The following is a 56,421-nucleotide window of genomic DNA, read 5'->3' as shown; positions in this document are numbered from 1 at the left end:
CCACGCCGATCGCGACGAAGCCGTCATAGCGGCCGGTTTCCGCCGCCAGCGCCACCGCGCCGGGGATTTCCAGCGCGCCCGGCACCGTCACCACCTCATATTTATGGCCGGCATCGTCCAGCGCCGCCTTTGCGCCTTCGATCAGCAGGTCGTTGAGATGGTCGTAGAAGCGTGCTTCGACGATCAGGAATTTGGCCATGCTGCTATCCTCTTACAGTTCGATCGCGCGCTGCCCAACCACGGACAGGTCGTAGCCGTCAAGCGCGATCAGGCTGTGCTGGGTGTTGCTGAGCAGCACCATGTCGTGCACGCCCAGGTCGGCGAGGATCTGCGCGCCCACGCCATAGTCGCGCAATTCGTCCATGCCGGCGACCTTCTGCCCGGCATGATGCTGGAGAATGCGGCTGACGAAATCGCCCGGCGACGAGCTGGTCAGGATGACGATCACGCCCGCGCCTTCCTGCGCGATGATCTCCATCGACTTGGCCAGCAGCCCGGCGCGCTTGCCGATTGCGCCATAGACATCATCCAGCAGCGAGAGCTGGTGCATGCGCACCAGGGTCGGCTCGTCGGAGGAGACATGCCCCTTCTGCAGCACCAGCTGCTCGGTATGGGTCGCCTTGTTGTAGAAGCTGATCGCTTTCCAGTCGCCGCCCCACTGGCTGTGGAAAACGGTTTCGGCGCGGCGCTCGACCATATGGTCGTGCCGGCGGCGATAGGCGATCAGGTCGCGGATCGTGCCGATCTTCATCTTGTGCTTTTGCGCGAAGGGGATGAGGTCGTCGAGGCGCGCCATGGTGCCGTCATCCTTCATCACCTCGCAGATCACGCCCGACGGGTTCAGGCCGGCGAGGCGGGCGACGTCGACCGCCGCCTCGGTATGGCCGGTGCGCACCAGCACGCCGCCATCCTTGGCCACCAGCGGGAAGACATGGCCCGGCGTCACGATGTCGGCCTTGCCCTTCGACCCGTCGATCGCGACGGAGATGGTGCGGGCGCGGTCGGCGGCGCTGATGCCGGTGGTGACGCCCTCGCGCGCCTCGATCGAGACGGTGAAGGCGGTTTCGTGGCGGGTGCCGTTGTTGCGGCTCATCAGGTCCAGGCCCAGCGTGTCGACCCGGTCCTTGGTCAGGGCCAGGCAGATGAGGCCGCGGCCATGGGTGGCCATGAAATTGATCGCGTCGGGCGTCGCCATCTGGGCGGGGATGACGAGGTCGCCCTCATTCTCGCGATCTTCGTCATCGACCAGGATGAACATGCGGCCGTTGCGGGCTTCGTTGATGATTTCCTCGGGGCTGGCGAGCGCGGTGCCGCCCTCGCGCTTGAGGATATAGCTTTCCAGCTTGCCCAGCGTCTCGGCGGTCGGGTTCCAGTCGGCCTCGCCAAGCTTGCGCAGGCTGTTGGCGTGCAGGCCGGCGGCGCGCGCCAGGCCGGAACGGGACATGCCGCCATCGGTGACGAGGCTGCGGACGGTATCGAGAAGCGCGGACGACATGAAAACGACTCCATTCCCTGACTGGGACAGGTGTTGCATATCACACTACAATGTGATTATTTCAAGATAGAATCACATTGTGCGCTGCAACAGCAGACGGATTATTTGCTGCGAAGGCTCTGCATCCGGTCGAGATAACGGGCTAGCACGTCAATCTCCAGATTGAAGGCGCGGCCTTCGGGCAGCCCGTCGAGCGTCGTCGCGGCGGCGGTGTGCGGGATGATGTTGAGACCGAAATACACGCTGCCGTCGGCCTGATCCTCGACACTGTTCACCGTCAGCGAAATGCCGTCGAGCGTGATCGATCCCTTGGCCGCCAGTGCCGCCGCCAGTTCGGCCGGCGCCCGAATGACGAGGCGGGTCGAATCGCCCTCACTCACTGCCGACACCAGATGGCCGATGCCGTCGACATGGCCGGTGACGATATGGCCGCCCAGTTCGTCGCCGATCTTGAGCGCGCGTTCCAGATTCAGGCGATTGCCCTTGTCCCAAAGTCCCGACGCGGTGCGCGCGACCGTTTCGGCTGACAGATCCACTGCAAACCAGTCCGCGCCCTTTTCCACCACCGTCAGGCAGGCGCCCGAACAGGCGATCGACGCGCCGATGGCGACGCCGTCCATCTCGTAAGCGCAGCCGATCACGAGCCGCAGGTCGCCGCGCTGCTCGTGGCTGCGGATCGTGCCGATGTCGGTGATGATGCCGGTGAACATGGATCGGTCCTGTGAACGGAGAAATGGGAGGGGACTTAGGCGCTCCGGACCCGCTCGTAAACCTCCAGCCGGTCGACGCCCAGCGCGCGGCTGTCGGTCATGCGCCAGCGGCCATGGGCGTGGGGCAGGTCTTCAAGCCCGATATCGCCAATCCCGGCCAGACCTGCGCCGATCACGATGGGCGCGCGGTAGAGCAGCAGCCGGTCGACCAGATCGGCGCGCAGGAAGGCGGCGGCGGTTTCCGCGCCGCCCTCGACCAGCAGATGGTCGACCCGTTGTAGCGTGGCAATATCGTCGGGCGCGCCGATCCGGTCCCAGCCCCTGGGCGCATCCTTTCGGGTCAGCAGCAGCCGGCGGGGCGAACGATCCTCCAGCCCGCGCAGCCGCACGTCGAGACGCGGCGCATCGGCGCGCAATGTGCCGCCGCCCACCAGGATGGCGTCATGCCGCGCCCGCTCCATATGCGCATGGGCGCGCGCATCCGACCCGGTGATCCAGCGGCTCGATCCGTCCCTGAGGGCGATTCGGCCATCGAGTGACAGGCCCAGCTTCAAGGTCACATGCGGCCGCCCCAGCGTCTGGCGCAGCACGAATCCGGCCATGGCCTGCGCCGCTTCCTGCGCCATCAGCCCCATGTCGACCTCTATGCCCCGGTCGCGCAGCCAGGCCGCGCCCTGCCCGTCGGTGCGGGGATCGGGATCGCGCAGCGCGATCACCACGCGGGAAACCCCGGCCCGCGCCATCAGGTCGGCGCAGCGCGGCCCGCGCGGGGACAGGTGGAAACAAGGTTCCAGCGTCACATAGGCGGTCGCCCCGCGCGCCCGGTCCATCGCCTGCTCCAGCGCCTGCGCTTCGGCATGGGGGCGGCCGCCCTTCTGCGTCCAGCCGCGCCCGACGATGCGCCCTTGCTGAACGATCAGGCAGCCGACATTGGGATTGGGGGTGGACAGGCCGCGCCCCCGCCCGGACAGGGCGATGGCGGCGGCCATGTAGCGCCGGTCATCGGCGGGCGACGTCATGTCGCTCAGGGGTGTGCGGCTGTCGCCGGCTGGGCGGCCGCTTTCGGCGCGGGCTTGCCCGTCGCCTCGGCCTTGGCCAGCCGCTCGTCGAGCAGCGCGTCGATCGCCTTCACCGCTTCCTTGCGCTTGGCGGTGTTGCGGGCCTCTTCTTCGCGCCATTCGATGCCGAAGGCGTCGGCATAGCCCTGCATCTTCTGCTGCTGCTTCACCAGCGCGGCCTCGCGCTTGGCGAAGTCGATCTTCTGCTGGAGGATGATCGCCGCATCGGACCGATTCGCGTCCCAGCTTTCGACATAGATGATCTTGTTGCGTGTCGGCATCGTGTTGGTGTTGGCATCGATGACGAAGGTCCAGACGATCACCCAGGTGAACGCGACGGACAGGCCAAGCAGCGGCCATTTATGCTGCCGCTGCTGCTTGAAATAGCCCCAGAAGTCGCCAAGCGCGCTCTTGGGGGAAACGGGACGGGGAAATATCGCCATCCCGCCCTTATAGGGCAGTGCTGCGCCGGATGCAAAATGGTCCATGCGTCCTCCATCTTCCTGTCCCCTCCCGCAGGCGGGGAGGGGCGATATGCGACACCGAAGGCGCGGAGAGCATGGGTATTTTATCGATCGGTCAGCGTGAACCGGACGGCCAGCACCTTCGATGATGTTACCGCCACCCCGTCGCGAGTCGCCGGGCGGAAGCGCCATTTGCGCAGCGCATGGCGCTGGGTCGCGAGCCAGAAACTCTCGTCGGTCGCCGACATGCGCTCGATATCGGTGACGCGGCCCTCCGGGCTGATCGTCACGCGGACCGTCACCGTGCCTTCCAGCCCCTGCCGGATCATCGCGCCGGGATAGTCGGGCTGGAATCCCGCCATCGCGCGTGGCTCGATCGACGGTTCGGTCAGCACAGGCGCGCGCGGCGGCTCGACCGGCGGCACGATGATGGTCGGGTCGGGATCGATCGCCGTGCCCGATCCCGGCGTGCCGGTGATCGTCGGATCGCCGTGGGGCGGAGTGACGACCGGGTCGATGGCGGTCGGTCTTTGCTGTTCCTGCGGCTGGGTCTGGATCTTCGGATCAGTCTGCTGCTCGACCACCGGCTCGGGCGGCAGGGGAATCGGGATGTTCGTGGTCGTCAACGGCGGCGAGGGAGCAAACCGGTCGATCACTTCCTTCGGGATCAGCAGGAAGGCGCCGATGAGCAGCGCATGCACCGCCACCGTTCCGCCAAGCCCCAGCGGCGACCGCCGCCCCGCGCCATAGCGCGATTCCCCACCCGCTGCCGTCTGAACGGCTCTCAACTGAACTGGCATGAATCGCATCGTCCCGCTCCTCCGTCTGTTGCATCCCCTCGTCTTTCCCTCCGATATTGCGCCGGATGGGAATCAACGATGAAATGATACAACATCATTCAATGATATGTTGCAACATTCATTTTTAGCGCCTGAAACATTCGGGTCGCATCGGGACATATGGAGGCAAAGCGGGGATGCGACCTGACTGGCTCAGGGATTTTCCTTTCTGGAGCCTCCATGCGTTTCCGACATCTCCTTTGCCTTGCCCCACTGGCGTTTACCGCGCCGCTCCTTGCCCAGCCGCCGGGCGGTCCCGCCGGTCCATGGGCGGCCGACGCCGATCGGGACGGGCAGATCACGCGCGATGAAATGGCCGCCTATATGGAGCGCCGCTTCGGGCTGATGGACCAGGATGGCGACGGGCTTGTCCCGGTGCAGGCGATGCAGCGGATGCTGGGCCATGAGCGGGAACAGGCGTCGCCCGAAGGCGGCCAGCGCGAAGGCCGTGGTCCCGGCAAGGGGCGCGGTGGTCCCGGCGGCGTAGGTGGCCCGCCGCCCGGAGGCCGCCCGCCCGGAGGCGATCGTGCGGACGCTGGCGGCCCGCCACCCCCGCCACCCGGTCGCGCCATGCCCTACCCGGAAGACGGCAATGATGACGGCCAGATCGACCGCGCCGAATTTCTCGCGCCCGCGCTCGCCATGTTCGACGATCAGGATCGCAATGGCGACGGCGTGCTGACCGCCGACGAATTACCGCCGCCGCCGGGCGGGGATGGGCCGCCGCCCGAGGATTGACGGCGCAGGAACAGGAACCGTCCGCCTTCTCTCCTCTGCGCGGCCGGTTCCGCCGGGGCGTGTCGATTGGCCCGACGCGCCCCGGCACTTTTTCGAAAAATGCGGCAAAGCCCATTTTCGGGAGGGCTGGTGCGCTTCTCTAAAAGACCATATCGATGGCGTGGATCGCCAAGCCGACCAGACCGCCGACGATCGTCCCGTTGACGCGAATATATTGCAGGTCGCGCCCGACCGCATTTTCCAGCCGCGACGTCACCGTCCCCGCGTCCCAGCCGCGCACCGTGTCACTCACCAGCCGGACGATCGAATCGCCGTAACTGGCCGTCGCCCCCACCGCCGCGCGCCGCACGAAGCGGTTGATGACGAGCCGCAGCCGCGCCTCCTGCTGCAAGGTGCCGCCCAAAGTCCGCAGCGCCTCGCCCAGCCGGCCCGCCATCGCCTTGCCCGGATCGCGCACCGCGCGCAGCAGCCCGGCGCGCGCCTGTTCCCACAGGCCGTCGATCCAGCGCTGCATCGCCGGATTGTCGAGTATCTCGTCACGGACCTTCGCGACCTTGGCCTGCATCTCCAGGTCGAATTGCAGGTCGAAGGCCAGCTTCGCCATGCCTTCCTCCGCCTTCAGCCGCAGCGGATGGCCGGGGTCTTCGGCCATGTCGGACAGCAGCTTGCGCAGGCCATTCAGGATCGCATTGGCCAGATTCTCGTCCAGCCCGGTCCAGCGCAGCACCTTGCCCGCGCGTTCCTGCACCATCTGGCGGATCAGATGCTCATTGGCTTCGAGCGTGCGGTCGGCCCAATGGACGATGCCATCCATCACCGGCGCATGGCGGCCGTCGCGCATCGCCGCCTCGATCGCCTGGCCGATCAGCGGCCCCATGTTGATCGCGCGCAGCCGCTGGCCGATCGCGCCCTTCACCATGCCGCCCAGCCGTTCCTGATCCAATGCTTCCAGCACATCGGCGATCAGCCGCGATGCGCCCTCGCGCAGCCGTCCGTCGCCGCCTGACGGGCTGGCGAGGAAGCGGCCTGCCGCGCCCGCCACATCCATGTGCCGCATCCGCCGCGCGACCACGGCCGGGGTCAGGAAATTGTCGCGCAGGAACAGGGCCAGCGTATCGCCGATCCGGTCCTTGTTACGCGGAATGATCGCCGTATGGGGAATGGGCAGGCCCAGCGGATGCCGGAACAGCGCCGTCACCGCGAACCAGTCGGCCAGCCCGCCGACCATCGCCGCCTCGGCGAAGGCCTGGACGAAGCCGATGGCGGGGTGAAGGTGGACGGTCGCGCGCGCGGCGATGAACAGGGCGGCCATCACGACCAGCATGCCCGTCGCCACCAGCCGCATGCGCCGGGCCGGATGGGGGGCCAAGATGTCCTTGGGGGCGTCCTTGGGCCGGGGCAGGCGAAGCAGCGTCATGTCGGTTGAACGGTTACGCTGCCGTTTCGTTCAGGCAAGCCTTTCTTTTTTGCCGGAGCATCTTCCTGAGACGCTCCGGCGGATCGGTCATTCGGCGGGATGGACCTGTCCCGGCACCGGCTTGCCATTGTCGCCCGGCTTGTAGGTGAGCAGCCCCCTGCCCAGCCGCGGCCCGACCCAGCTTTCGAGGCCGATCGCCAGGCTGAACACGGCCGGCACGATCACCAGCGTCAGCAAGGTCGACAGGATCAGGCCGCCGATCACGGTGATGCCCATCGGCGCGCGCCAGGCGCCGTCGCCCGACAGGGCCAGCGCTGTCGGGACCATGCCTGCCACCATAGCGACCGTGGTCATGACGATCGGCTGCGCACGCTTGTGCCCGGCGTCGATGATCGCCTCCTTCTTGGGCACGCCCTTTTCCATCTCCTCCAGTGCGAAGTCGATGACGAGGATTGAGTTTTTGGCGACGATGCCGAGCAGCATGAGCAGCCCGATGAACACCGGCATGGAAATGGGCTGGCCGGCGATATGCAGCGCCAGCGCGCCACCCAGCGGCGCCAGCAGCAACGAGCCCAGGTTCACGAAGGGCGGCATGATCCGCTTGTAGAGCAGCGTCAGCACCGCCAGCACCAGCATGATGCCGGAAAAGACGGCGATGGCGAAATTGGTCAGCATTTCCGCCTGGAACTTGCTGTCGCCGACATTGAGTTTCTGGACGCCCTGTACCCGGCCTTCGTTGATCGCCTTCATCAGCGGCAGAGCGTTGATCTTGGTCATCGCCTGGCTTGTCACCATGCCGGGCGACAGGTCCGCGCCGACGACGACACGGCGAATCTGGTTGTAGCGGCGGATCTGCGTCGGCCCGGCGCCGAAGCTGATGTCGGCCACGACCTTGAGCGGCACAGATCCGCCCGACACGGTGGGCACCGGCATATTCTCGATCGTGGCGAGATCCTTGCGGCTTTCCTCCGCCAACGAGACGCGGATCGGGATCTGTCGGTCGGCCAGGGAGAATTTGGCGCTGTTCTGGTCGATGTCGCCGATTGTCGCGATGCGGATCGACTGGCTGAGCGCCATGGTCGTCACGCCCAGGCTGGCGGCCAGGTCCAGGCGCGGCTTGATGATGATTTCGGGGCGCTGCATGTCGCCCTGCACGCGCGGCGCGCGTAGTTCGGGGATGCCGGCCATTTCATGCACCAGCTGGTTGGCGGTCTTTTCCAGCAGATCCGGATCGTCCGACCCGAACATCATGATGATGTCGCGGCCAAAGCCGCCGCCCGACTGCGACTGGAAATTGACCCGCGCGTCGGCGATGGTCTGGAATTTGGGCGCGACCTTGCGCTCCCAGTCGACCGAACTGATCGGCCGGTCCTTCTTCAGCGTCAGGAAGATGTCGGCGGTGGTCGGCTCGATATCGGCGAAGGCCGCCTCGACCACATCCTTGTCTGCGGCGAGCAGGTCCGCGACCTTGCGCGTGATCGCGGTCGTCTGTTGCAGCGTGCTGCCCGGCACCGTCTCGATCTTCACCTGGCTGAAATCGGTGTTGGTCGTCGGCTGGAAGGTCATCGGCAGCGTCGCGAAGGCCCAGATGGTGCAGCCGAACGCCGCAAAACCGATGCCCAGCGTCCAGACGCGATGGTCAGTGAAGAAGCCGGCGGTCCGGTTGCGGAAGCCGCCGCGCGCGCGGCGCTGCTTCGCCTTGCGATCCTCCAGCGACCAGCGCAGCACGCCCATATAGCGGTCCATCAGCCAGCCTTCGCCATGACTTGCCTCGCCATGCGCCTTCAGGAAATAGGCGGCGATCATCGGCGTGATGAGGCGCGCGACGGCCAGGCTCATCAGCACCGACACGACGACGGTCATGCCGAACTGGATGAAGAACTGGCCCGATATGCCGGGCATCAGCGCGACCGGCAGGAACACCGCGACGATCGCCATGGTGGTCGCCAGCACCGCGAGGCCGATCTCGTCCGCGGCATCGATCGACGCCTGATAGGCCGACTTGCCCATGCGCATATGGCGCACGATATTCTCGATCTCCACGATCGCGTCATCGACCAGCACGCCCGCCACCAGGCTGAGCGCCAGCAGCGAGATGCCGTTCAGCGTGAAGCCCATCATGTCCATGAACCAGAAGGCGGGGATGGCCGACAGCGGAATGGCCAGCGCCGAAATCATCGTCGCGCGCCAGTCGCGCAGGAACAGGAAGACGATGACGACCGCCAGCACGGCGCCTTCGATCATCGCCGCCATGGCGCTGTGATATTGTTCCTTGGTATAGCCGACGCTGGTGTAAAGTTGCTTGTACTGGACCTTCGGATTTTCCTTCCTGAGCTGGTCCAGCACCTTCATCGCATTGTCGTAGACGGTGACGTCGGACGACCCCTTGGCCTTCTCCATGCTGAAGCTGGTCACTTGCCGCCCGTTCATCAGCGACAGGCTGCGCTGTTCGGCATACATGTCGCGCACGGTGGCGAGGTCGGCCAGCTTGACCGTGCGTCCGCCGGAAATGGCGATCTGGGTATCCCCCAGTTGGCGGGCATTCTGTGCGTTGCCGAGCACGCGGATCGACTGTTCAGCGCCCGCAATCTCGGTCCGTCCGCCCGCCGCGTTCAGATTGACCTGGTTCAGCTGGGCGTTCACCTGCGCGGCGGTGACGCCATAAGCCTGGAGCCGGGCCGGATCGAGGATGACGCGGATTTCACGGCTGACGCCGCCGCCGCGATTGACCGCGGCCATGCCGCTGATGCCCAGCAGCCGCTTGGCGACCGTGTTGTCCACATACCAGGACAGTTCCTCCAGCGTCATGTCGGTCGCTTCGGCGCTGAAATAGGCGATCGGCCCGCCATCGATGTCGATGCGCTGGACCTGTGGCTCCAATATGCCCTCGGGCAGGTCGCTGCGGATCTGGTCCACGGCATTCTTGACGTCGTTGACCGCGCGGTCGACCGGCGTGCCGATCTGGAACTGCACTTGGGTCAGCGACCGGCCTTCGGATGCGAAGGAGGTGATGTCGTCGACGCCGCTGATGCCGCGTACCGCGGCCTCGACCCGCTGCGTGACCTGCGTCTCCAGTTCGGTTGGTGCCGCGCCGGGTTGCGACACGGTCACGCTGACCATCGGGAAGCTGACGTCGGGGTTATTGTTGACGTCCATCCGCATGAAGCTGACGATCCCAGCCATCATCAGCGCGGCGAACAGCACCAGCGGCGTCACCGGATTGCGGATCGCCCATGCGGAAATATTGCGAAAATCCATGACGCGCTTCCTTCGCCGGACGCTGCTGGCGTCCCCCTAATCTTCTATGGCGCGCGATTGCCCGCGCGCAAAATGATGGCGCGGCGCCGGCTGGCGCCGCATGCCTAGTCCGGGCCTTATCCGGCTTTGAGCGCCTCGGGCTTGACCTTCTGCCCAGGCGTCAGGAAGGCACCGGCCGACGTCACGATCTTTTCGGAGCCGTCGATCCCGCTGGTCACCGCGACGCCCGCATCGGACACCTGGCCGACGGTTACGTCGCGTCGTTCCACCTGACCCTTGGCGTTGACGATATAGACATAGCTGCCCTTGGCGTCGTTCTGCACCGCCGATTCCGGCAGCAGCGGCGCGTTGCCCGATCCGCTGGTGATCATGGCAGAGGCAAAACCGCCCGGCCGGATCGCCGCATTATAGGGCACGGCGATGCGGGCGATGCCCTGCCGCGTCTGCGGGTCGATCACCGGCGACACTTGCCACACCCGGCCGGCAAAGCCCTGCTTGCCGCCGATCGGCGTCACCGTCGCGCTATTACCGGCGCGCAGCGTCGCGAGGTCGGCTTCGGAGACCTGCGCCTGCATTTCCATCTCGCCATCCTTGGCCATGCGGAACAACACCCCGCCACCCGCCTGGACGATCTGGCCCGGCTCGACGGTGCGCGTCAGCACCAGCCCGGCGGCGGGCGCACGAATGTCCAGCCGCCCGGTGCGCGCCTGCTGCTCGGCGAGTTGCGCGGCCGCGACGCGCACCTGGGCCTCGGCCTGATCGCGCGTGGCGGTGCGCTGGTCGATATCGGCGGCGCTGATGAAGCCGCGCCCGACCAGTGCCTTGGCGCGATCGAGCTGCGCCTGCGCCAGCTTCGCATTGGCCCGCTGCACTTCCAGCTGCGCGTCGAGCGAGCGGACCTGTTCGGCCTGGACCGACCGCTCGACGGTCGCCAGCACCTGGCCGGCGCGCACCCAGTCGCCCGGCTGCACCAGCACCCGCGTCACCATGCCGCCTTCGCCGACCACGCCCACCGGCATGTCGACCCGCGCGGCGAGCGAGCCGGTGGCGGTGACGGTCCGCGATACATTGGACAGGCCGGGGCTGCTCACGGTGACGACCGGTACCTGCGCAGCCGGGGCGGCGGTGTTCGCGCTTTCGCCCCCGCGCATGGAAATCGCCACCGCAGCCACGACCAGCGCCAGTGCGATGCCGCCCCCGATCAGCAGCCGCTTGCGGCTCCGACGCGATTCATCTTCGCTGATGACGACAGCGGAGTCGCCCAACAAATGGGTTTCGTAATTCATGCCGATTCCATCTCTCCGGCGCTTCGCCCCTATTGGATGACTGTATTATATGAATACATCACCGCCCTCAAGTCCCAATATCATGCGCAAAGGGGGCAGGGCAAAACGATAATGACGGTGGATGGAGGGGGATTGGCGACCAGCCGTTCGTCTCACCCGCTTCGGAAGTGCATCGACTTGCCAAAGGCCGTTGCTTGTGGCGCAATGTCGGCTGGTGCGGGGGGACGAGGGAAGGGGCGCGCCATGGAATTGCTGGGATGGATCATAATCGGCCTGCTGGCCGGCGCCCTTGCGAGGCTGGCGATGCCGGGCCGGGATCCCGGCGGGTGTATCGTCACCCTGTTGCTGGGGATTGCGGGTGCGCTGCTGGCCGGCTTTGTGGGACGGCTCGCAGGACTTTATGCACCGGGGGAGCGGGCGGGTTTCGCTGCCGCCCTGCTGGGGGCGATCGCAATATTGGCCCTCTATCGCTGGTTCGTGGACCGCCGGTGAGCGGGCAGGAAAAAGGGCCGCGCCTTGCGGGCGCGGCCTTTGCGATGGAATGTCCCGATCGTTAGAGCCGTGAACGAATCGTCCACGGCTCTAATTGTCTTTTGACTACCGCATATTGCGAGCTGTCGACTGTTCCAGCCTGCTTCAAAATGTTTTAGCGAACCGATCCACGCCGGACCAGATTGACGATCGCCAGCAGGATGATGGCGCCCACCAGCGACACCAGGAAGCTGTAGAGCGTCAGACCTTCATTGATGGAACCGCCGCTGAAGATCAGGCCGCCGATGAAGGCGCCGACGATGCCGACGACAATATTGAGCAGGATGCCCTGCTGCGCATCGGTCCGCATGACCATGCTGGCAAGCCAGCCGATAATGCCGCCGACGATAAGCCACAAGATGATGCCCATGCTACTCTCCTTGACCACGCCCTTGCGGGTTGTGTGCCTGTTCAACGGAGAAGCGCGCATCGCGTTCCATGGATCAAAAAATGATTCCGGTTGGGAAACCATCGCGCCCTTGCACGGTTGCACGGCAATCGCGGGCCTGCTGCGCGCACGAAAAAGGGCCGCCCGAACCATCGGGCAGCCCTTTTTCAGCGGCATCCTCTTACCTGGGCGTCAGTATTTCTGCTGACGCTCGTACAGGGACTTATAATATTGGATGCGCGTTACCCGAAGGCCATGCATGCCGGATCGGTCGACCGCCCGCTGCCAGCCGGCAAATTCCTCCAGCGTAAGATTATAGCGCGCGCAGGCTTCATCGACGGACAGCAATCCGCCGTTGACCGCGGCCACGACTTCCGCCTTGCGCCGCACGACCCAGCGGGTCGTGTCACGGGGCGGCAAGCTGTCCAGGGTCAGGGGCTCACCAAGCGGGCCGACGACCTGGGCGGGCCTGATTTTCTGGTTCTCGATCATTCTTACCCTCAATTTGCGGCACTGGCGTTGCCGAATTCAGCAGTGACACCCTTTTTCTTCCCGAGGCCTGAACATCGGCTAAAGCGCCACGGTAAACACTGCCTTCATCTTCCTTGCCCCCCGGCGAGACGGTTCGCGATCAGCGGATTGAAGCTGCCCGCAAGCCGAACGGCCTCGATCGTGCCGTCGGAACGTGGCGCGAAAATATCGGCCAGCTCCTGGATCCAGTCGTCGTCCCCATCCTGCCCCCGCAGGACGCCCGCGACCGCCTTCGCTGTCGGGCTGGCCGCCTGGGCAGCCGCGGTCGCGGCCTTCAGGAACGGCCAGACCGGCGCGCGTGGCCAGCCTGGAACCTTGGCGCTGGCGGGGGTCAGCCCGCCGGCCCGGAGGAAACTCAAGTCCATGGACAGTCTTTTAGGATGGAATGGATAACCGTCGGTAAATCCGGTCAACGCTTTGTCGCTTGGTTTGGCCTATCCGGTCGCCAAAACGCGCTTTGGGCGTCATAATTCGTTAACTTTTGCGATTGGGCCGCCGCTGCACTATATGCGCGCCCATGCAGCCCCAGTTCCAGCTTCCTCAGCCGCTCAAGGAGCGGCGCATCGTCGTCGCCATGTCGGGCGGCGTGGACAGCAGCGTCGTCGCCGCGCTCGCCGCGAAGACCGGCGCCGAAGTCATCGGCGTCACGCTACAGCTATACGACCATGGCGCCGCCGTCGGCCGCACCGGCAGCTGCTGCGCCGGGCAGGACATACGCGACGCGCGCGCGGTCGCCGACCGTATCGGCATCGCGCACTATGTCTTTGATTATGAAACCGCCTTCCGCGATTCGGTAATCGCCGACTTTGCCGACGAATATATGGCCGGCCGCACCCCCATCCCCTGTGTGAAGTGCAATATGGGCGTGAAGTTCACCGACCTGTTCCAGATCGCGCGGGATCTGGGCGCCGACTGCCTCGCCACCGGCCATTATGTCCAGCGCGTGGAGGGGCCGCAGGGCGCGGAGCTGTACCGCGCCGCCGACCCGGCCCGCGACCAGAGCTATTTCTTGTTCGCCACGACTCAGGCGCAGCTCGACTATCTGCGCTTCCCGCTGGGTGGCCTGCCCAAGCCGCAGGTGCGCGAGATCGCCGCCGAACTCGGCCTGTCGGTGGCCTTGAAGCCCGACAGTCAGGATATCTGCTTCGTGCCCGATGGCGATTATGCGAAGATCGTGCGCAAACTGCGCCCCGATGCGGACGAGGGCGGCGATATCGTCCATATCGACGGCCGGACGCTCGGTCGGCACAAGGGGATGATCCACTACACCGTCGGCCAGCGCAAGGGACTGGAGATCGGCGGCCAGCCCGATCCGCTCTATGTCGTGCGGCTGGACGCCGAAGGCCGCCGCGTGATCGTGGGGCCGAAGGCGGCGCTCGCCGTATCGGGCGCGCGCCTTTCCGACATCAACTGGCTGGGCGGCGACTTTGCCGGCCCGCTGACCGCCAAGGTGCGGTCGATGGCCAAGCCCGTCCCCGCGCGGCTGGATGGCGACCGCCTGCTCTTCGACGCGCCGGAATATGGCGTTGCGCCGGGGCAGGCCGCGGTCCTCTACGCCGGCGACCGCGTGCTGGGCGGCGGCTGGATCGCGCAGACGCAAGCCGCGATGGCGGAGGCGGCGTAACTACCCTTCCTCTCCGTCATGCCAGCGAAGGCTGGCATCCCACTGTTCTTTGGATGCAACGCTAGAGGCAGGATCCCGGCCTTCGCCGGGATGACGGCCTGAAAGATGGCACACCGGAACTTATTGAGCTATTGAGAGGCATGGATTTTTCCGGTTTTCTCGTTATTCCGCTCAGCGCTGTCATCATGGCTGTCGCCTTGGTTAGCGCAGAGATTGTTCGTTGGCGCGGCAGCGTGTTTCGACTTGCCTTTGCCATTTCCTACATCCTTGGCTTGCTCTTGATTCAGCCATGGTGGACCAATTCAGCAACAGAAATAGGCATGTCCGCCATTATGTTACTTATATTGGCCCTGTGGGTCGTGGGGGGATGTATTATTGGCGCAATACCCGCAATGCTCCTTATCGCCATCGGCAAATGGATGGCACGACGCTGAATTCCCCAAACCTTGCCCTTTTACGCCCCCGCGCGTAAGGCGCGCGCGTCATGACTCGTTCGCTCACCTTCGCCATCCCCAAGGGCCGCATCCTCGATGAAGCGCTGCCCCTGCTCGCCAAAGCCGGTATCGAGCCGGAGGCGGAGTTTCATGACAAGAAGAGCCGCGCGCTGCGTTTCGCCACCAATCGGCCCGACGTGTCGATCATCCGCGTGCGCGCGTTCGACGTCGCCACCTTCGTCGCCCACGGCGCGGCGCAGATCGGCATCGTCGGCTCGGACGTAGTCGAGGAGTTCAACTATTCCGAACTCTACGCGCCGGTCGATCTCGACATCGGCCATTGCCGCCTGTCGGTCGCCGAACCGGTCGATGCCGCCGACGAGGATCAGGCCGCGATGAGCCATGTCCGCGTCGCGACCAAATATCCGCACCTCACCCGCCGCTATTATGAAAGGCGCGGGCTTCAGGCCGAATGCGTGAAGCTGAATGGCGCGATGGAACTCGCCCCCTCGCTCGGCCTGTCGCGCCGGATCGTCGATCTCGTCTCGTCGGGCGCGACGCTCAAGGCCAACGGCCTCGTCGAAACCGATATCATCATGCAGATCAGCGCGCGCCTGATCGTCAACCGCGCCGCCTACAAGATGCGCTCGGCCGAATTGTCGCCGCTGGTCGAGGCGTTCCGCGCCGCCGTGGGGGTGAAGGATGCCGCTTAAGCTCTCCACCACCGACGCCGATTTCGCGTCCGCCTTTACCGCGCTGGTCGATGCCCGCCGCGAGGCGGACGAGGATGTCTCGCGCGACGTGACCGCGATCCTGAAGCGTGTCCGCGCCGAAGGCGATACGGCGCTCGCCGATTACACCCAGCGTTTCGACCGCCATGACCTGAACGTCAGCGGCTGGGCCGTCACCCCGGCGGAAACCCGCGCGGCGCTCGACGGCATCTCGACAGAATTGCGCGACGCGCTCGAACTCGCCGCCGCGCGCATCACCGCCTATCATGAAAAGCAGAAGCCGCAGGACAGCGACGGCGTGGACAGCGCGGGCGTCCGTCTCGGCGCGCGCTGGAACGCGGTCGACGCCGCCGGTCTCTATGTGCCGGGCGGGCGCGCCGCCTATCCCAGTTCGCTGCTGATGAACGTGATCCCCGCCAAGGTCGCGGGCGTAGAGCGTATCGCCATGGTGACGCCGACCCCCAATGGCGAGATCAATCCGCTGGTCCTCGCCGCCGCGCAGATCGCCGGGATCGAGGAAATCTGGCGCGTCGGCGGGGCGCAGGCTGTCGCCGCGCTCGCCTATGGCACCGACCGGATCAGGCCCGTCGACGTGATCACCGGCCCCGGCAACGCCTGGGTCGCCGAAGCCAAGCGCCAGCTCTACGGCGTGGTCGGCATCGACATGGTCGCCGGCCCATCCGAGATCGTGGTCGTTGCGGACGGCAAGAACGACCCGGAATGGACCGCCGCCGACCTGCTCAGCCAGTCGGAACATGATCCGACCAGCCAGTCGATCCTTTTCACCGACGACGCGGCCTTTGCCGATGCGGTCGCCGATGCGGTTCAGCAGCAGCTTCCCAAGCTGACGACGAGGGGTGTTGCGACCGCAAGCTGGGAGGCCAATGGCGCGATCATCCTGGTCCGCGACCTGGACGAAGCCATGCCGCTGGTCGATCGCCTTGCCGCCGAGCATCTGGAACTGGCGGTGGACGATCCCGACCGCTATTTCGCGCAGGTCCGCCATGCGGGGTCGGTCTTCCTTGGCCGGATGACGCCCGAAGCGGTCGGCGATTATGTCGCCGGGCCGAACCACGTCCTGCCCACTGGCCGCCGCGCCCGCTTCTCGTCGGGCCTGTCTGTGCTCGACTTCATGAAGCGCACCAGCTTCCTCAGCCTGACGCCGCAAGCGATCGGCGCGATCGGCCCCGCCGCCGTCGCGCTGGCGCAGGCGGAAGGGCTGCCCGCGCACGCCGCCTCGGTGGCGCTCCGATTGAAATAAAAACCCGTTCGCTTCGAGCGCTGTCGAAAAGCCCGCGCGCAGCGCTTCTCGACAAGCTCGAACCGAACGGAGTAGGGACATTATGATGAACGATCGCTCCAAATCCCGCTCCGCCGCGCGCCTCGCCGCGGTTCAGGCGCTCTACCAGCTCGAAATGGAGGGTACGCCCGTCCATATCCTGCTGCACGAATTCCATCAGCACCGCCTTGGCGCCACGATCGAGGATGTCACTTACGCGCAGGCGGAAGAGCCGTTCTTCGACGATATCGTGCAGGGCGTCGACCGTCGCCGCGACGAGATTGACGGCCTGATCGCCGCGCGCCTGTCGAGCGGCTGGAGCCTCGACCGCCTCGACAAGCCGATGCGCCAGATCTTGCGCGCCGGCACCTATGAATTGCTCGCCCGCCTCGATGTCGGCACTGGCACGGTCATCAGCGAATATGTCGACGTCGCCCACGCCTTCTACGACAAGCGTGAGGCGGGCTTCGTCAACGGTTTGCTCGACGGCGTGTCGAAGGATGTGCGGAAGTAAGGCCATATCGTCACCCTGAACTTGTTTCAGGGTCCATTGGCTCTACGCTTGCGCAGCCATGCAGCGCTTGTGCTCATGGATGCTGAATCAAGTTCAGCATGACGGTTATTCTTATGTCCGCCGAATCCCGCTTCCTGACCCTGCTGCGCCTGCTCGCCCATGATCCGGCGGCGCAGGGGCTGGTGGACGATGTCGCGATCCTCCCCATCGGCGCCAGCCGCCTGATCCTCACCAGCGACACGATGGTGGAGGGGGTCCATTACCTCCCCACCGATCCCCCGGCCGATATCGGCTGGAAGCTGGCGGCGGTGAATCTGTCCGACCTTGCGGCGAAGGGCGCGCGGCCGGTCGGCTGCCTGCTCAACTATGCGCTGTCGGGCGACGAAGCCTGGGACGAAGCCTTTATCGCCGGTCTTGGCGAGGCGCTCGATCGGCACGCCATGCCGCTGCTGGGCGGCGACACGGTGAAGATGCCCGCCGGTTCGGCGCGCAGTTACAGCCTGACCGCCATCGGCGAAGCGACCGGCCCGGTGCCTACGCGTACAGGCGCACAGGCTGGCGATCTGCTCTATGTCACCGGCCCGGTCGGCGACGCGGGCGTGGGCCTTCACCTCGCCGGCGCCGATCCGTCCGCATCCGGCCCGCTGGTCGAAGCCTATCGCCGCCCGCGCCCGCGCCTGGCCGAAGGCGCGCTGCTCGCGCCCGTCGCGACGGCGATGATGGATATCTCCGATGGCCTGCTGATCGATGCGTCCCGCATGGCGCAGGCGAGCGGCGTCGCCATCACCATCGACCATATCCCGCTGTCCCCCGCGCTCGAAAAGGTGCGTGGCGGCGGCACGGCGGTTCAGATCGCCGCCGCCCGCGCCGGCGACGATTATGAACTGCTCTTCGCGCTGCCACGTGGCGTGAGGTCCCCGGTCCGCGCCGTTCCTGTCGGCCATGTCGCAGAAGGGACCGGCCTCACCCTGATGATCGACGGCGCGGTCATTCCCTTGCCTGACCGGCTCGGCTGGGAGCATTGATCCAGATTGTCGCCCAGGCGGCTTGACGCGCGCCGTCGGGCCTGTAGCTTTCTTCCACCCTATTCTCAGCCGGTTGGAGCGTTTGCATGCGTGCCGCCCCGTTGCTGATTGACGCGGTGCCCGATGCCGGAACCCTGCTTCCGGCCGTCCGCCCCCGCGCGCCCGAAACTTGCCCTTCGTCTGCCCGTCATTCCCTGCGGAGCGGCCGATGACAGCAACAACAGGGGGAGAGGAACAAGCATGGAGATAGTCTATATCGCCATAGGGTGCGGCCTGCTGGCCATACTCTATGGGTTGTTCACCAGTCGTCAGGTGCTTAGCCAATCGCCGGGCAACGACACGATGCAGGCGATCGCGGGGGCGATCCAGGAAGGGGCGAAGGCCTATCTCGGCCGCCAATATACGACCATCGCGATCGTCGGGATCGTCGTCGCGGTCATCGTCGCGCTGTTCCTCGGGCTCACCTCTGCGGTCGGCTTTCTGATCGGTGCGATCCTGTCGGGGGCGGCGGGCTTCATCGGCATGAATATCTCCGTGCGCGCCAATGTCCGCACCGCCGAAGCCTGCCGGGGCACGCTCCAGAGCGGCCTTACCGTCGCCTTTCGCGCGGGCGCGATCACCGGGATGCTGGTGGCCGGTCTTGCCCTGCTCGCGATCAGCACCTTCTTCTGGTATCTGACCGGCCCGGCCGGCCATGCGCCCGACGACCGGCTGGTGATCGACTCCCTGGTGGCGCTGGCCTTCGGCGCGTCGCTCATCTCCATCTTCGCGCGGCTCGGCGGCGGCATCTTCACCAAGGCGGCCGACGTCGGCGCGGACCTGGTGGGCAAGGTCGAGGCCGGCATTCCGGAGGATGATCCCCGCAATCCCGCCGTCATCGCCGACAATGTGGGCGACAATGTCGGCGACTGTGCGGGCATGGCGGCCGACCTCTTTGAAACCTATGTCGTCACCGTCGGCGCGACCATGGTGCTGACCGCCCTGCTGGTGAGCGGCGTCGACAACGCTTTCCTGATGAAGCTGATGGCCCTGCCGCTGATCGTTGGCGGCGTGTGCATCATCACCTCGATCATCGGCACCTATATGGTTCGCCTTGGCGCCAGCCAGTCGATCATGGGCGCACTCTATAAGGGCTTCTGGACCACCGCCATCCTGTCCATCCCGGCCATCTACGGCGTCAGCACCTGGGTGCTGGGCGACATGAACGCGGTGTTCGGCGCCGATCTCGACGGGATCGGGGGCTATACCGGCATGGCGCTCTTCTGGTCGATGATGGTCGGGCTGGCCGTCACTGGCCTGCTGGTGGTCATTACGGAATATTATACCGGCACCAATTATCGCCCAGTCCGCTCCATCGCCAAGGCGTCGGAGACTGGCCACGGCACCAACGTCATTCAGGGGCTGGCGGTCAGTCTGGAATCGACCGCGATGCCGACCCTCGTCATCGTGATCGGCATCATCGTCGCGCACCAGCTGGCGGGGCTGATCGGCATTGCCTTCGCCGCGACCGCGATGCTGGCGCTGGCCGGCATGGTGGTGGCGCTCGACGCCTATGGTCCCGTCACCGACAATGCCGGCGGCATCGCGGAGATGAGCCATCTCGACGACAGCGTCCGGGTGAAGACCGACGCGCTCGACGCGGTGGGCAACACGACGAAGGCGGTGACGAAGGGCTATGCGATCGGATCGGCGGGCCTCGCCGCGCTGGTCCTGTTCGGCGCCTATACGGAGGATCTGAAATTCTACAATGCGGCGCTGGGCCTGACCGCGCCGGTCGATTTCAGCCTGTCCAACCCCTATGTCATCGTCGGCTTGCTGCTGGGCGCGCTGTTGCCCTATCTGTTCGGCGCCATGGGGATGACCGCCGTCGGCAGGGCGGCGGGCGATGTGGTCAAGGATGTCCGCGACCAGTTCGCCACCAATAAGGGCATCATGGAGGGCACGTCGCGTCCCAACTATGCCCGCACCGTCGACCTCGTCACCCGCGCCGCGATCAAGGAGATGATCGTGCCCAGCCTGCTGCCGGTGCTGGCGCCGATCATCGTCTATTTCGCGATCGCGGCGGTGGCCGGGGTAGACAACGGTTTTGCGGCCTTGGGCGCATTGCTGCTGGGCGTCATCGTCTCGGGACTGTTCGTGGCCATTTCGATGACCTCGGGCGGCGGCGCCTGGGACAATGCCAAGAAATATATCGAGGACGGCCATCATGGCGGCAAGGGCAGCGAAGCCCACAAGGCGGCCGTGACCGGCGATACGGTCGGCGATCCCTACAAGGATACCGCCGGTCCGGCGGTCAATCCGATGATCAAGATCACCAACATCGTCGCATTGCTGCTGCTTGCGGCGCTGGCGCACGGCGCATCCTGACGGATGAGGGGGACGGAGCCGGATCGAGGATCGGCTCCGTCCTAAACGGGATCAGTTCACCGCTGTCTTAACCTTTTCTTCACCCACAGGGGCGCAGCCTGACGTCATGGTCGGTCCTAAGGGGGGCAGGCCGTTCCGCACGGCCTTCGTCCAGACGAAGGGGCAATATCGGGTTCAAGCACCGGGTGGACAGATGACGCCGCAAGAAAAACTCGCCGATGAAGCAGGTCGCATCGCGGCCCTGCAACGCTATGATATTCTCGATACGCCAGCCGAAGGCGCGTTCGACAAGATCACCGCGCTCGTGCGCAATCTGGTCGGCGTGCCGATTTCGGCCGTATCGCTGATCGACACCGATCGCCAGTGGTTCAAGTCGCTCGACGGGCTCGACGCCACCGAAACCGATCGCAAGGTCGCCTTTTGCGACCATGCGATCCGCCAGGCGGAGCCGCTGGTGGTGCCGGATGCGCAGCTCGATCCCCGCTTTCGCGACAATCCACTGGTAACGGGCGATCCCGGCATTCGCAGCTATGCCGGCGTCCCGCTGCGCACGCCTGACGGCTATAATATCGGCTCGCTCTGCGCCGTGGACACCCGATTGCGCGACTTCGGACCGGAACAGGTGGCGATATTGAGCGGCCTTGCCCCGATCGTGGTGGAACAGATGGAATTGCGGCTGCTTGCCGAACGCGACGGCCTCAGCGGTGCGCTGACCCGCCGGGCCTTCGTGGCCGAAGTCGACAAGCATATCGCCCTCTATATCCGCCACAAGCGGCCCGCCGCGCTCATCATGCTCGACATCGACCATTTCAAGCGGGTCAACGACAGCCACGGCCATGGCGCCGGCGACCGGGTGATAGAGGCGGTATCGGCTCTGTGCCGCAGCCAGTCGCGCCCCAGCGATTCGCTCGGTCGACTGGGCGGGGAAGAATTCGGCCTGTTGCTTCCCGAAACCTCCGAAAGCGAGGCGATGGTGGTGGCCCATCGCCTGCGCGACGCAGTCGAACGGTTCGAAATTTCCCATCAGCCGCCGCTGCATGTCACCGCCAGTTTCGGCGTCGCCGTGATCGGCCATGGCCGCCTCAACAGCCATGCCTGGATCGCCGCGGCGGACGCGGCGCTCTACGATGCCAAGCGTGGGGGCCGCAACGCCGTGATACTCGCCCCACAGGATACGCTCCGCGCTGCCTGATCCACGCCAACGGACTGATTAACGGTCGATTTCAGGTGACGGCCTCGACTCTCCATCCTATGCCTTCGCGCGGGGACGACAGAGTATCGGGGGGATGGGATGAAGCGCGTTATCGGGCTGTTGGCAGGGGTTGCCGGCCTGTGGACCATGGCGGCGTCGGCGCAGACGGCGGCGCCGGCCGGGCCGGGACAATGGACGATCCAGGATTTTTCCGCGCTGCCGCTGATGGACCGGCCGGCGCTCTCGCCCGACGGCCTGCATATCGCCAGCCGCGCGGCGGTGGCGGGCGAACAGCGGATGGTGATCGCCGACGTCCATGAAGGCCCCAATCGCATCCGCATGCTGGGGCTGGGCGAAAATGACCTGAACTGGTGGAAATGGGTCAATGACGACTGGCTGATCGCCGGCGTGGGCAATGAAACCAATGTACAGGGCATGCCCTGGTATCTGAGCCGCGTCATCAGCGTGAAGCGCGACGGCAGCAAGGTGAATGTGCTGGCCAAGAATGTGGCCGCGCAAAATGCCGACGACGTGATATGGGTCGCACGCGACGGCACGCCGCGCATCCTCCTCTCCTACCAGACGTCGATCTATTATAGCGATGCAGGCTTCTGGCCGAAGGTGGACGAGGTCGATATCACGACCGGCCGGATGCGAAGCGTCGTTGCGCCCCGGCAATATGTGCGCGGCTGGTATGCCGACGCCGCCGGCAATGTTCGCATGGGCATCGGCTACAACGACGCCACGCGCACATCCAAGCTGCTCTATCGCCCGGATGGCAAGGCCCTGTTCCGTGTCGTCGACCGCGCCGACCGGCGTCGCGACGAATCGCTGGTCGTGCCCCTGCTTTTCACGGCCGATCCGGCGCGCGCGATCGCCAGCGACGATCATGAGGGCGCCGATGCGCTTTACGAACTGAATCTGTCCACACTCGAACTGGGGCAGAAGATTTTCGCCGCGCCCGGCTTCGATCTTGGCGGAGTCGAGGAGGATGCCGCCGGCACCGGCCTTGCCGGCGTGCGCTATACCGGCGACGCGCCGATGGTGCACTGGTTCGATACCAATCTGGCGAAAATTCAGGCGGATATCGACAAGGCGGTTGGTGATCGCCGCGCCCGGATCGTGTCGACCAGCCGTGATGGCCAGCGCATGATCGTCCATGTCGGCACGGCGGATCAGCCGGGCGCCTATTATTATTACGACACCGCCGCAGGCGCGATGAGCCTCCTGTCGAAGGTCAGCGACCGCTTTCCGGTCAAGGCGCGGCTGTCACCGGTCAAGACCATCCGCTACAAGGCGCGCGATGGGCTGGAGATCGCGGCCGTCCTGACCCTTCCCGCAGGCAGGGAGGCGAAGAAGCTCCCCCTCATCCTCATGCCCCATGGCGGTCCCTTCGCCCGCGATGCGGAGGAATGGGACTGGTGGGTGCAGTTCCTCGCCTGGCGCGGCTATGCCGTGCTTCAGCCCAATTATCGCGGCTCCTCGGGCTATGGCACCGCCTTTGCCGCCAAGGGGGAGGGGCAATGGGGGCTTGCCATGCAGGATGATCTCAACGACGCGGTGGACTGGGCGGTGGAGCAGGGGCTGGCCGATCCCAGGCGCGTCTGCATGGTCGGCGCCTCCTATGGCGGCTATGCGGCGATGCGGGCGGCGCAACGGGACGGAGCGAAATATCGCTGCGCCGTCTCCTATGCCGGCGTGTCCGACCTTGGCGCGATGATGCGCTATGACGGCCGCTTCCTCAACCATGGCGGACGCAAGGACTGGCTCAAGGAACAGGCGCCCGATTTCGCCGCCGTCTCCCCGATCAACTTCGCCGCCCAATTCTCGACGCCGATCCTGCTGATGCACGGCCGGAAGGATCGCCGCGTGCAGGTGGGCCAGTCGCGCGAAATGGCGGAAAAGCTGAAGGCGGCGGGCAAGGTCGCCGGGCGCGACTATCTCTATGTCGAACAGCCGCTGGCCGACCATTTCTTCACACGCGAGGCGGACCGGCTGGAATTTCTCGAAAAGCTCGACGCCTTTCTGAAGGATCATAATCCCGCCTGAGCGGCGTGCAGCCACTGTCTCCGATGCAAATCCAGTCTGGCCCCCGTGCAAACGGGGGCCTTTTTCTATGTCCGGTACAGTCCGTCCGATGGGCTTCGGAAAATTCCGTCGCCTTTTGGAAGGGGAGAGCAATGATTGTCATAAAATAGAAACAGAATTGACGCTTCAATGTCATCTGATGGTCATAGAGGCGCGCCAACGCTGTTTTGAAAGAAAGCGACGCCCATGCGCCGGACTTGCCTTTGCCTTCTCCTCTCCCTGCTTGCTGCCCCGACGGCGGCGCACGCGACCGAGGATGAACAGCTCTGGACCACGGCCAGCGCGACGGTGAAGCTCAGCGATCATTGGCGCCTGTCGCAGGAAGTGGTGGCCCGCTTCAGCGACGATCGCGACGGTCTCTACGAAATCGAATCCAACACGCTGCTGGGCTATAAACTGTCGAAGGCGGTGACGATCTGGGCCGGCTACACTCATGATCCGCAATATGCCGCCGGCGACTTCACCGTCATGGAGCATCGCGGCCGCCAGCAGATCACGTTCGACAATATCGCGAAGATCGGCCCGGCCACGCTCAGCGCCCGGATGCGGATGGAAGAGCGCTGGCGCGAAGGCGTCGACGGCACCGCCTGGCGTCTGCGCCCCTATGTGAAGCTGGTCATGCCCTTCCGCGAAGGCGGCAAGACCGCGCTGGTGCTGAGCCATGAAAGCTTCTTCGATCTCAACAAGACCAATTTCCAGCGCGTCCAGGGCGAAGAGCGGATGCGCAACCTGATAGCCATCACCACCCCGGTGGCGAAGAATGTGAATGCGGAAATCGGCTATCTCCACCAGCATGGCTTCCGCCCCAATGCCGACGACAGCAACGACAATGTCGCCTCCTTCTCGCTGAGCTTCAGCTTCTGACCAGGGGCTGTCCTATTGGGGGCGGGCACATTATGCTGATCGACCCAATGCAAATGGAATTTGTCATATAATTTCCAACATCGGCAAGATGATGACAAATTATGCGGGAAATGTGCGAAGCTAAGGGTGTGCTTGCCGCTCCCGCCGGGCGGGCCTATAGCCCGCGCCATGACTGCCGAACCTTTCCGTTCCCAGCTTGCCGCGCTGGAGCAGCGCGGGCGGCTGCGTCGCCTGTCTCCCCGCGCGGGCCGCGATTTCGCTTCCAACGACTATCTCGCCCTCGCCGGCGATCCGATGATCGCGCAGGCGGTGGCTGACGCGGTCGCGCGTGGCGTGCCGCTCGGTTCCGGCGGATCGCGCCTGCTGCGGGGCAACGCGCCCGAGCATGAGGGGCTGGAGGCGAAGGCCGCCGATTTCTTCCGCACCCAGGCGGCCCTGTTCGTCGCCAATGGCTATGTCGGCAACCTCGCTCTCTTCTCCACCCTGCCGCAGCGGGGCGACCTGATCGTCGCCGACGAACTGATCCACGCCAGCGCCCATGACGGCATCCGCATGAGCAAGGCCGCTGCCGTCTTTGCTGCGCACAATGACGTGCAGAGCTTCGCCGACCTCATCACCGCCTTCCGCGCCGAAGGGGGCAAGGGCCGGATCTGGATCGCGGTCGAGACGCTCTATTCGATGGACGGCGACATGGCGCCGCTCGCCGATCTCGCGAAACTTGCTGCGCAGCATGATGCGATGCTGCTGCTCGACGAAGCGCATGGCACCGGCGTCTTCGGTCCCGGCGGGCGCGGCCTGTCGGCGGGGCTGGACGGCCTGCACAATGTCATAACCCTCCACACTTGCGGCAAGGCGATGGGCGCGGAGGGCGCGCTGATCTGCGCCCCGCGCGTCCATATCGACTATCTGATCAACCGCGCCCGCGCCTTCATCTTCTCGACCGCGCCGTCGCCGCTGATGGCGGTCGCCGTGTCCGCCGCGCTCGACCGGATCGAGCGGGCCGACGATCTGCGCGAGCGGCTGAAGACGCTGCGGCAGGACGCGGCGGAAGCGATCTGCGCGCCGCTGGGACTGCCGTCCCCGCGCAGCCAGATATTGCCGGTCATCATCGGCGAGGATGCCCGCGCCATGGCGGCGGCGGCAGCGTTGCAGGAGGCCGGCTTCGACGTGCGCGGCATCCGTCCGCCGACCGTGCCGCCCGGCACCAGCCGCCTGCGCATCTCGCTGACGCTCAACGCCAGCCGGTCCGATGTCGCCGCGCTGGGGAAGGAATTGCAGCGGGTGATGAAATGACCGTCCTTATCGTCACCGGCACCGACACCGATATCGGCAAGACCGTGTTCGCCGCGGGCCTGGCCGGGGCGCTGTGCGCCTATTATTGGAAGCCGCTGCAGGCGGGTGTCGATCCGGCCGGCGACAGGGAAACGGTCGCCGCCCTCGCGGGCCTGCCGCCCGAACGAATCCTGCCCGAAGCCTATCGCCTGACCACCCCCGCCTCGCCGCATCTGGCCGCGCGGATCGACGGGGTGGAAATCAGCCTCGACCGCCTTGCCCTGCCGCAGGTCGACGGGCCGCTGGTGGTGGAGGGGGCAGGCGGCGTGCTCGTCCCCGTTACCGAGACGCTGCTGATGGCGGACCTCTTCGCTTTTTGGGGGCAGCCGGTCATCCTGTGCGCCCGCACCGGCCTCGGCACCATCAACCACAGCCTGCTCAGCATCGAGGCGCTAAAAGCGCGCGGTGTCCGCATTGCCGGCATCGCCTTCATCGGCGACCCGCATGCAGAGAATGAACGGATCATCCCGCAGATCGCCGGCGTGCCGGCGCTCGGTCGCCTTCCTCGTCTTGATCCGCTCGACCCCGCGAGCCTGGCGCAGGCCTTTGCAGCGCACTTTCCGAAACTTTCAACGGTCGATAATATTCGACCAACGACATGGACATCGTCGTCCTAGGGGCGTTGTGTCGCCTCACCAAAAAGCAAGGGAAGCTTTGATGAAGACACTCCTTCTGGGCGCCGCAGCGACCGCGCTCGCCCTGGCCGCCACCGTCGCTCACGCCGATCAGGCAGCAACGCCAGCCGCGACCACCGCCACCAAGCCCACCTACGGCACGTTCGGCTTCGACACGGCGGGCATGGACAAGTCGGTCAAGCCCGGCGACGATTTCTACGATTATGCCAACGGCACCTGGGCGAAGAACACGCCGATCCCCGCGGACAAGTCCAACTATGGCGCATTCAACACGCTGGACGACCTGTCGCGTGAGCGCACCAGAGGCATTCTCGAAGCGGCGAAGGGCGACCCCGCCAGCAAGATCGGCGCGGCCTATGCCAGCTATATGGACGCCGCCGGGGTCGAGGCGAAGGGCCTTGCCCCGATCAAGCCCTGGCTGGCGGAGATTGCGGCGGTGAAGGACAAGGCCGCTTATGTCGCGCTCGCCGCCAAGGCCGCCCGTGCGGGCGTCGACGGCCCCTTCGCCTTCTATGTCGGGCAGGACGACAAGGATCCCGAAACCTATATCGTCTCGATGCGTCAGGATGGCCTAGGCCTGCCCGACCGCGATTATTATCTGGAGCCGGACGGCAAGATGGCGGCGATCCGCACCGCCTATGTCGCCCATCTGGAAAAGATACTGACCCTGTCCGGGGGCGGCGACGCCAAGGCCCGCGCCGCCGCGCTGATGGCGTTCGAAACGGAGATCGCCAAGGTTCACTGGAGCCAGGTCGACAGCCGCGACGCCGACAAGACCTATAACAAGATGACGCTGGCGCAACTGGCCAAGGCCGCGCCGGGGTTCGACTTCGCGACCTATTTCGCCACGAACAATCTGAAGCCCGCAGACCTGATCGTCGCCCAGCCGACGGCGATCGCGGGTGAAGCGGCGCTGATCGCCAAGGCGCCGATTGGCGTGCTCAAGGATGCGCTGATCGCCCGGTCGATCCACAGCTTCGCCGAATATCTGCCCGACAGCGTCGCCAATGAGGATTTCGCCTTCTACGGCACCACTCTGTCCGGCACGCCCGAGCGCGAGGAGCGCTGGAAACGCGCCGTCACCTTCCTCAAGGGCACCCTGGGCGAGGAAGTGGGCAAGGTCTATGTCGCCAAATATTTCCCGCCCGAAACCAAGGCGGCGATGGACGATCTGGTTCGCAACGTCCTGACCGCCATGGGCCATCGCATTGACGGCCTGACATGGATGAGCGCGGAGGCCAAGGCCCGCGCCCACAAGAAGCTGGCCGCCTTCACGCCAAAGATCGGCTATCCCGACAAATGGCGCGATTATGCCGGGCTGACCGTCAAGGGTGACGACCTGTTCGGCAACGCCATGCGGTCCAACCAGTTCGAGTTCGACTATAATATCAACAAGCTCGGAAAGCCGGTCGATCGCGGCGAATGGTTCATGACCCCGATGGAGATCAACGCCTATGCCAATTTCGGCATGGTGGAGATCGTCTTCCCCGCGGCCATCCTGCAACCGCCCTTCTTCGATCCTCATGCCGACCCGGCGGTCAATTATGGCGGCATTGGTGCGGTGATCGGCCATGAACTCAGCCATCATTTCGACGATCAGGGCGCGAAATATGACGAAACCGGCAAACTCAACCAGTGGTGGACCGATCAGGACGTCGCCAATTTCAAGGCGCTGACGGAGAAGCTGGGCGCGCAGTACGACGCCTATGAGCCCTTCCCGGGCGCGCATGTGAAGGGCGCCTTCACCATGGGCGAAAATATCGGCGACCTGGGTGGCCTGGCGGTTGCGCTGGACGCCTATCATGCCTCGCTCGGCGGCAAGAAGGCGCCGGTGATCGACGGCCTGAGCGGCGACCAGCGCTTCTTCCTCGGCTGGGCACAGGTGTGGCGCCGCAACTATCGCGAGGCAAACCTGCGTCAGCGGCTCGTCACCGACCCGCACGCGCCGTCGCAATATCGCGCCGACATCGTCCGCAATTTCGACAGCTGGTATGATGCGTTCAAGCCGGCGCCGGGCGGCAAGATCTACCTCGCGCCCAAGGATCGCGTGAAGATCTGGTAAGAAATCTGCCGGGCTGGATTCGCGAATCCGGCCCGTATTTCATTGCATTATCGAAATATTTCGCAGGTGCGATAAAATGTATCGCATCGCCGACGAGCCGTTTTACGCGGTGCAGCCGTCTTTTGAATCGAACGACTCGCCGTTCCGGGCTTTCGGTGGCGGAACTGTTTCAACAGCGTGACCGTCTGATCATCAAGTTAGATCACGCAAGGAGAAGCATGTTGACGGGTCTCAACACTACCAATTTCCTCAAGGCGGGCATCGCCTCGATTGCATTGTTCGCGGCCTATCCGGCATTTGCCCAGGCCGAGCCTGCAGCGCCAGCCGAATCGGCAGCGCCCGCCGCGCCGGCCGCCGGCGCCAGCAACTTCAGTGAAGCTGACATCAAGCAGTTTGCTGCTGCAGCAGTGGAAGTGACGAAGATCCAGCAGGATTCGTCGATCGCGGCCGCCGACAAGCAGCCCAAGATGCTGGCCGCGCTGCAGGCGTCGGGCTTGCCGCCGGAAAAGTTCAACCAGATCGGTCAGGCCGCTGCCGCTGACCCCGCGCTTCAGCAGCGCATCCAGGCCGCAGCTCCGGCCGCTCCGGCGCCCGCTGCGGCAGAACCGGCTGCTCCGGCCCAGCCGAGCCAGCCGCCGCAATAATCGATATATAGGTTCCCCTCGGCGGGGCGTGGCGCAGTCGCCATGCCCCGCCATTCCTATTGTTCCCACTATCGGGAAAAATATCAGGGGTGACGTCCCCGTGATTGCCTGTCTATCCTAAGCCCATGCAGGAACAGGCACTTTCCATCGCGCTGATCGGCATATTGGGGATTGGCGCGCAATGGATCGCCTGGCGGACCGGCTGGCCCGCCATTGCCCTGATGCTGGCAGCAGGCGTCCTTGGCGGACCCGTCCTCCACCTCATCAATCCCGAACATGTCTTTGGCGAGTTGCTGGAACCGATGGTGTCGGTCGCGGTCGCGCTGATCCTGTTCGAAGGCGGCCTCAGCCTCAATTTTCGCGAGTTGCGCAAGACTGACGGTGCGGTCACGCGCCTCGTTCTGCTCGGCTCGCCGATAGCCTGGGTTCTGGGGTCGCTCGCCTGCTATTATATCGCCGGTCTCGTCTGGCCGGTCGCCATCCTGTTCGCGGGCATATTGGTCGTCACCGGCCCGACCGTGGTGCTGCCCCTGCTGCGCCAGTCCAACATCGCCGCCCGCCCGCGCGCGATCCTGAAATGGGAAGCGATCGTCAACGATCCGACCGGCGCGCTCTTGGGCGTCGTCACCTATGAATATCTGCGCCGGTCGGGGGAGGGGAGCAGTCTCGCCACCGTCATCGTCTCGCTGATCGCCGCCGCCATCGTCGCGGGGCTGATCGGTTGGATCGCGGCGCGGGCGATCGGCTGGCTCTTTCCGCGCGGCCATGTCCCCGAATATCTCAAGGCCCCGGTGCTGCTCGTCGCGGTGATCAGCGTCTTCGTCCTCTCCAATATCATCCAGCAGGAAACCGGCTTGCTCGCGGTCACGGTCATGGGCGTGGCGCTGGCCAATATGCGTCTAGATTCCCTGCGCGACATCCAGCCCTTCAAGGAAAATGTCACCGTTCTCCTCATTTCCGGCGTGTTCGTGATCCTGTCGGCCTCGCTGGACCTGAGCGTATTACGCCAGTTCGAATGGCGCTTCCTCGGTTTCCTCTTCGCATTGCTGTTCCTGGTGCGCCCGATCACCGTGCTGCTCAGCCTCGCCTTTTCGCCCGTGCCCTGGAACGAGCGGTTGTTGGTCGCCTGGATCGCACCCCGCGGTATCGTCGCGGTCGCCATTTCCGGCCTGTTCGCGCTACGGCTCGATCGCCTCGGCTATGGCGACGGCTCGATCCTCGTCACCTTGTCCTTCGCGGTGGTGGTGGCGACGATCGTCTTCCACGGCTTTTCGATCAAGCCGGTCGCGCGGCTGCTGAAAGTCACGGGCGCGCAGGAAAAGGGGCTGTTGCTGGTCGGCGCCACCCCTTTCAGCCTTGGCCTCGCCTCGCAACTGCGCGCGCTGGAGGTGCCAGTGATGATCGCCGACAATAGCTGGCAGCGGCTCGCCCCCGCCCGGCATCAGGGGATCGCCACCTATCATGGCGAGATATTGTCCGAAGCGACCGAGGAAAAGCTCGACCTCGCCCAGTTTCAGGTGCTGGCCGCCGCGACCGACAACGAAGCCTATAATGCGCTGGTCTGCAACGAGTTCGCCCCGGAAATCGGCCGCGACAATGTGCACCAGCTGGGCGACGCCAGCGATGATGAAGACCCCCGCGCCTTGCCCGAATCGCTGCGTGGCCGCGCGCTATTCTCCTCTGGTCATGGCGTGGAGGACATCATGCAGCGCGAAGAGCAGGGCTGGACCTTCCGCAAGACGCGGATCAGCGAGCAGTTCGACTTCGATGCCGCCCGCGCCTCCCTGCCCGAAGGCGGCGACATGCTGCTGCTGCTGCGCAGGAACGGCGCGCTGCGCTTCTTCACCCACGCGTCGAGACCGACGCCCCAATCCGGCGACACCATCCTGTCCTATGTGCCGCCGACCGACAAAAGGCCCAGAGGAGAGGATGAATGAGGAGATCGGCCCCCATGGCTCTGATGGCCTGCGCGCTGGCCGCCTGCCAGCCCCCGGCGGACAAGGGCGCGGCCAATGAAGCCGATAATGCCGCCAACAGGATGGCGGCCAACGAATCCGACAATGCTGTCGAACCGCAACGCTCCATCCTGCGTCCCGAAGTGATCGACCAGCCCGAAGCGCCGAAGATCGAGCCGGTCGATATGGTGATCGGCTTCGGCCAGTCCGCCATGGCGCTGGACGATGGGGCGAAAACCGCGCTCGACACGCTGCTGGCAACCCCTGCCTTGAAGGGAGGCGGCGCCATCACCCTCCACGGCCACAGCGATTCGCGCGGCAGCGACGGCGACAACAAGGTCGCCTCTCGCATCCGCGCCGAAAAGGTCCGCGACTATCTGGTCGAAAAGGGCGTGGCGAAGGATCGCATCACCCTCGTCGCACTGGGCGAAGCCCGTCCTATCGCTCCTAATGCAAAGGAGGATGGCAGCGACGATCCCGAAGGCCGGGCGAAGAATCGCCGGGTCGAGGTGCATGTCGCCCTCCCGACCATTGTCGTCCCGCCACCGGTAGAACCGAAGCCGGCGGAGAAGCCGTAGCCATCATGACCTTGCTGGATTAAAGCCGGGCCATGACCTCTCCCGTCTGGCACCCCTTCACCCAGCATGGCCTCAACGAGCCGATCCCCGAAGTCGTGCGGGCGGAGGGCGCCCTGCTGCACCTCGCCGATGGCGGTACACTGATCGACGGGATTTCCAGCTGGTGGGTGACGACCCATGGCCATTGCGAACCCCGCATCGCCGCCGCCATTGCCGACCAGGCAGGCCAGCTCGACCAGCTCATCTTCGCTGGCTACACCCACGCCCCGGCCGAGGAAGTGGCGCGCGGCCTGATCGACATGGCCCCCCGCGCGGAGGGCCAGCCCGAACTCGCCCATGTCTTCTATTCCGACAGCGGATCGACCGCGGTCGAGGTCGCGCTCAAGATGGCGCTCGGCTATTGGCACAATCTGGCGCTCGATGGCCTCGCCGAAGCGCGCAGTCGCATCCTCGTCCTCGAACATAGCTATCATGGCGACACGATCGGCGCGATGTCGATCGGCGAGCGTGGCGTCTACAACGCCGCCTGGACGCCCCTGCTGTTCGATGTGGGTACCATCCCCTTTCCCGCACCGGGATGGGAACAGGCCTGCCTTGACGCGCTGGAGGCCGCCTGCGCGGACAGGCCCGCCGCCTTCATCGTCGAACCGCTGATCCTGGGGGCGGGGGGGATGCTGCTCTATCCGGCGCATGTCCTGCGCGAGATGGCGGCCATCTGCCGCAATCATGGCGTGCTTTTCATCGCGGACGAGGTGATGACCGGCTGGGGCCGCACCGGCACGCTCTTCGCCTGCGAACAGGCCGGCGTCGTGCCGGACATTATGGCCGTGGCCAAGGGGATCACCGGCGGCGCAATCCCACTGGCCGCCACGCTCGCCATCGCGCCGATCTTCGACGCCCATGTTTCCACCGATCGCGCACGCCTCTTCTATCATTCGTCCAGCTACACGGCGAACGCCATCGCCTGCGCCGCCGCCGCCGCCAATCTCTCCATCTGGCGGGAGGAGGATGTGCTGGGCCGGATCGCGACTCTCGCCGAAGGTATCGCGACGCGACTCGCAAAGCTGGCCACGCATCCCGCCTTCGCGAATCCCCGCCAACTCGGCGCGATCGCCGCGATCGACCTCGTCGCACCGGACGCGGGCTATCTCTCCGACCTTGCCCCGCGGCTGCGCGCCTTTTTCCTGGAACATGGCCTCTTGCTAAGGCCGCTGGGCAACACCATCTACCTGATGCCGCCCTATTGTCTTGATGCAAATCAGCTCGATGCGGTCTTCGCGGCGCTCCATGCGGCCGGCGAAAAGTTCGGCGTGCAACCCTGACTTTCATTTTGTGCGGTTTGGCGCTATGGCGGCGCGATTTTTCGCATATCCGGGATAATATGGCTAAAGAAGAACTGCTTGAAATGCGCGGACAGGTTGTGGAGCTTCTCCCCAACGCCATGTTCCGCGTGCGGCTTGAAAATGATCACGAAATTCTCGGCCACACGGCCGGCAAGATGCGCAAGAACCGCATTCGTGTCCTCGTGGGCGACGAAGTTCTCGTCGAACTCACCCCCTACGACCTGACCAAGGGTCGGATCACTTATCGCTTCAAATAAGCCGCACGACTGATGCGGCTCATCCTTGCTTCGGCTTCCCCCAGGCGGCGTGACCTTCTGGGCCAGATCGGCGTCGTCCCCGACGCGGTCGATCCTGCCGATATCGACGAAACGCCCCTGAAGCATGAAACGCCCGCCGCCTATGCAGCGCGCGTGGCGGCCGACAAGGGGGCGCTCGTCGCCGCGCGTCATCCGGGCGCGCTCATCCTGTCGGGCGATACGGTGGTCGCCGTCGGTCGCCGCATCTTGCCCAAGACGGAAAGCGAGCAGGAGGCGCGCGCCTGCCTGACCTTGCTGTCCGGGCGGCGGCACCGCGTCTTCAGCGCGATCACGCTGATCGACGGCGACGGGCGGGCACGGCATCGCCTGTCCGACAATATCGTCACCTTCAAGCGGCTGGAGCAGGCGGAGATCGATGCCTATATCGCCAGCGACGAATGGCGGGGCAAGGCGGGCGGCTATGCCATTCAGGGCCGCGCCGCCGGTCTGATCCGCGCCATTCAGGGCAGCCACAGCGCGATCATGGGCCTGCCGCTTTACGAAACCCGCGCGCTGCTCAAGGCGGCCGGATATATACTTGACTAGCAGGATTGCGAGGGAAATGGCACATTTCCCGGCTCGGCAATCCTGACCAATAGGGACACAGATATGGCCGAATGGCTCTATGAAGAAGGCATCGGTGAAGCCCGCGCGGCGCTGATCGAAAAGGGCAAGCTGGTCGAAGCCCTGATCGAACGCGACGGCGATGCGGTTCGTCCGGGCGCTGTGGCGCAGGGGCGGCTGGTCGCCACCCTCATTCCCAAGAAGCGCGGCGTCGTCCGGCTGATCTCGGGCGAGGAAGTGCTGCTGGAGCCGATCCCGCCCAGGCTGTCCGAAGGGGCCAATGTGCTGGTCGAGATCATCCGCGAGGCGATTGCCGAGGAAGGCCGCCCCAAGCGCGCCAAGGGCCGCATGCCCCAGCCCGGATCGAAACCCCATGCCGGTCCCAGCCTGTTGCAGCGCATCCGCGCCACCGGCACGCCCGTCGTCCCCTGCCCCGCGCATGAGGAAGATCGGCTCGAAGCCCATGGCTGGAGCGAGCTGATGGAGGAGGCGATCAGTGGCGAGGTCGGCGCCGAAGACGCCGCGCTGCGCCTGTACCTGACGCCCGCCATGCTGCTGATCGACGTCGACGGTTCTTTGCCACCGGCCCAGCTTGGCCCCAAGGGCGCGAAGCTGGCTGCGCAGGCCGTCCGCCGCATGGGGCTGGCCGGTTCGATCGGCATCGACCTGCCGACCATGAACAACAAGGATGAGCGGATGATCGCCGCCGCGCAGATCGATAAATATCTGCCGCTCCCCTTCGAGCGGACGGCGGTGAACGGCTTCGGCTTCCTCCAGATCATTCGCCGCCGCGAACGCGCGAACCTGATGGAATTGCTGCGCGAGGATCCCGTGCTGACTGCCGCGCTCGCCCTGCTGCGCCGCGCCGAGCGCCATGGCCAGGGCGGCGCGGCGACGATCACCGCCGCGCCCGCGATCATCGACCTGCTGCACAAGCGGCAGGACTGGATCGACCTGCTGGCCAAGCGCCGGGGTGGCGCGATCATGCTGAAGGCAGATGCGTCGCTGGCGCTGGCAGGCGGTCATGTCGCCTAAGTCGTCGCCCAAGTTCGGCGCCTGCCCGGTGTGCGGCCAGCCTTCGGCCGCGCAAACCCGTCCTTTTTGCGGAACGGCCTGCCGCGATCGCGACCTGCTGCAATGGCTGGGCGAAGGCTATCGCGTGCCCGGTCCGCCAGCCGACGAAGCGGCGCAAAAAAATGGTAATTATGGGCTGGACAGCGAGCCGGATTGACGCCTATAGGCACGCCTCCATCCGGCGGACGCCTCCGCCAGGAACCCGATGCCCGGGTAGCTCAGTTGGTAGAGCATGCGATTGAAAATCGCAGTGTCGGCGGTTCGAATCCGTCCCCGGGCACCATTTCCCTTGATTTTCCTGTCCATAGCCGTCCGGAATCGATGGTATATTTTGGCCGGTTTGTGGTATCTCGTCCACGGCTGTCCGGGCGCGTACCTTGCTACCCGGATGCGCGAACGGTAGTTTTCTCGGTATCGAAACCGGGAAAATCAACGTCATGCTTACCGATGCCGCCATCCGTAAAATCGGGCTCCGCGAGAAAGCTTTCAAGGTCGGCGACATGCATGGGCTCTATCTGCTCGTGAATCCCAACGGCGCCCGCTACTGGCGCTGGAATTTCTCGCATGGCGGCAAGAAGCAGACGCTATCGCTGGGCGTCTATCCCGATGTCTCGCTCAAGGAGGCGCGTGAGAAGCGCACGGAGGCCAGCAAGCTGCTTGAGAGGGGCACAAACCCTTCGACCCATAAGAGGCTCCAACGCGCGCTGGCGCTGAATGGCGGGGATAGCTTTGGCGCGGTTGCGCAGGAGTGGCTTGCCAAGCTGGAGGCTGAGGGGCGTTCGGCCGCTACGATGGAGAAGATGCGCTGGCTGCTGCGCTACGCCGAGCCGATCATCGGCGAACGGCCGATCGGCGAACTGACCGCCCCTGAGTTTCTTGCCGTCCTGCGGACGGTCGAGGTGAAGGGGCGCTACGAATCGGCAAGGCGGCTGCGGACGACATGCGGCAGCATCCTGCGGTACGCGATTGCGACCGGCCGTGCGCAGCGCGACGTCACCGCTGATCTGCAAGGCGCGCTCATCACGCCCAAGGTCACGCATCGCGCCGCCATCACTGACCCCGGAGGGGTTGGAGAGTTGCTGCGCGCCATGTGGGGCTATGAGGGTCAACCGGCCGTCGAGATCGCCTTGAAGGTCGGCGTTCACACCTTCGTCCGGCCCGGCGAGTTGCGTCACGCCGAATGGTCGGAGTTCGATCCTGATCTGGCGATCTGGACGATCCCGGCCGAGAAGATGAAGATGGGGCGCGAGCATCGCGTGCCGCTGTCCACGCAGGTTATGGATCTGTTGGAGGCGCTCTACCCAATCAGCGGCCACTCGAAATATCTGTTCCCCAGCATTCGCGACCCGAGGCGGCCGATGTCCGAGAATACGGTCAACGCAGCGCTTCGGCGGTTGGGCTATGACAAGACGCAGATGACCGGACATGGCTTTCGCGCGACCGCCAGCACCCTGCTCAACGAGAGCCGCAAATGGCATCCCGATGCGATCGAGCGGCAGCTGGCGCATGTCGAAAGCAACGACGTCCGGCGCGCCTATCTGCGCGGCGAGCATTGGAATGAGCGGGTCAAGATGATGCAATATTGGAGCGACTATCTCGATCAGCTTCGGGCAGCCGAGAAGGTGATCAAAGCCAGGTTTGGACGGCGTTAAGGGGCGAAGCGGCGCCGCAGCCTATGCGATTAAACGCATAAATCGTGTTTATGCGAAATAGAGCATAGGCGGCAGTTGGGATTTGCCATATGGCATTAAAATCTATATATGGTGCCACATGGAGGTGCATTATGGTTATGCTTCAACCCATTGAGACGGTCCCCGCTCCGTTCCGGCCGGAACCCGTCACCCAGGAAGAAGGCGGTGCGATGTTTCGTGCAGCGCTCAACCTGTTTGCCAAATGGGGTGTCACGGATGAGCAGGCTGCCGTCCTGACAGATATGCCGGTCCGCAGCTTCCGTCGGTGGAAAGCAGAAGGGCCGGGCCGCATCTCGCGCGATGGACTTGCCCGGCTCTCCAACCTCATGGGCATCCATAAGGCGCTCCGCATCATCTTTCAGGAGCCGCAACGGGGCTATGACTGGATCAAGGCGCCCAATGCAGCCTTCGAGGGCGCGAATGCCCTAGCGGTCATGCTGGGTGGCGAATTGACCGACATCATGCGAGTGCGGCGCTATCTGGACGCGGAGCGCGGTGGCTGGTGACGGGAATTGCGGTGCCGCCGGTCAGCAAGGTCGAATGGGAGGGAGCGGTCAGGATCATCCGCAGCATCTATCCTCCCATCGATCTGTTCGAGGATATTGCAGATCCCGCCGACTGGCCTCTCCTCATTTCGGCTGAGCAAAAGACGAACCCGCGAATCATGACGTCGATCGGGAACATCGGGCTTGTCCCTCCGGAGCGGCGGATCGGTGGCGTAGGGGCATCCTATCTGATGGCGTCGTTTACCCATGTCAGCCTTGATCGACCGAGCCGATTCTCGGACGGAAGCTATGGCGTTCTCTATGTCGCGCGGAGCTATGAAACCGCTTTGTTCGAGACGATCCATCATCATACCCGCTTCATGGCCAGGACGGGTGAGCAGGCCGGGTGGACGTCACAGTTTCGGGAGATTGTCCTGAAGGTCGATGCCGCTCTGCATGATCTTCGCAGCGGCGATGATGAGTTTGGTCCGTGCCTCGATCCGGAGAGCTATGGGGCGTCTCAGCAACTCGCTGCCAGTCTGCGCGACACAGGGGCTGATGGCATGGCCTATCCAAGCGTGCGACAGGCTGGCGGCGAATGTGTCGCCCTTTTCTATCCGGACTGCGCATCCAATCCCATTCAGGGCCGGCACCTTGACTATCATTGGGACGGCCAACGGGTCGATCTTGTTCGGGACGCAGGCAGCGGCGCGGTTTTCAGGGTGGTTGAGGGTTGATGGCGAGGATCGCCGCGATATGAACCTCCCCGCGCCCGATCGCCATTCGCAGGCGGCCGATTTCCTGAGCATGCACCCTGACTATCGGGTGCAGCGTCGCCTTGTCTCTGTGACTCATTTTCATGAAGCGGACCCGCTTGCCTCCCGCCGAATCGGCGTGGCGATCGACGTGGAGACGACCGGCCTTGATCGCGAAACCGATCGAATCATCGAACTGGCCGTTCAGCGTTTCCGGTTCGATGAGCGCGGGCGGATCATTCAGGTTGGGATTTCCCGGGTTTGGCGTGAAGACCCCGGCACTCCGATCGATCCGAAGATCACCAAGCTGACTGGCCTCGCAGCTGACGATGTCGCTGGACAAGCAATCGACGAGGCGATGGCTGTGGATATTATATCGTCCGCCGACCTCATCGTCGCCCACAATGCTGCCTTTGACAGGCCGTTCGTGGATCGGCGCCTGCCGGCCATTGCTGGGAAGCCCTGGGCCTGCTCGATGGCCGAACTGGAGTGGCTTGAGCTTGGGTTCGAGGGGCGCGCGCTCGCGCATCTCGTTTCGCAATGCGGGTGGTTCTATGAAGGCCACAGGGCGGAAAACGACATCCTTGCGCTCCTTTATCTACTCTCCCACGGGTTGCCGGATGGAGAGACGATCCTGGCAAAGCTCATCGCCTGTTCGGAACGACCGACATATCGCGTGAATGCTATCGATGCGCCTTTCGATGCCAAGGACCGGCTGAAGTCGCGCGGATATCGTTGGGACGCCACTATGCGCTTCTGGTGGAGAAGCATTGGTGAACAGGACCGCGACGCCGAACGGGCCTGGCTGCAGAGCGACGTCTATGGCGGGTATGGGGAACCCGCCTTCCTTCCTATCACGGCTTGTGAGCGGCATCGCTAAAGTTCCCGATCGTCAGTAGCACCGGCAAGCAGCGATCGGACCCAGAGGATCCAGATCAGGCCAGCTGCGCCCTGAGCTCGCCTGCTATCATGCCGCCCAACGATCGAGTTCGGGAAACAGCGGGACGGCAGGCGGCAGGCCGGGCTCAACAACATTTGCGTCGAACGTGCCGATAGTCAGCCATTCGACGCGCCACTCAACTCGGACGGCATTGCCGTCGAACCGGACGATGCCGGCGCCGTCGCGCGCGACCTCCCAACGGCACCGCATGGCTTCATCATAACAGCCCATGAGCAACGTGCCATCGCTCAAACCCACCAAAAACCGCTCGTCTTTGTCATAGGGCACAGCCAGCACGGTCTCGACATCGCCGGTGACCCGTAAGCGCACGCTATCTGGAATTGGGGTGATCGAAACGCACATCGCAAAATCCCTCTTTCCTACATAAGAACATATAGTGAACATATCGAGCAGGAAAGGAGTCGGCAATGGTGATAATCGACGGACCATTTCTTCTGGGGATAGCCGCAGTGCTGACCAGCATCGCGACCTTGTGGCGCAGCCTGAAAGGTCGGAGATAAGGCTCGGGGGCGGTCCGGTCGCGCGTTTCAGCGACGCAATCGGGCTACGCCGGGGGCGGGCTGTCTCAATTGGCACGCCTGTTGCCGAGCGATGCCGGGGGCGGGGCAACCGCTTCGTCATCGACGCGTTCGACTGATCAAAGGAGAACATATATGACGCATCGGCCTTCAGTCCCCCCAGGCAGTACCGCACCCTATCCGGCACATCCAGCGCCGCATGCCGAGAGCATCCAGGCTGATGAGCCCGCGACCGACACGGGCGAAGGCGATCAGGACGCAAAGCTATCCGGTTCAGCGAAAATCCTGGGCGCTGCTGTCGGGATCGGGTCGGCAGCTATCGTCGCGGCTCTTCTCTATGCAAGGCAACGGCGGGCCTGAGGGCAGCTGATGTCGGCCTGGCTGGCGCTGCGGCGCTGGTCAGGCCGTTTGATCCGATTTCTTGGCTAGCAGCAGTCGTTCGCCCTGTTGTTGAACGATTGACTTGATCGGTTCTGACATGAGGCTGAGCATCGCGGACAGTTGCAGGGTGACACGCAGGCGGACGTCTCCCGCATCAACCATGCAGGGGACTTCGACGCCCATGGTTGCGACGGTCAACTGCCGCTTCCGTTCTCAGGGTAATGGTCGCGATTATGTCTTTCATTTGAGACCAACGCATCCAATTCGGATTGCAAGTATGGCCGATAGGCGAATTTCCGGTCAGAAGAGGAGATACGGACATAACTGCCGTCCGCATGGTGCCGTCTTCCAATAGCTACCAATCGTTCAGGTACAGGCTGGTAGCGAATCTGGAACCGAGTTCGGACGCCCCAATTTTTGACAGGCTAGAATGAAGAGCGAGCGGTGGCCTTAGTACGCACATGAACAAATAAGTAGAAAATGTAAGCTCCTCGGCTGGACTCTTAACTTGCCCTGTTTATTGATCGACCGATGAACGGCACTCTTGCTCTATGGTATGAAGGCAAAGCGGATCCCGGTTTCGACGAGCAGGTCGATGACGGCGCGACAATGGACACCGGCGCAAAAGTCGATGTCCGGGACAAGACCGCTGCGGGCGAACCCGTTGCTTCCCACGAGAAGAACGCAGGCGAGGAGTTCGGCGCGAGCGAAGAAGTTGGCGGACCCATTATACCGCCGCTGGTTCGACTGCATGTCAATCTGTGGCGCGACATCGGCAAGAAGTTCAATTTCCTCGATGTCGGCTTCCAGCTAGAGGAGACAGCAGACCTTGACCGGCTCTATCTTTATTTGCCGGCCCAAATTGAGATCGCGTCAATTTTCGATCTCAGCAACGCGCTCAAGGACGGCGATACGCTGAACGCGGTTTTCAACGAGGTCGCCGCGATCGAACGCGAGGCCGACGAGCATTTTATTGTCAAGACCGACACAGGCACCCGGATCATCCATCACGTCGATCCGGCGCGCGACATTTCGGTCCTTTCCGTGCCGATTCCAGGCCGGCCCTGCGGAACGACAATCACGCTCAAGAGCGCCTTGTGCGCCAGGATAAACGACCCGACCAACACAGCCGCGCAGCATTATGTTCGGCTACGCATTTTCCTCCACGGCGATGCGCAGAATCTCTTCACGACCGATGACGCAGCGACCAGCCTTGGCCTATCACTCACGCAGGACACGCTCGAAACGACCGAGTTCCGTCTGAACGAACGCCGCAGCTTTCCGCATGTCATCCTAGAACGGGCGGCGAAAGGCCAGGTCCGGCTATATTCGGTCCATTATTTTCTCATCCGCAGCAAGAATCATCACTTGGGCAGCCAGCACCAGAATTTCAGAAAGGTGCGTCATCTCGAGCCCGATATATGGACAAGCTATCTGCTGGTTGGACAGCCCGCCCCTCGCGGTTGGACCCGGAAGCCCCGCGCCGATGGGATGATCATCTATCAATGGCGAGCCATCGCCCGAAAAGACAAGGAGACGAACAAACCGGTCTTCCTCGACGATTTCATTGCTTACGCGAGCTTCCGAATCGCAAAAGACAAGATCCTCGCCTATTTAGTGGCCGCGCTTGCGATTGGCGGCGTCGGTAGTGCCCTTCTCAACGTGGGCTTGTCCGGCTTGGCAAGGTTTCTTAAGATCATCGGGCAGGGGCCGCTAGGCGTCGGCTGGTCTAACTTGATTACTGGTATCATCCTCGGTCTAGCCGCGCTCACTCCGATGTGGTTCTCGAAGCTGAAGCGATGGTGGCGGAAACGATGACGATGGAAATAACCGGGCGCCCCTTTCCTGATTGCCCTTGCATCGCTATCATCGAGCCAATGTCCTGCACTCATCCCATTGCGCCCGTCCTCGGCAACGCCCATGCGTACGATCGAGGAGTTGCGGCATGGCAGGAAGCCTGCGCGGTCTGGCCGACTCTGGCCCCGCTGAAAGCGACCTATCCGGGTTTCAGCAGTTGGTATTGGAGCAAGGTGGTGCCTGGTGTCCTTCGAGGTACGCGCGCAATTCTCCGGCAGGGACCGTTAAACGCCCCTTTGGGCCTTGCGATCGTTAAGCGCGAAGCTGCCGAGAACAAGATTTGTACCTTGTGGGTTTCTGAAGCGGGCCGTGGCCGAGGCTTTGGCCGCGAGCTGCTCGAGGAGGCAATCGACTGGATCGGCGACGATTATCCGCTCTTCACGGTTCCAGCTCAGCGCTATGAAGAGTTCCAGCCCCTGATGGAGCGGTTTCGCTTTTACGAAACCCAGCGCCTGAATTCGCTCTATCGTTCGGGCATAGTGGAACATATCTACAACGGCCAGTTCAGCGCCCAACAGCAATCGTGAGCGGCATGGCTTCGGGTGAGGCCCGGCGCGCAGTCGATGAGCGCGATGCAAAGAAGGCACTGTTGATCAGCATCCACAGCCATTATGCCCAGCTGATCCTTTCGGGTAAAAAGCGCGTGGAACTCCGTCGGCGCTTTGCTTCCGAAGCTGCCGGAAGCCGGATGCTGATCTACGCGACATTGCCGACAGCGGCAGTCATCGGTCATGTCGTCATCGACAACGTCGAGTGGCTTTCTACTGATGAAATCTGGCACCGTTACGGCAACGATGCCGCAATATCGGCAGAAGACTTCCGCAGCTATTTTGCCGGCGTCGAAAATGGATGTGCCGTGCTGCTCAGCAACCCAAAGACATACACGGAACCTGTGCCGCTTCAGGACTTGCGGAGCACGCACGGTTTGACGGCACCGCAATCCTATTTCTTCCTGCGTGATGCGCATCGCGAGCTCATCGAGCATGAGCAAGACTAGGGCCCTGATCGATACGAATGTTTTGATTGCGCTCGAGGATCCCGGGCGTACCGACCCGATCGCTGCCGAGCTGTCTCGCCGATGTCAGGCAGGCAATGTGACATTGTATATCCATCCGGCGATACACGACGATTTCAATCGTGATCGAAATGCCGTCCGCCGCCTGATCTCGTCGTCGCGCATGGAAAAATATCCGTGCCTCGCATCGATCCCACTTCCTTCTTGGGAAGTGCTCGAAGAACGATATGGACCCGCACGAAACGACAACGATAGGGTCGATATTGCCCTGATTCATGCTTTGTCGCTCGACGCTGTCGATGTTCTCGTCACGCAGGACGACGGGATACACCGCCGTGTCCGAGGCTCAGAGCTCGACGATCGTGTTATGACGATCGCCGACGCGGTCGCATGGCTCAAGGCGTTTCAGGATACCGTGGATGACGATGTTGCCTTGGTTGGCGATGTTCCTGCGTACGCCATCGACGTAGAGGATCCGATTTTTCGCAGTCTTGAACAAGATTACCCACCGTTCAGAGACTGGTGGCGCAACAAATGCGTTGCAGAGCATCGCAACTGCTGGATCATCCGCGGGCATGACGGGTATATCGATGGGCTGATCGTTCGCAAGATTGAAGATGGAGGCGAGATCGGTCGCGATCCATCGCTGCGGATGCTCAAACTATGCACTTGGAAAGTCGCAACGCGGGCGCAGGGTCACAAGGTTGGCGAGTTGCTGCTGCGAAAATCGATCTGGCACGCGCAGCTTAACGGTTTCGGCGCCGTGTATCTTACCACCTTTCCAAAACAGACGATGCTGATCGAACTTCTGGAACGATATGGGTTCGAGATTGCCGGTATGAATTCGGGAGGAGAACTGATCCTCTTGAAGCGGCTTCCGTCAGCTAGGCTCGACGCTTCACTGGAACCTATTTCCGCCGGCCTCGTCAGGACGCGATATCCGAGGTTCAGTATCGACGAGCCTGTCGGCCTCTTTGCAATCCCTGTTCAATGGCATTTTCACCGGCAGTTGTTCCCTGAGGCGGCGAGGCTGGTCCCGATGCCGCTCTTCAATGACGACAGCCGCGACGATCGCGACGCAGGACGGGCGCCAGGAAATACCATTCGCAAGGTCTATGTCTGTCGCTCTAAGATCGCGTCCTTGCGCGCCGGCGATGTCATCTTCTTCTACCAGTCGAAGGACGAAGCCGCCCTGAATTCGCAGTCCCTGACAACGGTCGGCGTCGTCGAGCAGTTGCGGCGCGCGAAAGATGCACAGGAACTGATCCGGTTCACTGCCGGACGCTCTGTCTATTCGGAACAGGATCTCCGCGCAATCGCGGGAGAGTCGCCCGGTGGCGTGGCGGTTATCGATTTCCTGTTCATCCGCCATCTCGATCCGCCGATCGGCCTTGCCGAGGTGACACGGTCCGGCGTTCTGAAGGCTGCGCCCCAATCGATTACGCGAATCGATCGGGCACGATTGACTCATATCCTTCCATCCATGAATTTCGGATTTGCGCTGTGATCAAGGGCCCGGTGATTGCGATCCTTGGCCTCTCCGGATCGGGAAAAAGTTATCTGGGGCGCAGCATCGTCCGGGCACGGCCCGAATATTTGCGCCTGAGCGCCGGCGGCCTGCTGCGCCGCTCCCTCCGCACCACTGGCGAGAAGTTGCGAACCGCAAAGAGTGACGATGTCCGCGAGAACCAAACGGAATTGGCGGGAGCGTTGGCAGAGGCCCGGGCCGGGCAATGGAAAAGGCCCGTCCTGCTCGAAGCACACAGTTTTATCGACAACGACCGTGAGCTCGTCGATGTACCAGCCGAAGTTATGGCATCGCTGGAACTTGCGGGTATCATATTGGTAGACGTACCGGCCGAACAAATTGCGGCACGGCGCTCGACCGACACGCGCAAGCGTCCGCAGCGCTCGTTAGCCGAACTCAAGCATCAATGCGCAAGATCGAAGTCGCTTGCGAACGGCTATGCCTTCGACCTCGGTATTCCCCTGATCGCGGTTAATTCGAGTGAAAAGGAGCGCGTCCTAACTTTTCTTGACGCGCTGGAAGCATCACCGCCACTTGAAGCCGGTTAAATGAAGGCCGCGAGCGGCCTCTTCCGGCACCATGGGCTCCATCGTGAATATGTTCGTCCCGGCATACATGCCGGTTACTGTGCCGGTTTAGAAGCCCGAATTACGTGGGCTTGTGACCATTTATAGAATTTTTTGTGCCGGTTTAATTGCAGGTAGCGCCCGGCAGGTTGAAAAGCGTTCGATGAGACCGGGCACGCGGGAATAGCCGCCATGGCTGACCAGTAGCCTTTGCAATATCCGTCCCGCTGAAGAAATCCCAATAGCCGATCGCTTTGGGAGTAGGAAATCAGCCCATAATGGCGAAAAGCGACGCAAAGCCGCGGATCATGAAGAGGTCAAACTACGGTAGTGCTGCAGGTGATGACCACTCCGGTACGCGCTGATCCTGCAACAGTCGCAATCTGCGCCAATCAAGCGCGGAATAAATTTCGGCAAGGTCGCCATGACCCGAGATCGGCAGTGCTGCGGAAACTTCGCGCTCGAATCTCATTCTTAAGGCATCGTCGGTGTAATAGGCGTTTTGCCACCAGTTGATGATACGATCTCGACTGTCCGCAAAGATCGCTGCGGATGGCAGCCGGTCTCGCTTCTGGTGCTGGTTCACCTTCCTGTCGCAGGGGCCTAGGTTCCAAAGATCGCTGCATGGCCATGCCGCCCAAGGCAGGCAATGATCGATGTCCAACCGCGTCAGCGGTAGTTTCTGGCCAGTCCAGATGCACTCTAGCTGGCGGTCGGTTCGAGAAATTCGTTCTGCGGCAAGGCGGGCGATCGAAGTGCTGCGAACGGGCTCGCGCCATTCCAGGGCTGCTTCGGCCATGCCAGGACGAACCGGCAGGCTCATCCGCTCGGCGTAAGTCCGCATGAGACGGCTCCATTCGGCGACGAGCATCGGCTCGATCCAAGCGCCGAAGCGGGACAGGGCGCGCCAAAGATGGCCGGGCACGACCAGCGTTCCCCAAGCCTGAAGGCGCTGAAGATCAAGTTCGATCCCGGTTGCTTTGGTTCGGCGCTGCCGGACGACTTCGAATACCCGCTGATCGCTATTCGGGAACCTTGTGAAATTCGCCGGCATCGCTGCGATCGTGGATGCCGCCTCGTTCACCGCCGCAAGGATGGCTCTGGCGCGATCGGGGTCGAAGACAGCGCCGATGCGCAATTCGGCTGGATCGGTCCCGTCCGCCAGCAGTCGACGGAATCCTGCCTTGGCAAAGCCAAGGCGGTCCGGCCCGCTATTCTTGGGCAGTTGTGGGAGGCCCAGCCTTATCAAAGGCAGGTACATCCGGACCCAATAGAGCGCGACCAAGCCGAGCGGCAGTTCAACGGCGTCCGGTTGATCGGGCGCGGGAAGAGCCGCCGCCGGCGACTGTTCGGCGACGCGGGCCACAGCGCGCAGCAGTCCAAGCTTATAGGTGGAGGATTTTTCATCGCCGAGAACAATGCCTCGGACCAGCGGCAGCGCTCCGGTCCCATCGTCGGGCATGCGAAGAGCAACGCTTGTCCAGCTGACGCCATCCCTCCTTTGCAGATCGTTGGATGGCTGAACTTTCAGCACTTCCATGCCGTGCGCACGCGCCAGACCTTCGATCTCTCCGCTGGAGGTCAGATGCATAGGGCGATCGGCAGGGGCAGGGCCGGCGCGGAGCGTCACGGCGAGGACGCCGCCGGGCCGAAGGAGCGTTACCAGTTTGCGAAAGGCGCGTGCGCGATCGTCCGGAGCGACGTGCTGCCAAACCGCCGAAATCGTGATGAGGTCGAAAGACAGCCCCAGTCGGTGGACTTGGTCGAGAGAAGGCAGCCGATCGTCGAGCCACCGAATGCCATTGCTTGGCTTCGTTGCGGCATGACGGCGAAATCCTTCCGCAGGTTCAACCGCGACAACTTCGAAGCCAAGGCTCCGCAGCCATCTTGCATCTCGGCCTGAGCCCGCGCCGACGTCGAGCGCAAAGCCGGATGACGGGAAGAGAGGATGGAGCGCGTGAAATGCCGCGCCAGACGGCAAAGCGTCATAGCGCTCTGCAAGTTCATGGGCCGCATCATGATAGGCGGCGATCGTCTGATCGTAGCTGTTCAGCGTCATCCCCCGGTTCGGACTGCCTCAATAGCTTGAAGCGGTTCGTTGGCCAATCGTGATGTCCGTTTGACGATGGGGGGTTAGCGTTGCCCGCGATAGGGCTCGCACGCGATGCCGTCGCCATCGCCATCCATGTGCGGGCCATAGCCGGGCTGCCCGGCATAAAGCGGTGCGGCTCCGGCCGCACGGGCGGCGCGGCAGTTGGGATAGGACCAACTGCTCCCGCTTGTCTTTGCTGGAGCAGCTTGTTGAGGCGCTACGGCACCAGACGACGGCTGTTGAGCATCCAGCTCCGCCGCCGACATCATGTGTCGCGGAGTATAGGAGATCGCCTCGACCGATTGGCTTTGCTCCGCCTGTGCTGGAGCATCGCGATCCCGCATGAAGAATGATCCGGCCCCTACGGCGGCGGCCAGCATGGTGCCCGCAGCCAATTTCGCGGCGAGCGCCTCTTGCCGACGCTTGCGCTTCTGCGCGGCATAACGGGCGCCATGGCGAACAGAAACGGCGCGGAAGGGCTTCTTGAAGGACATGGGGCGGCATCATGCCGCCCCATGGTGAAATTTCGGTTTCTCCGCGCGCCGTTCAGGCGAGTTCGGGTTCGGCCTTGGCTTTGCGCGTGCGGGTGGCCGGGGCCTTTGCAGCGGGTGCGGCGGCCTTTGGCTTGCGGCCGAGACCGATCCGGTGGGCCAGTTCCTTGCGCGTGGCCGCATAGCTGGGCGCAACCATCGGATAGTCGGAAGGGAGGCTCCATTTGGCACGGTAGTCTGCCGGGGTCATCTGATAATGAGTCATCAGATGGCGCTTGAGCATCTTGAGCTTCTTACCGTCTTCCAGGCAGATGATGTAATCGGGTTTCACCGAGGCGCGGATCGAAACGGCGGGTTCGAGTTTGGGTGTTTCCGGCTCGTTCGTGTCGAGGCCGGTCAGCGCCTGATGCACATTGGCGATCAGCTGCGGCAGATCGCCGACGCTGACGCTGTTATTGGAAACATGGGCCGCGACGATGTCGGCGGTGAGGGTGATGAGCGTATCTTGTGCGACCGGCTGTTCGGACATTTTTGTTGCTCCTGAGTGGAGGATAGGAGGATCGCCACCAATTTCACCGGGTGGAGACAGGCGCGAGATAGAGCCTGCCAAGCGTAACATCAAATGACGCCGCTAATTTGATGATCCCGTCGCACTCAGCTGATTGATGCAGTTGACGATATTCTTCCACGTCGTGACGCCATCGGCGTCGCCGATGGCGGTCAGCGCAGAAATTCTCTTGTCGGCATAGGCTTTGGCGTGGTCGCCATGGGTGCGGATGAGCATGGATGCCGCGCCCCATGGTATCTGTTCTTGGGTCAGCGTCATTTGGCGATGATCCTGTCGGCCGCGACAATGTCATGGCCCTCACGCGCGCCTTCGACTTGTACGTGACGGCCGAGGAGATGATCCTGCCTGCCGAGCGCCAGTAGACGCCATTGTCCGCCATCGGCCATGCGCAGGACAAGTTGGCGTCCGTCCTGCATCAGCAGTCCCTCCAATGTGATTGGACGGTAGCGGGCCATCAGCTTTCTTCACCTCGAATGTGGTTTGAGCGGGTCGCATTGTCTTGGATAGGCATGGGCTTGGCATTGGACAATGCCGGCTTGCATGGTAGCGATCACCCATGGTGGGAGCGGACAGCAGAGGATCGGACTGGACGGATCGGGAGATCGATCTGATCGTCGCGGATTATTTCGCGATGCTCCAGATGGAGCTGGCGGGGAAGCCCTTTGTGAAGTCTCATCGCAATATCGCGCTTCAGCAGCTCATCAATCGGTCCCATGCCTCGATCGAGTTCAAACATGGCAATATCAGCGCGGTGCTGGAACGTCTGGGGTTGCCCATCATCAAAGGCTATAAGCCGCGCGAGAATTTTCAGGGTGCATTGATCGAAGGGGTCGGGCGCTATCTAGGTTCGCCGAGCCGGCCAGCCTCTCTGGTGACGTTCGATGAAGCTGTCATCGGTGACGGCGCGGGCTTGCCTATCGTTGATCCGCCGAACCTTGTCGTCGGCGAGAAGAGCAGTACGCAGCCGCTTGAGCGGCTGGTGCGGAAATTCGATCCGGCGGCGCGCGATGCCCGCAATCGATCTTTGGGAATGCGAGGCGAGGAGCGAGCCTTTCATGCCGAGCGACTGCGGCTTTCGGCTGCCGGGCGGGAAGACCTGGCGCGCAAGGTTCGCTGGGTCGCGCAAGAGGATGGCGATGGTGCGGGTTATGATATCCGCTCCTATGGCTTGGATGGCGGCGAGCGGCTGCTCGAGGTCAAGACCACGCTTGGACATGCGCGGACGCCTTTCTATCTGTCGAGCAATGAGTTGGCCTTCTCCCAGGAGCGCTCCGATGCCTTTCGGCTGCTGCGGGTCTATGATTTTGCAGGGTCGGCCAAGGCTTTCGAGTTGGAGCCGCCTTTGACCGATCATGTCAGGCTGCTGCCAACTGCATATCGAGCGAGTCTTTAGTCAGATCGGCAGGGGCAGCTCGGCCCGTGCGAATTTGCAGCGCGGGTTAGTTGTGACATATCGGCATTTTACGTCGTGGCCTCAATCAGGTGGTCGGCGTCTGCGAAAATGTATCAGAGGATGAGCTATGGTTGATTGGTCTGAAAGGCGAGAAGCACGGATTAGGCGCCCGGAAGACAGTCGGACCGACAGCCAGGTCGATTATGCGCGCGTGGTTCACTCTGCCTCATTTCGACGACTTCAGGGAAAAACCCAGATTCTGAACCTGGGCGACAGTGATTTTTACCGTACGCGCCTCACTCATTCTCTTGAGGTGGCTCAAGTCGCTCGCGGCATAGTCCAAAGGTTTGAAGACGCCTTGGCGTCTCACCCCGCAATCTCTCACCTCCCCGATACCGATTTGGTTCAGGCGATCGGTTTCACACATGACCTTGGGCATCCCCCGTTCGGTCATGGCGGGGAGGTCGCGCTGAATTTCTGCATGCGTGATGCCGGCGGCTTCGAGGGAAACGGTCAAACACTCCGCATATTGGGACGCCTTGAGAAATTTTCCGAGAGCTTCGGCGCCAATCTGACGCGCCGAACCATGCTCGGGGTCTTGAAGTATCCGGTTCCTTTTAGTCGCGTCCACAATCCGGAGCGCAAACCCGCCCTCGTGCAGGAGACGAGCGCCGTCAAAATCCTCGATCGCGATAGATCCAAGCCTCCTAAGGCCTATATGGATTGCGATCAGGACATCGTGGATTGGATTTTGCGCGATCTGAGCGATGCCGACAGAGAACTTTTCACCGCTGTCAGCGGTGAAAAAGGCAAGCACGGCAAGAGTGCCCATAAATCCTTCGATTGCAGCATCATGGATTTGGCCGACGATATCAGCTTCGGCGTGCATGACCTTGAGGATGCGATCGCCATGGGCATGATTTCCCACGAGGCGTTTGTCTCGCATGTTCCGGCCGAAACATGCGCCCCTCTGATTAAGAGGATGTCGGGCTTGCTTGGTACCGGCGGGGCCGATGAGCATTATTCCGACCTCGTCGCAGGACTGTTTGGCGGCGAACGCGCCCGCAAGCAGGCTATTGGCCTCCTCGTAAATCACTTCATAACGGAAGCCGAGATTTCCGAGATTGGCAAGTTCGATGAGCCTCTCCTGCGTTATCGGGCCGGCTTGCCGGAAGCCCCTCGGGAGTTTCTGAACGCTCTTATCAAGGCCGTACGCGCCGAGGTAATCTATAGTGCTTCGGTCCAGCAGCTGGAATTTAAGGGGCAGGCGATGGTCGTGGCCGTGTTTGAAGCCCTTGCTTGTGATCCCCTCAAGCTCCTGCCGGACGCCACGCGTAGCCGGTATCGAGAAGCAGCCGATGAAAGCGCGCAGTTGCGAGTTATCTGTGACCATATTGCCGGAATGACCGACAGTTTCCTGCTGAAAACCTACGAACGGCTTTTTAGCCCTCGAATGGGTTCTGTTTTTGACCGCCTGTAATGCGAGGTTGCACCTTGAGTTAACATAGGCAATATCTTTGCCAATCATGGTCAGCGAGAGCGGTGTCGTAACCGATTTCGCGGAACTAGCCTTTGGGGATGGGGGTTGTTCGGCTTATGAAATGGCTGTCTCACCGCGATGTTTTTCCCGGCTGGTTGCATCCGTGCGTACATTCGGCTAACGGCGCGGCGTTATCGAACTATGACTGAGATCCTATTCGCCTTTGCCTCTACGCTTTTCGCGTGTGTAGCCGTCATCGTGTCGGTTGCGTTCGTGCGCGTGTTGCGTGCGGGACCTAAGAAGGTTTCTTACCTCAGGCATAAGAGATATGGTTTGGCTGCCTGGGCGACAGGCGCATTGCCGAAAACCAATGTTGGTACGACGGTCCACGAACTGGAAGGTCTCGAGCTGAAGGCGCGCAACGGCCGCCTCGCTTATGTACGGCAGACGCGCGCAACCACTTCAGAAATCTGATCTGCGGGACTGATCGTTGGGGGACGAATTATTCCGGCTACCGAGTAGTGGCGTATATCCGTGGACAGAGGCGGACTATGCTTATGCGGGGTGGGTGCCCAACGTATCCGGCCACCTCTCATTCAATCTGATTGATCCACACAGCAAAGATCCGACATATAATCACCAGTCGGACCTTTCGGTGCCTCGAACGGTCGCTGTGCACCGCGTCCGATTAGCTCAGGATTATCCTTTTCCTGACTTTCTGGTAAAATTATTCCGGCGATCGGCGGCACAGGATTTCGTCCTGCTGGGGGAATCGAGCCGCGTAGGCACACCTTATTTTGTCGACGATGAACTGCAAGAAGCCGATGACGCCAACGGTTTGCTGATGGGCGTGGTAGCGGTATTGCCGCGCGATGATGCGGGTGAGACGCATCGTGACCGGAAAAACCTGTTGGCGGCCATCGATAATACCATCGCTACGGCGGCTGATGAGCGAGCAACCTGTGGACCCAATGCTGACCGACGCATAGCGCGTGAACTTTTTCGCTCGATGGATCAGGCTCGGGAAGGGATAGCCTGCTATTTTCTGCGGTTTGCGCTTTTCAGGACAGGCGAACTGCGGATTTGGTTCAATCTTGGCGACTTTCTAGGCCGTGACCTGACCGTCAGCCCCGCAGATGATATGGAACTGACGGCGGCTGGCCACCTAGCTCCGCAGGTATATTATTTCATCAAGGATCTGTTGCACGCTCATTATCACCATGATCCCCATTCGGACCAGCTGCTACCATTGACCCAAACCGCAACGCAATGCGTCGCGGTGGAGCAGGCGAGCAGCGAAGCGGCTTGGCGGAGTGCTACCCTGCGGGGTCTTACAAGGGTGGTGGTCGAACTCAGGCAAGGTCGTTCGATTGCCGGCCATCAACAGGCCAAAGGCATCATAGCCTATGCGACAGCGTTCCAGACTGTTCTGGCGCGGGTCCGCCGAGGTCGATCAATCCGTGATCCGCACTGCGCGGAAACTAGGGTCATTCCCTATGATTTCGGCAATCTTGTGATGTCCCTCGACGCAAAGGATGCATCCGCCCAGTCCGCAATCAGCGCCCGAATGCAATTTTTTGCCATCATCGTAGGTATCATTCTCTCGGGATTGGCCCTGTGGGCTGGCGCGGTTCAAATCCAGCCTAATCTGTGCACATCCCTTGGTACGCCCGACGCTTGCCCCAAGATCGGCCCAGGCCCAATCGTAAGCTTGGTGAACTGGATTGTCGCAAATCCTAGTACCTTCCTCGTCATTCTGGTGACGGCCGGCGTATTCGTGTTCATTGCCTGGTTCAGAGGCACCAATGCCTTCCCATGGGTAGAATCGGGAATTCGGTGGTTGCGCCGTCTCTCTGAAGCCTTGGGCGTGCAGATTTCGCGGTGGCTTGATGGAATGGATCTGATTGGTTGGCTTTCAAGTCTGCTATCGCTTGGCACCATCATCTACCTTACTGCCAAGGTTGCCATCCATTTGGCTCCAACGACGGTAGTGCCTCCCGTGAATCTGGATGAGAAATCGGCGCAGCGGAGCCCTTGGGCGCCGCTGTATCCGTTGGTCGGTCAGCGTCTGGATCAAAGCGGTCTTCTCGTGAGAAGCCTGATTGCTCCAGAAATGCGGCCGCTTTTGGGTGATGATTATGCAGATTTTCTCAAAGCTTTCCCGCTAGATGCTTTGCTCCAGCGTGACGGGCCTCTGCTGACATTGACCTCTGGCGCTTCGCCAGGCAGCGATGGCGGCTATCTCATCATCGATCCCCGCACGTTGAAGTTGGAAGCAGGGCTCTGGAAGGATGGCGTGCTGCGGGTCCACCGCACGCAGGGCAAAATGATGGCCAAGCCAAAGGCGCTGTTGGACTTCCTCGGCGCCGCAAGTGGCAGTGATGCAGGACCAACGCCGCTCGAAAAGTCCACCTGCAATTTTGAGCGTGGTGGTATAGCGGGCCGGACCCTCCATTTGTCGGGATCACTGCGCGCGAGCGATTTCTGCGAATATACCATCGAGCTTCATGCCGGTCAGTCACTCAGCTTCGATCCCAAACAAGCGAAGGGGTTGGACGTTCTGGTGCCGGATGGAAGCGGCTTCAAATCGATTGGCAATTCCTTCATCGCCAAGAGGCCGACACGGCAGATGATCCATGTAACGTGGTCCGGATGGCATCCCAAGCCGGCTGATGCTCTCAAACCGCGCTCATTTTATGTTAGATTGTCGGTCCATTGATCGATTTTTCCATTCAAGGGGCTATCGCTCTCATGGCGCCTCAGGCAGAAATCGCGAAAGTTGATATTGGGAAGCGAGGAATATGAGTCTTCGGAAGGACGAAATCCTCGATCGGTTGGCCGAGCGCGGAAGCGTTGCACAGTTCATTTCCTATCGACCTGACGATCGTGGCGCCCCCTTAATGTCGTTCAATCGGCTCGCCGGAGCGTCGGCTAATTCAAGCTTTTCTTCGGTTACCGGCGCCATTGAGGCGCTGTTCGCTCGATCCCCAGAAGGCACCGTAAACGTCCGGAGCTATACCCCGGATAGTCCCCGAAGCCGTGAGTTTCTTTACGGCCTCCAGACGATCGACGATGCCGTGGCTGCGATTGGCCGTCTGACGAGCGAAGGCTTGCACACGATCGCCAACGAAACCGTTAATGTCGCCGATGGCGGTGTATCCGGTGTCGTTCAAGGCGACACGGTCGAGTTTGCGCCGGACGATACGCCCCGCTGCGTAGAGAAGCCCGGCGTGGCGTCCCTGCCCTTTGATCTTGCTATTCGGTTGCTTTCCACAGTCTATGGCTTTGTGCCCGACCTGCCATGCGGACAGGTCAGGACTGAATTCAGCATCCATCCGCTCAAGCGTGGGACGCGGCAGTCTCATACTCTTCTGTGGGAACAGGAAGAAAATGCTGGGGTGACGGTGGATGCCACGATGCAGTGGCCAAACCGCTTCAGTCGGCATATCGGCGATAAGGCCTATGGCCTGTTAATGGCTTGGATGCTTGGGCTGAAAGTCCCGTACACGACCGTTATTCCGCGTCGTTTGGCGCCCTTCAGTTTCGGCACTCCTACGGGGTCTCATGAGGTATGGACCCGCACCTGCCCTGTTGAGCCTCGACCGGGATTGTACACGACGACTTTGGGATGGATTGATCCCTTCTCTCTGTTGGGGAAGGAAGATCCGGACGGTACGCAGATCGCTTCCCTCTTGAGTCAAGCAGGGGTTCCAGCTGCCTATGCAGGGGCTGCGATCGTCGGGCCGCAGGGGCTGATCATCGAAGGGAAGGCAGGATCCGGCGACAGCTTCATGCTGGGCGTTTCCCCGCCTGAGGCATTACCCGATAGCATTCTGGACAACATCACCAGCCAATATGATGAATTGAGCCGTCATCTCGGTGCCGTGCGCTTTGAGTGGGTCCATGATGGGTCTTCCCCGTGGCTGGTCCAGCTTCATCGCGGAGCTACGGGTTCATCCGGTTCAGTTATCGTTCCCGGCGATGCTGATCACTGGGTGTCTTTCATGGTGACTCAGGGCCTGGAGGCACTTCGCACTTTGGTTGAGAATCTGCCGAAAAATTCGGGCATTCAACTTGTCGGCGAGGTTGGTTTGACGAGCCATTTTGCAGATCTGGTTCGAAAAGCAGCCGTTCCCACACGCACCGTGACGGAAGTAAACTAAGGCAGCTGAATTAGGCGTCCCCTTCGGGCCGCGCTCTATTCCGCTGCGCTCCACCGAGCCTGCGCTTTGCTTGTCTCGGCCCTGCCGGGCGACGATCACTGACGCGCGATCCTGATGGATCGTCGGCGGACATCGCTGGACGGTAAGCGCGCATTTCGTAGCACGCTGCTTCCGGAGGCAGTGCGGCCATCATAGTTGACGCTGGACGAGATAGGCCACCGCAGCGACGTCGGCGGGTCAGGCTTGTCTTTCGAAGTTGAATGGCAGCAGGTCGTCGATATCGGCGTCGTGAGGGCGCTGGGGAAGTTCAGTGAGGACATGGCGTAGCCACGCGAGAGGCTCGACGCCGCAGGCGCGGCAAGTCAGCATCAGGCTGTAGGTGACGGCGCTCGCCCGTGCGCCGTCCACGGTATCGCAGAAGAGCCAGGATTTTCTTCCTGTTGCAAAAACCCTGATGTCGCGTTCGAGAAGGTTGTTATCGATCGGCATCCTGCCGTCTTCGACGTAGCGCGTCAGGTATTCCCACTGGTTGAGGGTGTAGGAGACCGCATCACCAAGCTTGGTGTCGGGCACAACCTTGGGCGCGATGTCATCGAGCCACGCCTTGAGTGCATCCAGGACCGGGACGCTATGTTTCTGGCGGAAGCGGCGCATGTAGCTGGCCTGCGTTTCCCCCTCATCGGGTATTTCGTCCCGCGCCTGCCTTTCGATCCGGTAGAGCTGGTCGAAGAACTTGAGCGCCTGTGCGGGCGGCCCGCCTTGTTTCTTCCTCGCCTTGAGGGCGTCGGCAAAGCGCCGTCTGGCGTGGGCCATGCAGCCCAGATGCGTGGCGCCTTTCAATGTGCGCCAGGCCGTATAGCCGTCACTCATCAGGATGCCGCGATAGTCGCCGAGGAAGGCCTGCGGATGTTCCTGCCCGCGACCGGGTTGATAGTCGAACAGCACGATCGGCTGTTCGCTGTCCTGGCTGCTGCGGTAGGCCCACATATACGAGGTGCTGGTAGGAGCCTTGCCCTCTTCCTTCAGCACCTGAACCGTAGTTTCGTCGCCATGAATGACCTCCTGGGACCGGAGCCGCAGCTTCAGGGCGTCAAAGATGCGATGCAAATGCCTCTCGCTCGAAGCGATCACCCAACGGCCCAGAGCACCACGGCTGACAGG

At 63.0% G+C, this 56,421-nt stretch carries 57 protein-coding genes and 1 tRNA gene (1 of these 58 only partly in view); 38 read left to right on the top strand and 20 right to left on the bottom strand.

Going from position 1 to position 56,421, the window contains the following annotated elements; genetic code table 11:
* The 6 genes from ribH to DM806_RS04415 form a co-directional block, all read right to left on the bottom strand.
* Positions 1–199, bottom strand: the start of a protein-coding gene (ribH, locus tag DM806_RS04440) for a 6,7-dimethyl-8-ribityllumazine synthase (protein WP_179042029.1). It extends 224 nt beyond the left edge of the window; 199 of the gene's 423 nt are visible here — the first part of the coding sequence; it begins with the start codon at positions 197–199; its stop codon lies off the left edge, out of view.
* Positions 200–211: 12 nt separating this feature from the next.
* On the bottom strand, positions 212–1,495 hold the full coding sequence (ribB, locus tag DM806_RS04435; RefSeq protein WP_179042028.1) for a 3,4-dihydroxy-2-butanone-4-phosphate synthase: 1,284 nt from the start codon (positions 1,493–1,495) through the stop codon (positions 212–214).
* A 101-nt stretch (positions 1,496–1,596) separates the two neighbouring features.
* Positions 1,597–2,205, bottom strand: coding sequence for a riboflavin synthase (locus DM806_RS04430; RefSeq protein WP_179042027.1), 609 nt, complete (start codon positions 2,203–2,205; stop codon positions 1,597–1,599).
* 35 nt (positions 2,206–2,240) lie between these two features.
* On the bottom strand, positions 2,241–3,224 hold the full coding sequence (gene ribD, locus DM806_RS04425) for a bifunctional diaminohydroxyphosphoribosylaminopyrimidine deaminase/5-amino-6-(5-phosphoribosylamino)uracil reductase RibD (protein WP_256869098.1): 984 nt from the start codon (positions 3,222–3,224) through the stop codon (positions 2,241–2,243).
* A 5-nt stretch (positions 3,225–3,229) separates the two neighbouring features.
* Positions 3,230–3,751, bottom strand: a complete 522-nt coding sequence (locus DM806_RS04420) for a hypothetical protein (protein WP_179042026.1) — start codon at positions 3,749–3,751, stop codon at positions 3,230–3,232.
* Between the two features lie 80 nt (positions 3,752–3,831).
* On the bottom strand, positions 3,832–4,536 hold the full coding sequence (locus DM806_RS04415) for an energy transducer TonB (protein ID WP_372859252.1): 705 nt from the start codon (positions 4,534–4,536) through the stop codon (positions 3,832–3,834).
* Positions 4,537–4,746: 210 nt separating this feature from the next.
* Here DM806_RS04415 and DM806_RS04410 point away from each other — a divergent pair, with 210 nt between their 5' ends.
* Positions 4,747–5,304 (top strand): EF-hand domain-containing protein, encoded by a 558-nt coding sequence (locus DM806_RS04410; protein ID WP_179042025.1) that lies wholly within the window; start codon positions 4,747–4,749, stop codon positions 5,302–5,304.
* 139 nt (positions 5,305–5,443) lie between these two features.
* Here the strand turns inward: DM806_RS04410 and DM806_RS04405 are convergent, their stop codons facing one another.
* From DM806_RS04405 to DM806_RS04395, 3 genes are all read right to left on the bottom strand, one after another.
* Complete coding sequence (locus DM806_RS04405; RefSeq protein WP_179042024.1) at positions 5,444–6,721, bottom strand: DUF445 domain-containing protein; 1,278 nt, start codon at positions 6,719–6,721, stop codon at positions 5,444–5,446.
* A gap of 87 nt (positions 6,722–6,808) precedes the next feature.
* Complete coding sequence (locus DM806_RS04400; RefSeq protein ID WP_179042023.1) at positions 6,809–9,979, bottom strand: efflux RND transporter permease subunit; 3,171 nt, start codon at positions 9,977–9,979, stop codon at positions 6,809–6,811.
* A 116-nt stretch (positions 9,980–10,095) separates the two neighbouring features.
* Positions 10,096–11,265, bottom strand: coding sequence for an efflux RND transporter periplasmic adaptor subunit (locus tag DM806_RS04395; RefSeq protein WP_179042022.1), 1,170 nt, complete (start codon positions 11,263–11,265; stop codon positions 10,096–10,098).
* 243 nt (positions 11,266–11,508) lie between these two features.
* Between DM806_RS04395 and DM806_RS04390 the strand changes: the two genes are divergently transcribed.
* Positions 11,509–11,757 carry a GlsB/YeaQ/YmgE family stress response membrane protein gene (locus DM806_RS04390; protein WP_179042021.1) on the top strand — a complete coding sequence of 83 codons (249 nt, stop codon included), beginning with the start codon at positions 11,509–11,511 and terminating at the stop codon, positions 11,755–11,757.
* A 154-nt stretch (positions 11,758–11,911) separates the two neighbouring features.
* On the opposite strand, the gene DM806_RS04385 is transcribed toward DM806_RS04390, so the two are convergent.
* From DM806_RS04385 to DM806_RS04375, 3 genes are all read right to left on the bottom strand, one after another.
* Complete coding sequence (locus DM806_RS04385) at positions 11,912–12,166, bottom strand: GlsB/YeaQ/YmgE family stress response membrane protein (RefSeq protein ID WP_093082464.1); 255 nt, start codon at positions 12,164–12,166, stop codon at positions 11,912–11,914.
* A 210-nt stretch (positions 12,167–12,376) separates the two neighbouring features.
* Positions 12,377–12,676, bottom strand: a complete 300-nt coding sequence (sciP, locus tag DM806_RS04380) for a CtrA inhibitor SciP (RefSeq protein ID WP_009820412.1) — start codon at positions 12,674–12,676, stop codon at positions 12,377–12,379.
* Positions 12,677–12,780: 104 nt separating this feature from the next.
* A complete protein-coding gene (locus DM806_RS04375) occupies positions 12,781–13,080 on the bottom strand; it encodes a hypothetical protein (protein WP_179042020.1) in 300 nt (99 codons plus the stop codon).
* A 152-nt stretch (positions 13,081–13,232) separates the two neighbouring features.
* On the opposite strand from DM806_RS04375, the gene mnmA reads away from it, so the two are divergent.
* The 26 genes from mnmA (at position 13,233) to DM806_RS04245 (ending at position 39,127) form a co-directional block, all read left to right on the top strand.
* A complete protein-coding gene (mnmA, locus tag DM806_RS04370) occupies positions 13,233–14,339 on the top strand; it encodes a tRNA 2-thiouridine(34) synthase MnmA (RefSeq protein WP_179042019.1) in 1,107 nt (368 codons plus the stop codon).
* Between the two features lie 140 nt (positions 14,340–14,479).
* Positions 14,480–14,773 carry a hypothetical protein gene (locus DM806_RS04365; RefSeq protein WP_179042018.1) on the top strand — a complete coding sequence of 98 codons (294 nt, stop codon included), beginning with the start codon at positions 14,480–14,482 and terminating at the stop codon, positions 14,771–14,773.
* Positions 14,774–14,823: 50 nt separating this feature from the next.
* On the top strand, positions 14,824–15,486 hold the full coding sequence (gene hisG / locus DM806_RS04360; protein ID WP_179042017.1) for an ATP phosphoribosyltransferase: 663 nt from the start codon (positions 14,824–14,826) through the stop codon (positions 15,484–15,486).
* Positions 15,476–16,765, top strand: coding sequence for a histidinol dehydrogenase (gene hisD, locus DM806_RS04355; RefSeq protein ID WP_179042016.1), 1,290 nt, complete (start codon positions 15,476–15,478; stop codon positions 16,763–16,765). Before hisG ends, hisD begins: the two co-directional genes overlap by 11 nt.
* An 85-nt stretch (positions 16,766–16,850) precedes the next feature.
* Positions 16,851–17,297 (top strand): transcription antitermination factor NusB, encoded by a 447-nt coding sequence (nusB, locus tag DM806_RS04350; RefSeq protein WP_179042015.1) that lies wholly within the window; start codon positions 16,851–16,853, stop codon positions 17,295–17,297.
* A gap of 113 nt (positions 17,298–17,410) precedes the next feature.
* Complete coding sequence (thiL, locus tag DM806_RS04345) at positions 17,411–18,322, top strand: thiamine-phosphate kinase (protein ID WP_179042117.1); 912 nt, start codon at positions 17,411–17,413, stop codon at positions 18,320–18,322.
* A 240-nt stretch (positions 18,323–18,562) separates the two neighbouring features.
* On the top strand, positions 18,563–20,689 hold the full coding sequence (locus DM806_RS04340; protein WP_179042014.1) for a sodium-translocating pyrophosphatase: 2,127 nt from the start codon (positions 18,563–18,565) through the stop codon (positions 20,687–20,689).
* Positions 20,690–20,882: 193 nt separating this feature from the next.
* Positions 20,883–21,881 (top strand): GGDEF domain-containing protein, encoded by a 999-nt coding sequence (locus DM806_RS04335; protein WP_179042116.1) that lies wholly within the window; start codon positions 20,883–20,885, stop codon positions 21,879–21,881.
* A gap of 99 nt (positions 21,882–21,980) precedes the next feature.
* The gene (locus DM806_RS04330) at positions 21,981–23,930 is read left to right on the top strand and encodes an alpha/beta hydrolase family protein (RefSeq protein ID WP_179042013.1); all 1,950 of its coding nucleotides are present in this window, start codon (positions 21,981–21,983) and stop codon (positions 23,928–23,930) included.
* Positions 23,931–24,155: 225 nt separating this feature from the next.
* Positions 24,156–24,833: a DUF2490 domain-containing protein gene (locus DM806_RS04325; protein ID WP_179042012.1), complete on the top strand. Its 678-nt coding sequence runs from the start codon at positions 24,156–24,158 to the stop codon at positions 24,831–24,833.
* 168 nt (positions 24,834–25,001) lie between these two features.
* Positions 25,002–26,126 carry an 8-amino-7-oxononanoate synthase gene (locus DM806_RS04320; protein ID WP_179042011.1) on the top strand — a complete coding sequence of 375 codons (1,125 nt, stop codon included), beginning with the start codon at positions 25,002–25,004 and terminating at the stop codon, positions 26,124–26,126.
* Positions 26,123–26,782 (top strand): dethiobiotin synthase, encoded by a 660-nt coding sequence (gene bioD, locus DM806_RS04315; RefSeq protein ID WP_179042010.1) that lies wholly within the window; start codon positions 26,123–26,125, stop codon positions 26,780–26,782. The genes DM806_RS04320 and bioD overlap by 4 nt, the downstream gene beginning before the upstream one ends.
* Before the next feature lie 40 nt (positions 26,783–26,822).
* Positions 26,823–28,862: a M13 family metallopeptidase gene (locus tag DM806_RS04310; RefSeq protein ID WP_179042009.1), complete on the top strand. Its 2,040-nt coding sequence runs from the start codon at positions 26,823–26,825 to the stop codon at positions 28,860–28,862.
* A 221-nt stretch (positions 28,863–29,083) separates the two neighbouring features.
* The gene (locus tag DM806_RS04305) at positions 29,084–29,506 is read left to right on the top strand and encodes a DUF4168 domain-containing protein (RefSeq protein ID WP_179042115.1); all 423 of its coding nucleotides are present in this window, start codon (positions 29,084–29,086) and stop codon (positions 29,504–29,506) included.
* Positions 29,507–29,631: 125 nt separating this feature from the next.
* Positions 29,632–31,443 (top strand): cation:proton antiporter, encoded by a 1,812-nt coding sequence (locus DM806_RS04300; RefSeq protein WP_179042114.1) that lies wholly within the window; start codon positions 29,632–29,634, stop codon positions 31,441–31,443.
* Between the two features lie 14 nt (positions 31,444–31,457).
* Positions 31,458–32,039 carry an OmpA family protein gene (locus tag DM806_RS04295; protein WP_256869097.1) on the top strand — a complete coding sequence of 194 codons (582 nt, stop codon included), beginning with the start codon at positions 31,458–31,460 and terminating at the stop codon, positions 32,037–32,039.
* A gap of 32 nt (positions 32,040–32,071) precedes the next feature.
* Positions 32,072–33,361, top strand: coding sequence for an adenosylmethionine--8-amino-7-oxononanoate transaminase (locus tag DM806_RS04290; protein WP_179042007.1), 1,290 nt, complete (start codon positions 32,072–32,074; stop codon positions 33,359–33,361).
* A 59-nt stretch (positions 33,362–33,420) separates the two neighbouring features.
* A complete protein-coding gene (gene infA, locus DM806_RS04285) occupies positions 33,421–33,639 on the top strand; it encodes a translation initiation factor IF-1 (RefSeq protein WP_003049127.1) in 219 nt (72 codons plus the stop codon).
* Positions 33,640–33,651: 12 nt separating this feature from the next.
* On the top strand, positions 33,652–34,224 hold the full coding sequence (locus DM806_RS04280) for a Maf family protein (protein WP_179042006.1): 573 nt from the start codon (positions 33,652–33,654) through the stop codon (positions 34,222–34,224).
* Between the two features lie 63 nt (positions 34,225–34,287).
* Positions 34,288–35,277 (top strand): ribonuclease, encoded by a 990-nt coding sequence (locus DM806_RS04275; protein ID WP_179042005.1) that lies wholly within the window; start codon positions 34,288–34,290, stop codon positions 35,275–35,277.
* The gene (yacG, locus tag DM806_RS04270; RefSeq protein ID WP_179042004.1) at positions 35,267–35,473 is read left to right on the top strand and encodes a DNA gyrase inhibitor YacG; all 207 of its coding nucleotides are present in this window, start codon (positions 35,267–35,269) and stop codon (positions 35,471–35,473) included. The genes DM806_RS04275 and yacG overlap by 11 nt, the downstream gene beginning before the upstream one ends.
* A 50-nt stretch (positions 35,474–35,523) precedes the next feature.
* Positions 35,524–35,599, top strand: a tRNA-Phe gene (locus DM806_RS04265).
* 154 nt (positions 35,600–35,753) lie between these two features.
* Entirely contained in the window at positions 35,754–36,968 is a 1,215-nt protein-coding gene (locus DM806_RS04260) for a tyrosine-type recombinase/integrase (protein WP_179042003.1), read from the top strand.
* 131 nt (positions 36,969–37,099) lie between these two features.
* Entirely contained in the window at positions 37,100–37,513 is a 414-nt protein-coding gene (locus tag DM806_RS04255) for an MbcA/ParS/Xre antitoxin family protein (RefSeq protein WP_179042002.1), read from the top strand.
* Complete coding sequence (locus DM806_RS04250; protein ID WP_179042001.1) at positions 37,510–38,229, top strand: RES family NAD+ phosphorylase; 720 nt, start codon at positions 37,510–37,512, stop codon at positions 38,227–38,229. The genes DM806_RS04255 and DM806_RS04250 overlap by 4 nt, the downstream gene beginning before the upstream one ends.
* 19 nt (positions 38,230–38,248) lie before the next feature.
* Positions 38,249–39,127 carry a 3'-5' exonuclease gene (locus DM806_RS04245; RefSeq protein WP_179042000.1) on the top strand — a complete coding sequence of 293 codons (879 nt, stop codon included), beginning with the start codon at positions 38,249–38,251 and terminating at the stop codon, positions 39,125–39,127.
* An 87-nt stretch (positions 39,128–39,214) separates the two neighbouring features.
* Here the strand turns inward: DM806_RS04245 and DM806_RS04240 are convergent, their stop codons facing one another.
* Together DM806_RS04240 and DM806_RS04235 are read right to left on the bottom strand one after the other, a co-directional pair.
* Positions 39,215–39,550: a hypothetical protein gene (locus DM806_RS04240; protein WP_179041999.1), complete on the bottom strand. Its 336-nt coding sequence runs from the start codon at positions 39,548–39,550 to the stop codon at positions 39,215–39,217.
* Positions 39,551–40,125: 575 nt separating this feature from the next.
* Positions 40,126–40,305, bottom strand: a complete 180-nt coding sequence (locus tag DM806_RS04235) for a hypothetical protein (RefSeq protein WP_179041998.1) — start codon at positions 40,303–40,305, stop codon at positions 40,126–40,128.
* Between the two features lie 333 nt (positions 40,306–40,638).
* On the opposite strand from DM806_RS04235, the gene DM806_RS04230 reads away from it, so the two are divergent.
* The 5 genes from DM806_RS04230 to DM806_RS04210 are packed head-to-tail and all read left to right on the top strand — an operon-like array spanning position 40,639 to position 45,055.
* Positions 40,639–41,925, top strand: a complete 1,287-nt coding sequence (locus DM806_RS04230) for a hypothetical protein (RefSeq protein ID WP_179041997.1) — start codon at positions 40,639–40,641, stop codon at positions 41,923–41,925.
* Positions 41,922–42,491 (top strand): GNAT family N-acetyltransferase, encoded by a 570-nt coding sequence (locus DM806_RS04225; protein ID WP_179041996.1) that lies wholly within the window; start codon positions 41,922–41,924, stop codon positions 42,489–42,491. Before DM806_RS04230 ends, DM806_RS04225 begins: the two co-directional genes overlap by 4 nt.
* A 5-nt stretch (positions 42,492–42,496) precedes the next feature.
* Positions 42,497–42,961 (top strand): ASCH domain-containing protein, encoded by a 465-nt coding sequence (locus tag DM806_RS04220; RefSeq protein ID WP_256869103.1) that lies wholly within the window; start codon positions 42,497–42,499, stop codon positions 42,959–42,961.
* Positions 42,948–44,486 carry a GNAT family N-acetyltransferase gene (locus tag DM806_RS04215; RefSeq protein ID WP_179041994.1) on the top strand — a complete coding sequence of 513 codons (1,539 nt, stop codon included), beginning with the start codon at positions 42,948–42,950 and terminating at the stop codon, positions 44,484–44,486. Before DM806_RS04220 ends, DM806_RS04215 begins: the two co-directional genes overlap by 14 nt.
* Positions 44,483–45,055 (top strand): ATP-binding protein, encoded by a 573-nt coding sequence (locus DM806_RS04210; protein ID WP_179041993.1) that lies wholly within the window; start codon positions 44,483–44,485, stop codon positions 45,053–45,055. Before DM806_RS04215 ends, DM806_RS04210 begins: the two co-directional genes overlap by 4 nt.
* 340 nt (positions 45,056–45,395) lie before the next feature.
* Here the strand turns inward: DM806_RS04210 and DM806_RS04205 are convergent, their stop codons facing one another.
* The 5 genes from DM806_RS04205 to DM806_RS04185 all read right to left on the bottom strand — a co-directional run bounded on the left by DM806_RS04205 (position 45,396) and on the right by DM806_RS04185 (position 48,679).
* Complete coding sequence (locus DM806_RS04205; protein ID WP_179041992.1) at positions 45,396–47,132, bottom strand: class I SAM-dependent methyltransferase; 1,737 nt, start codon at positions 47,130–47,132, stop codon at positions 45,396–45,398.
* A gap of 74 nt (positions 47,133–47,206) precedes the next feature.
* Positions 47,207–47,659 carry an excalibur calcium-binding domain-containing protein gene (locus DM806_RS27145; RefSeq protein WP_256869096.1) on the bottom strand — a complete coding sequence of 151 codons (453 nt, stop codon included), beginning with the start codon at positions 47,657–47,659 and terminating at the stop codon, positions 47,207–47,209.
* A gap of 52 nt (positions 47,660–47,711) precedes the next feature.
* Positions 47,712–48,185 carry a MucR family transcriptional regulator gene (locus tag DM806_RS04195; protein WP_179041991.1) on the bottom strand — a complete coding sequence of 158 codons (474 nt, stop codon included), beginning with the start codon at positions 48,183–48,185 and terminating at the stop codon, positions 47,712–47,714.
* Between the two features lie 102 nt (positions 48,186–48,287).
* Entirely contained in the window at positions 48,288–48,482 is a 195-nt protein-coding gene (locus DM806_RS04190) for a DUF6961 family protein (protein ID WP_179041990.1), read from the bottom strand.
* Entirely contained in the window at positions 48,479–48,679 is a 201-nt protein-coding gene (locus tag DM806_RS04185) for a DUF5818 domain-containing protein (protein WP_179041989.1), read from the bottom strand. The genes DM806_RS04190 and DM806_RS04185 overlap by 4 nt, the downstream gene beginning before the upstream one ends.
* Before the next feature lie 185 nt (positions 48,680–48,864).
* On the opposite strand from DM806_RS04185, the gene DM806_RS04180 reads away from it, so the two are divergent.
* From DM806_RS04180 to DM806_RS04160, 5 genes are all read left to right on the top strand, one after another.
* Entirely contained in the window at positions 48,865–49,617 is a 753-nt protein-coding gene (locus tag DM806_RS04180) for a DUF3883 domain-containing protein (protein ID WP_256869095.1), read from the top strand.
* Between the two features lie 127 nt (positions 49,618–49,744).
* The gene (locus DM806_RS04175) at positions 49,745–51,097 is read left to right on the top strand and encodes an anti-phage deoxyguanosine triphosphatase (RefSeq protein ID WP_179041987.1); all 1,353 of its coding nucleotides are present in this window, start codon (positions 49,745–49,747) and stop codon (positions 51,095–51,097) included.
* Positions 51,098–51,298: 201 nt separating this feature from the next.
* Positions 51,299–51,571 carry a hypothetical protein gene (locus DM806_RS04170; protein WP_179041986.1) on the top strand — a complete coding sequence of 91 codons (273 nt, stop codon included), beginning with the start codon at positions 51,299–51,301 and terminating at the stop codon, positions 51,569–51,571.
* A 94-nt stretch (positions 51,572–51,665) separates the two neighbouring features.
* Entirely contained in the window at positions 51,666–53,816 is a 2,151-nt protein-coding gene (locus tag DM806_RS04165) for a hypothetical protein (RefSeq protein ID WP_179041985.1), read from the top strand.
* 82 nt (positions 53,817–53,898) lie between these two features.
* Positions 53,899–55,260, top strand: coding sequence for a hypothetical protein (locus DM806_RS04160; RefSeq protein WP_179041984.1), 1,362 nt, complete (start codon positions 53,899–53,901; stop codon positions 55,258–55,260).
* 237 nt (positions 55,261–55,497) lie between these two features.
* On the opposite strand, the gene tnpC is transcribed toward DM806_RS04160, so the two are convergent.
* On the bottom strand, positions 55,498–56,421 hold a 924-nt coding region (gene tnpC, locus DM806_RS04155), incomplete at its 5' end, for an IS66 family transposase (RefSeq protein ID WP_179041983.1).

Origin of the sequence: Sphingobium lactosutens (genome assembly GCF_013393185.1) — a bacterium.
Classification (GTDB): Bacteria; Pseudomonadota; Alphaproteobacteria; order Sphingomonadales; family Sphingomonadaceae; genus Sphingobium; species Sphingobium lactosutens_A.
The sequence above is the reverse complement of the archived record's forward strand: the minus strand, read 5'-3'. Positions and strand labels throughout refer to the sequence as shown.

Coding starts and splice junctions, on each gene's coding strand:
- DM806_RS04405 (WP_179042024.1), bottom strand. CDS start 6,721: ATGACGCTGCTTCGCCTGCCCCGGCCCAAGGACGCCCCCAAGGACATC.
- hisD (WP_179042016.1), top strand. CDS start 15,476: ATGCCGCTTAAGCTCTCCACCACCGACGCCGATTTCGCGTCCGCCTTT.
- yacG (WP_179042004.1), top strand. CDS start 35,267: ATGTCGCCTAAGTCGTCGCCCAAGTTCGGCGCCTGCCCGGTGTGCGGC.
- DM806_RS04300 (WP_179042114.1), top strand. CDS start 29,632: ATGCAGGAACAGGCACTTTCCATCGCGCTGATCGGCATATTGGGGATT.
- DM806_RS04335 (WP_179042116.1), top strand. CDS start 20,883: ATGACGCCGCAAGAAAAACTCGCCGATGAAGCAGGTCGCATCGCGGCC.
- DM806_RS04180 (WP_256869095.1), top strand. CDS start 48,865: ATGGAGCTGGCGGGGAAGCCCTTTGTGAAGTCTCATCGCAATATCGCG.
- DM806_RS04190 (WP_179041990.1), bottom strand. CDS start 48,482: ATGACGCTGACCCAAGAACAGATACCATGGGGCGCGGCATCCATGCTC.
- DM806_RS04215 (WP_179041994.1), top strand. CDS start 42,948: ATGAGCAAGACTAGGGCCCTGATCGATACGAATGTTTTGATTGCGCTC.
- DM806_RS04385 (WP_093082464.1), bottom strand. CDS start 12,166: ATGGGCATCATCTTGTGGCTTATCGTCGGCGGCATTATCGGCTGGCTT.
- DM806_RS04325 (WP_179042012.1), top strand. CDS start 24,156: ATGCGCCGGACTTGCCTTTGCCTTCTCCTCTCCCTGCTTGCTGCCCCG.
- nusB (WP_179042015.1), top strand. CDS start 16,851: ATGAACGATCGCTCCAAATCCCGCTCCGCCGCGCGCCTCGCCGCGGTT.
- DM806_RS04390 (WP_179042021.1), top strand. CDS start 11,509: ATGGAATTGCTGGGATGGATCATAATCGGCCTGCTGGCCGGCGCCCTT.
- DM806_RS04375 (WP_179042020.1), bottom strand. CDS start 13,080: ATGGACTTGAGTTTCCTCCGGGCCGGCGGGCTGACCCCCGCCAGCGCC.
- DM806_RS04195 (WP_179041991.1), bottom strand. CDS start 48,185: ATGTCCGAACAGCCGGTCGCACAAGATACGCTCATCACCCTCACCGCC.
- DM806_RS04255 (WP_179042002.1), top strand. CDS start 37,100: ATGGTTATGCTTCAACCCATTGAGACGGTCCCCGCTCCGTTCCGGCCG.
- ribB (WP_179042028.1), bottom strand. CDS start 1,495: ATGTCGTCCGCGCTTCTCGATACCGTCCGCAGCCTCGTCACCGATGGC.
- DM806_RS04185 (WP_179041989.1), bottom strand. CDS start 48,679: ATGGCCCGCTACCGTCCAATCACATTGGAGGGACTGCTGATGCAGGAC.
- DM806_RS04220 (WP_256869103.1), top strand. CDS start 42,497: ATGGCTTCGGGTGAGGCCCGGCGCGCAGTCGATGAGCGCGATGCAAAG.
- bioD (WP_179042010.1), top strand. CDS start 26,123: ATGACCGTCCTTATCGTCACCGGCACCGACACCGATATCGGCAAGACC.
- DM806_RS04430 (WP_179042027.1), bottom strand. CDS start 2,205: ATGTTCACCGGCATCATCACCGACATCGGCACGATCCGCAGCCACGAG.
- DM806_RS04415 (WP_372859252.1), bottom strand. CDS start 4,536: ATGCGATTCATGCCAGTTCAGTTGAGAGCCGTTCAGACGGCAGCGGGT.
- DM806_RS04240 (WP_179041999.1), bottom strand. CDS start 39,550: ATGTGCGTTTCGATCACCCCAATTCCAGATAGCGTGCGCTTACGGGTC.
- sciP (WP_009820412.1), bottom strand. CDS start 12,676: ATGATCGAGAACCAGAAAATCAGGCCCGCCCAGGTCGTCGGCCCGCTT.
- DM806_RS04275 (WP_179042005.1), top strand. CDS start 34,288: ATGGCCGAATGGCTCTATGAAGAAGGCATCGGTGAAGCCCGCGCGGCG.
- thiL (WP_179042117.1), top strand. CDS start 17,411: ATGTCCGCCGAATCCCGCTTCCTGACCCTGCTGCGCCTGCTCGCCCAT.
- DM806_RS27145 (WP_256869096.1), bottom strand. CDS start 47,659: ATGTCCTTCAAGAAGCCCTTCCGCGCCGTTTCTGTTCGCCATGGCGCC.
- infA (WP_003049127.1), top strand. CDS start 33,421: ATGGCTAAAGAAGAACTGCTTGAAATGCGCGGACAGGTTGTGGAGCTT.
- DM806_RS04175 (WP_179041987.1), top strand. CDS start 49,745: ATGGTTGATTGGTCTGAAAGGCGAGAAGCACGGATTAGGCGCCCGGAA.
- DM806_RS04280 (WP_179042006.1), top strand. CDS start 33,652: ATGCGGCTCATCCTTGCTTCGGCTTCCCCCAGGCGGCGTGACCTTCTG.
- DM806_RS04205 (WP_179041992.1), bottom strand. CDS start 47,132: ATGACGCTGAACAGCTACGATCAGACGATCGCCGCCTATCATGATGCG.
- DM806_RS04260 (WP_179042003.1), top strand. CDS start 35,754: ATGCTTACCGATGCCGCCATCCGTAAAATCGGGCTCCGCGAGAAAGCT.
- DM806_RS04320 (WP_179042011.1), top strand. CDS start 25,002: ATGACTGCCGAACCTTTCCGTTCCCAGCTTGCCGCGCTGGAGCAGCGC.
- DM806_RS04400 (WP_179042023.1), bottom strand. CDS start 9,979: ATGGATTTTCGCAATATTTCCGCATGGGCGATCCGCAATCCGGTGACG.
- DM806_RS04230 (WP_179041997.1), top strand. CDS start 40,639: ATGAACGGCACTCTTGCTCTATGGTATGAAGGCAAAGCGGATCCCGGT.
- DM806_RS04170 (WP_179041986.1), top strand. CDS start 51,299: ATGACTGAGATCCTATTCGCCTTTGCCTCTACGCTTTTCGCGTGTGTA.
- DM806_RS04290 (WP_179042007.1), top strand. CDS start 32,072: ATGACCTCTCCCGTCTGGCACCCCTTCACCCAGCATGGCCTCAACGAG.
- DM806_RS04395 (WP_179042022.1), bottom strand. CDS start 11,265: ATGAATTACGAAACCCATTTGTTGGGCGACTCCGCTGTCGTCATCAGC.
- DM806_RS04340 (WP_179042014.1), top strand. CDS start 18,563: ATGGAGATAGTCTATATCGCCATAGGGTGCGGCCTGCTGGCCATACTC.
- ribD (WP_256869098.1), bottom strand. CDS start 3,224: ATGACGTCGCCCGCCGATGACCGGCGCTACATGGCCGCCGCCATCGCC.
- DM806_RS04310 (WP_179042009.1), top strand. CDS start 26,823: ATGAAGACACTCCTTCTGGGCGCCGCAGCGACCGCGCTCGCCCTGGCC.
- DM806_RS04410 (WP_179042025.1), top strand. CDS start 4,747: ATGCGTTTCCGACATCTCCTTTGCCTTGCCCCACTGGCGTTTACCGCG.
- DM806_RS04225 (WP_179041996.1), top strand. CDS start 41,922: ATGACGATGGAAATAACCGGGCGCCCCTTTCCTGATTGCCCTTGCATC.
- DM806_RS04295 (WP_256869097.1), top strand. CDS start 31,458: ATGGCTCTGATGGCCTGCGCGCTGGCCGCCTGCCAGCCCCCGGCGGAC.
- mnmA (WP_179042019.1), top strand. CDS start 13,233: ATGCAGCCCCAGTTCCAGCTTCCTCAGCCGCTCAAGGAGCGGCGCATC.
- DM806_RS04365 (WP_179042018.1), top strand. CDS start 14,480: ATGGATTTTTCCGGTTTTCTCGTTATTCCGCTCAGCGCTGTCATCATG.
- hisG (WP_179042017.1), top strand. CDS start 14,824: ATGACTCGTTCGCTCACCTTCGCCATCCCCAAGGGCCGCATCCTCGAT.
- DM806_RS04160 (WP_179041984.1), top strand. CDS start 53,899: ATGAGTCTTCGGAAGGACGAAATCCTCGATCGGTTGGCCGAGCGCGGA.
- DM806_RS04420 (WP_179042026.1), bottom strand. CDS start 3,751: ATGGACCATTTTGCATCCGGCGCAGCACTGCCCTATAAGGGCGGGATG.
- DM806_RS04330 (WP_179042013.1), top strand. CDS start 21,981: ATGAAGCGCGTTATCGGGCTGTTGGCAGGGGTTGCCGGCCTGTGGACC.
- DM806_RS04245 (WP_179042000.1), top strand. CDS start 38,249: ATGAACCTCCCCGCGCCCGATCGCCATTCGCAGGCGGCCGATTTCCTG.